The sequence below is a fragment of the Enterococcus sp. DIV1537a genome (genome assembly GCF_051712085.1).
GTDB classification, from domain to species: domain Bacteria; phylum Bacillota; class Bacilli; order Lactobacillales; family Enterococcaceae; genus Enterococcus; species Enterococcus faecalis.
Map to the genome: position 1 here is coordinate 461,373 of NZ_JBIOOE010000001.1, position 57,671 is coordinate 519,043.

The following is a 57,671-nucleotide window of genomic DNA, read 5'->3' on the forward strand; positions in this document are numbered from 1 at the left end:
ACTATAGCAGTCAAACTAACTAGAAAAACAAATTTTTTATTTTTTTTCATAATCTTTTCCATGATTTGCAACTCCCCTTTCGTACTTAAACACATTGTATATAATTTCATAATAGATATCAATATTTTCGCTGTTTTTCCTAAATTATATTGAATAAAGAGGAAAATATTTGACCTTATGAGGAAAAACATGTATTATTTGAAATATATTTAAGGAGCTGATTATTTAGGAGAGGAGGAATTTTCTATGAAATTTAATAAACCAGAATTGAAAAAAATTGGCAAAACAATTCAATTAGGCTGTATGTGTGGAATCCTTGTAGGTACTGGAACTTAAAAAACAATTTTGAATAAAGAAATGTAACTTAATCAAATTTTTCATTTAATATTACGAAACGATAAATCTTAGCTCCTTAAATTTTCTAACTTTAATTAATAATGTACGCTTAAGTTTAAATGCTCTCAGGTATACAAAGAAGGGAAGGATAATTTTTGTTAAAATTTTATTTTTATAGAAACAAGGTTATAGTACATAATCCAATTATTAGTAGTTGGATTGGTATAGAAGAAAATGAACTTCCTATTCTCGAAAAATATCTAAAAACTAGAGATAGACATGATATCTCAAAAGACTTATTAAGAAAAATAGAATTGTATAGAATCTTTGATTTCACTGACTTGGAAGTAGATGAGAATTTTCATAAATTAATAGAAAATTTCTCTATTCCACGCACGGTATATATTGTTGTAACCGAAGAATGTAATTTAAAATGTACCTATTGTTATGCTGAAGCAGGTCCAGGTAAAAAGCTACGTAGAGAATTAGATTACGAAGAGTATGATAAGATTTTTAAACAGTTAAAGGTAGCTGGAGTAAAAAAAATTGTTTTTACAGGTGGAGAAGTTGGTTTAAAAAAGAACTTCTATAAGATATTAGATAATGCATATAAAAAAGGATTTATCTGCAACTTAATATCCAATGGTAGAGTAGCCTATAACATCAAACAAGCTAAGTTTTTATCTGAACGTTGTTACAAAATTACAATCAGTTTAGACTCTTTAAATGAAAATAACAATGATGACAATAGAGGAAGAGGATGCTTTAAAGTTGCTACAAAGGCTTTAGAGAATCTAATAAAACTTAACTTTAAAAATTTAGCCATTAATCAAACAATTACTAAAAATAATATTGCTGACATTGATACAATGGTTACCTTTGCAAAATCTCATAAAATAAACTTAAATATTGGAACTTTTTGTAAATTGGGTAGAGGATTTGACGATATTTCTCTTACAAAAGATGAAAGAAAAGAGATTGATCGGATTGCGATGAAATACAAGAAAGCTTTAAATCCATTTACAATTAAAGTTCATTGTGGTCAAGGTATCGGAGAATTTTCAATTGATCCCATGGGAAATGTCTATACTTGTAAGTTATTGGATCAGAAAGATTTTTACTTAGGGAATGTTAGAGCCGAACCGCTAGACTATATTTTTAAGAATAAAAAAATTGATCACTTCTCTTATTCGTCCCTTGGCATGGAGCCATGTAAAAATTGTTCATTCAAACTGCTTTGTGGAGGCTCGTGTAGAGCAAATCATTATTATTCAAAGTCAAAGGATGATTCTTCGAATGTAATCAATAATGAGGAATGCAAAATAATCAAAGGAATGATTTTGGAACAAATGTATCAATTTGTATATGGAGGTAAAGAGCATGCTTAGTATTAATGAAAAAATTAATTATGAAGACAAAGGAGAGTTTTTAGTTATATCATTAAATGAGGATGGCTTTATGCTTGAAGATAAAACTTCAATATTTATTTTTCATAGAATCGAAGCTAAAAAATTTAAGAATATTGATGAAGCTGTGTCTAGGTTATCTAAAGAATTTGATACAGATAATCAAAATATGTATATAGTAAGAGAACAAATTAAGGCATTTATAGAAGAGCTATTGAAATATGATGTGGTGGTGATGAGGCAATGAGGTTTGTTGCAGAAGGAGTATCTATGTTGCCAACATATAAAGAGGGAGATATTTTAATAGCACAATGTAGTAACTTTGAAATAAGTACAGGTAAAATTGTTGTAATAAAAAGTCTATACAACAACTTTTTTGCACATAGAGTAGTCAGTATAGGAGAAGGTCTAGCCATATGTAAAGGAGATAATTTTAAATATTTTGATCCCCCTGTAAGAACTAATTCAATTGTAGGCGTGATAGAGGATCAGGCGGATAACAGCTACGTGAAAGAGAAGATAAAAATAAGAGCAATATATAGTAATGAAAAAATTAGTGACAATTTTAATATCTTGGTTCTTTCTAAAAATCTATTGAGAGAGATACATTTAGAAAATTTGGTGAACTTTGAGGTACCTGTTGATTCAGAAGAATCCTGTATTTATTATAGATATTTAAGTAATAATTTACCTAAAAATCAAAATGATTTTTTTAATAAATTTGATTCAATATTCAGTATTTGAACTTATAGAAAGGACTACTTTAGTACCTGTTTTTAGAGTAATCCTAAATTTGAAATCATTTATAAAAATTTTCACTTATTATTCTTACCAATTATAGCTATTTTACTTTTATGAATATAAGAAGAAACGGACAATCTAAATACTTGCTTTTTCGACAGAATCAGTTAACCTGATTCTTTTTTTATTGAAAAAACGAACAAATTTTCGTATGTTTTTACTGACCAAGCTGGCAGAAAATGATATGATAAAGGGAGGAGAAAAGGAGGGGAAACGATGAAACTATTGCATACAGCTGATTTACACATGGATCGGTCTTTTGAAGGGTTAACTGGGATCCCGACAGCCTTAGCGAAGCGCTTAAGAGAAGCTAATCAACAATTGTTAATGAATATCGTAACAGTTGCCATTCGAGAAGCGGTGGACTTGGTTATTTTTGCAGGAGATACGTTTCATCAAAGTCAGACCTCTATTTCAATGCAAGCCCAATTGATGGCTGCATTAGAACAGTTGAAACAAGCAGAAATCCCTGTGATTCTAACATTTGGGAATCATGATTACTATAAAAAAGACCGCTATTGGTTTTCTTTTCCAGACAATGTTTTTTTATTTGAAAAAGAAATGGTTGAGACACTGTATTTTGAAACGAGAGCGGGCGAACAAGTGGCTGTTTCGGGGTTTAGTTATGAGCATCCCTGGATTGATGAAAATAAAGCACTAGAATTTCCTATCAAACAAGCAGAATCTGATATTCATATTGGGATTTATCATGGAGACACCAGTCGGAAAGCGCAACAAAATTATGCTCCGTTTACATGGAAGGATTTAAAAGCCACTGGCTATAATTATTGGGCATTGGGCCACATTCATCAGCCGCAAATTGTTAGTGAACAACCGCTAATTGTTTATCCTGGAACACCTCAAGGGCACACGAAAAAAGAACAGTCTTTACAAGGGGTTGCAGTGGTCACACTTTCCCAAAATCAAGCGACTGTTCAATTTGAAAAAGTCGCAGAAATAGATTGGACGAATGAAGAAGTATCTCTTGCGCAATGCCGTGACACCCAAAGCGTTTTGTCTTATCTTGAAACCAGTTTGCTGACGAAATGGCATGCGCATCAGCAACAGCAATTGATGGCGTTGACACTGAAAGAAACGCAACATTTGGATGTGACCGTGGTGCAAGCCATTGTCAATGGTGAACTATTAAGCTACTTACAGCAGCAGCTTTTACAAAAAACGCAAGGTGATTTTTTTGTTTATCGCCTAATATTGCAAGCAGAGGAACCAACGAAAGAACCGATCTATTTAGTCGCTAGTCCCAATTTATTAACGGCATTAGAAAAAACATACTTAGATCCAGTTATTTTTGAAGATACCACCAAGGAATTGTTACGTTATCCAGAATTTGCTGGAATTTTTTCAATGGATGAGCAGTGGCGATTAGAGAGCTTGCGCCTAGCACATGAGCAAATTAATGAAGACTTTACTATTCAGGAGGACCCACTATGAAATTACTTGCAGTAGAGATTGTGGGCTTTGGAAAATGGCAACAACAGAAAATTACATTTGAATCTGGTAATCAATTGCTGTACGGCGCAAATGAAGTTGGCAAGTCCACATTGTATCAATTCATTCAAGCAATGCTGTTTGGGTTTCCCACAAAGGGCAAAAGAAAACGCGATTACGCACCTAAAAATGGTGGCTCGTATGGTGGTCGTTTGTGGTTGGCACATCCTGTGTTTGGGGAAGTTCAAGTCGAGCGTTTTAAAGAAAAAAATAAAGGGCAAGCAATCATTTATTATCAACAACAAATGGGGGATGAAAAAACCTTACAGCAAATGTTACATCCGCTAACGAAAAAGTTATTTCAAGAGGTTTTTACTTTCCAACAAGAACAATTAATTACGAGTGACAAGTTGACAGAAGAGGAACTGCAAACATCCTTGTTAGCCATTGGTGTTTCTGGTAGTCAACAACTTTTGACTTACCGAAATGCGTACTTTAAAGAAGCACAAAAAATCTTTAAAGGCAAAGGGCAGCAGCCATTACTCAATCAGAAGTTGGCGGCTTATCAAGAACTAAAAGAGCAAATTCAAGAGAAAGAAGCGCAGCAACAAACTTTTCAACAATTAGAAGAAACGATTCGCGAAACAGAACAACAGCGAGTGACACTGCAACAGCAATTAAAAGAAACGCAACAGGACTTGTTACAGGTTGCGGAACAGCAACGTCACTTTCCCTTGTACGAAGAATGGCAGTCGCTACCTGAAGAAACAGAGAACGTTGTTTTAGTAAAAGAAGACCAAGTTCAATTAGAAGAAACCTTTCAAGAATATATGTACCTAGATAAAGAACGACAACGTTTGACCAAAGAGTTATCTCTTCAGTCAGAAGCGCTCGATGTTCCAGAAGGCTATGCTTTTTACCTAGAACAAGAAGCATTGATTCAACAATTGTTGAATCAACGCTATGATATGCAACAATTGATGACGGAATCGGAATGGATGACCCAAACCTTTGATCAAAATCGTCAAGAAATGGTCCTTTTAGAGAACGAATGGTCATGGTCGCCTGAACGACCACCACAGCTTTTTTATGACAACGAAACCGTTCAAAAGTGGCGCCAACAACAAGTTGCGTATACGCAAGCTCTTCAAAAAGGACAAGAACAGAAAGCATTCTTGGCTTCTCAAATTGAAAATCTGGAAGACCAGTTAACGGATTTTGAAAAAGAGCATGCCGCATTTTTTGGTGAAGCGACGCGTGCCCAAAAAGCGCAGAAAACAAGTCAACCACTTTGGTTATTGCTAGGAAGTATCCTTGCATTACTCGGTTTCTTTTTGCCGAGCCCTTTAAAATGGGGCCTAGTTCTCGTGGGAGTTAGTCTTATCGCAAAAGAAGTGCTTAGCTACGCCACTAGAAAAGAAGCTTCCTCTGATGAAGTGAAAGAAGAGTGGCAGACGAAACTTTCGCAACTAGATTATTTAAATGAACAGTTCCAACAAGCGCTGAATCAAGAACGTGAGGCACAACTGCAAGTGGAACAACTTGAACAAGCAGTAGCGGAGCAAGCCCAAGTCCATCAATTAGGAAAAATGAATCAAATTGATACTTTAATGAATCAGCGGGAATTGATTACGCGCTATTTATTGCTTGTTCAAACAAATGAAGAACTCATGAGTCAATTGAAGGAAAATCAACAAAAACGCCAAGGATTTGAAGAACAAGTCTTCCCATTGATGACGCATTTACCCTTGCAAGGAAAGAGCCTTTCCGAAAAGTTACACTTTTTAGAAGGATTTGCTGAAGAAATGGAGAAGGTTCGCTTTGCTCAAGAGTATCAAGCAGATGGCTATCTCAAACAGCAGTTACGAGAGTTGAAAACTAAACAGCAAGAAGCATTAACACGAATTCAGCCTTTACTAATTCGTTATCGGATTCTATCAATCGCTGATGTTCCAAGTAGGATTCAACAGCTGACCACTCAGCAAGCTCAAGTTGGTCGTGGGCAAGAATTAGCGACACAATTAGGCAATCTGTTTCCAGAAGCGGTAACAGAAGCAACGTTAAAAGACCGTTCTTTACAACTGGCGCAGCAACAAGCACTGGAAGAAAGTCAGTTAAATAAAATACAAGAACAGTATCAAGCGTTGATTTATGAAAAACAACAATTAATGACGGATGGTACCTTAGATGAGTTGTATCAACGACAAGCAATTTTAAAAGCGGAAATCAAAGAACTAGCTCAACGTTGGTCTGGGTATCAACTAGCGGGACAACTGTTAATGGACCTATTAACAGAGCTTTCGGAACAACAATTGCCCAGCTTATTACAGTATGCATCAAGCTACTTTGCACTTTTAACAAATCAGCGTTATCAATCAATCCAAGTAGCCGAAGGTCAACTAGTTGCGTTGACGAAAGAACAAGAAATGTTTTATTTACATGAATTATCAACTGGCACTAAAGATCAATTGATGATGGCTGTTCGTTTTGCCTTTTTAGCAGTCCAAGGCGAGCAACTGATTTGTCCAATTATCATTGATGATGGCTGGTTACACTATGATCATCAAAGAAAAGCCCAATTAGCTGAATTATTTACTAAATTTGGTCAAAAACAGCAAGTCATTTGTTTTTCTTCTGACCAAGAAATGGTAAGCTATTATCAGGACTTACAACAAAGAGTAATTGCGTTAGAAGGAGGAAGCGTCAAGTGAAAAAATTACGTGAATTAACAGTAGAAGAACTTTTTGAATCATTTGTTCTAATTAAAAATGCCGATGTGCGTGTAGCTAAAAATGGGAAAAAGTTTATTGCCTTTACCTTTCAAGATACATCTGGTACGATTGACGGAAAATATTGGGACGCCTCTGAGGATGAAATTACACGATTTACTGCGGGAAACGTTGTTTTACTGAATGGGAAACGAGAAGTTTATCAAAATAAACCCCAAGTAAAAATTTTACACATGCGTTTAGCGACAGCAGAGGAACCAAGCCAGCCAAGTTTATATATGGAACGAGCGCCTTTGAAAAAAGAAGAGATGGTCGAGGAAATCAATCAAGTGATTTTTGAAATTACCAATGCTCATTGGAATCGTATTGTGCGCTATCTCATGACGAAATACCAACAAGAATTTTATGAATTTCCTGCAGCCAAACGGAACCATCATGCTTTTGCGAATGGCTTAGCTTACCACACTGTCTCAATGTTGCGCCTAGGCAAAGCAATTGCTAAGGAATATCCTGAAATTAACACGTCACTATTATACGCGGGGATTATTTTACATGACTTAGGAAAAGTTTTAGAATTATCTGGTGCTATTACGACAGAATATACGGTGGCAGGGAACTTAATTGGTCATTTAGTTTTGGTGGATGAGGAAATTACCAAGGCGTGTTTGGCTTTGAAAATTGATGATCGAGAAGAAGACGTTGTCGTTCTTCGGCACATGGTCTTAGCCCACCATGGATTGTTGGAATATGGCTCACCTGTGCGACCAAGAATTATGGAAGCGGAAATCTTACATCAAATTGATACCATGGATGCGTCCATTCAAATGATGCTAGGGGCAATTCGTCAAACACAGCCTGGGGAGTATACGGAACGAATCTTTGGTTTAGATAACCGCAGTTTCTATGTTCCAAAAGATAAATAAAAAAAGGGAGTGGTCAATCGACCACTCTCTTTTTTATGCTTATTTAGAAGAAGATTCTGTTGTTTTGCTTGAAGAATCTGTTGCTTTTTCAGAGTCGCTTGTTTTGGTATCGCTTGTTTTAGAATCACTTGATTTTGATTCTTTTTTCTCTGAAGAAGCGCTTGAAGATTCAGTTTGCATGTAGCCTGCTAAAGCGTTCTTGAAGGCATCATCTTTAATTTTCACATTGGCCGCTTTTAATTCGTCACTAATGACTTTCGAAACAAATGTTTGATCGGCTAATTTTGTTTCTTCAGCAATTTTCTTGATCTCTTTTTCATAAGGTTTCATGTCATTGCCTTTTGCTTTGTTTTTCGTCATTTTCACTACATAGTAAGTTGTTTGGTACGTTTGTGCGTTTGTTGCAGCAATTGGTTCTGATACTTCGCCATCTTTTAGTTTGAAGGCAGCTTCTTTAACTTCGGCAGGAACAGTTGTTGATTGTGAATCAAATTTAATTTTACCGCCGTCTTTTTTCGTTGCAGCATCGGTTGATTTGTCTTTGGCAATTTTTGCGAAATCGCCGCCGTCAGTGATTTCTTTCTTGACAGCTTTGGCATCATCTTCTGAAGCAACTTGGATAATTTGTGCTTCTACTTCTGGATGGAAGCTTGCCCAAGCTGTTTTTAAGTCTTCATCTGTAATTTTTAAATGATCTTTCAAACCTACTTGCATTGCTTCGGCTTGTTTTAATTGCTTCTTGAATGATTTTTCAGTTAACCCAGCTTGTGTTAGTGCATCAGAGAATTTTCCACCTTGCGCTTCCACTTGTTTTTTAGCATCATCAAATTTCTTTTGAATGGCTTTATCAGTTACTTTGTCGCCATATTTTTCATCAAAGACTTTATAAATAACCATTTGGCTAAACGCTTGTTGGCTCGTACTTTGTTCTTTAATTTGGTTATAAAAATCATCAACAGTAATTGTTGAACCTTTCATTGTTGCGATATCTTTTGAACCGCTTGAACACGCTGCTAAACTAAAAACGGCCATTGCGCCCGCTGCAGCTAAGATTAGTTTTTTCTTCATTCTCTTATGCACTCCTGTTTTTTTTAGTTTTATTTCTGTTATAACTATACCATACCTTATTTTGAAAAAGAAAGAGTCTCAGGCATAGTTTCAAACAAAATTCGTATTTACGTCACACTTTTTATTTTTTTAATAACAAAAGAAATAATTAACATAAAAGACTTTACTTTTGCTTGTTGGTTTGTGTGTCAGGTAATTCAGCCGTGATTTTGGCAATTTGTTCTTTAATTTGAGCAATCCGAGGTTCCGCTTGGAATTTGAAATCAGTGATTTCTTGTTGCAGGTCTTTTGAAAATTCAGTTGCCAGTGGAACGTTTTCTTCGACAACTGCCAAATTTCGTTGCACTTGATCCCAGTCATTCGTGACTTGATTTTTTAGTGAACGATAGTCCTCTAGCTCATTGATTAAATGTTGGCGTGTTTCTTTCCCGCTTCTTGGAGCAGCCAACAAGCCGCCAATGGTACCAGCAGCTGCGCCAAAAAAGAGACCTTTAATAAATTTTTTCATTTAGTTCACCTGCTTTGCAATGGTCTCAGCAATTTCTTGCATCGCTTCGGCGGAATAGTCCTCTTGATGGTTGCCAAAATGAATAGAGAAATCATCTTCTTTTGAATAACGGGGAATCAAATGAACGTGGGAATGGAAAACGGATTGATAAGCCACTTCCTTATTGTTATTTAAAATGTTTAATCCTTCCATTTCTGGAAAAGCTTTTTCTAATGCTCGTGCTACTTTAGGAATACGAGCAAAGACGTCGCTTGCTAAAACGTCATTATATTCAAAAATATCAGCAACGTGTTGTTTTGGAATCATTAAGGTATGCCCTTTGGTCACTTGTGTAATGTCTAAAAACGCGTAGACTTTCTCGTCTTCATAGACTTTATAACTTGGGATTTCGCCGTTGATAATTTTACAAAAAATACAATCATTCATGAAAAATTCCTCTTTTCTCTAGGTTCTTTCCTTTACTTTACCACAAGTTGATTTCTCTGTGGATGAAAAAGTACGTGAGTTCGCTAAAAAGTTCGTTTCATTTCGTGTATAATAAGAGAAAGAAAAAAATCCATTTAATTAAGGGAGTAATTTTTGAATTCTTGGTTCGCTTAGGGTTTAATAATGGTAGAGAGAAAAGGTTGGAGGCAAAAGAAATGAGCTTAACAATTGAACATTTAACAGGAGGTTACGGCCATATTCCTGTCTTAAAAGATATTAATTTTGACGTCAAGTCTGGTGAAATGGTTGGTTTAATCGGCTTGAATGGTGCGGGGAAAAGTACCACCATCAAAAATATTATTGGGTTACTTACGCCGCAAAAAGGCAAAATTATGATTGACGGGGAAACATTGCAACAAGCCCCTGAAGAATATCGTAAAAAAATCGGGTATATTCCGGAAACACCTTCTTTATATGAAGAATTAACATTGAAAGAGCATATCGAAGTAACGGCCTTGGCTTATGATATTCCATTAGAAGAAGCGTTCAAACGAGCAGAACCATTACTAAAAACGTTCCGTTTAGACAATAAATTGGAATGGTTTCCTGCTAATTTTTCAAAAGGCATGAAACAAAAAGTTATGGTACTTTGTGCATTCTTAATTGAACCGAGTTTATATATTATTGATGAACCTTTTCTAGGCTTAGATCCTTTAGCAATTCATGCTTTATTAGAATTAATGGATACGATGCGTAAGCAAGGGGCAGCGATTTTAATGTCCACGCATATTTTAGCAACAGCTGAAAAATATTGTGATCGTTTTGTGGTGCTACACGAAGGGAAATTACGGGCAAACGGTACAATGGCTGAATTACGTGCAGAATTTAATTTACCAGAGTCTTCTTTAGATGATATTTATCTTGCCTTGACGAAGGAAGAAAAGGTGGGGTAACATGGGCGAATTTTTTAGTCAACGTTTGTCACGGCATTTCAAAAAAATGTCCAAGTACTTGCGCTATATTTTAAATGATCATTTTGTTTTAGTCTGTATGTTTTTATTAGGCGGATTAGGTCTGTACTATTCCCAGTTGTTAAAAGAATTACCTCGTGATTTTGTTTGGGGCAGACCGTTAATTCTGTTGGGCTGGCTGCTACTTATTCAAGTTGGTAAGTTGGCCACTTTGACAGAAGAGCCAGACAAGGTGTTTTTATTACCAAAAGAAAAACAATTCGCTGCTTATCTGAAACGAGCGCTGCGCTACTCTTTACTTTTACCGATTGTGGTCAGCTTTCTAGGAAGTGGCCTATTGATGCCGTTGATTGTAGTCACAACAGGTTGGTCGTTTCAAACCTTCTTTTTATTTTTGGTCATGCTAGTTTGTATGATTTATACACATCTTAGTTTACAAAACTATGGGCTCTATCATCTTTCGTCAACCACTTACCGTAGTTGGTGGTTTGTTTGGTTGATCAGTAGTCTCTTGATTATGACGGGAGCTATTTACTGGACGCCTTGGGTTGGTGTGATTGGTGGCATCATTCTGGCCGTTTGTTTATCGAGTATTTGGCAAAATAAGATGAAACAGAGTTTCTTGGATTGGGAAAAAATGATCCAAAAAGAACAAAACAGAATGCATAGAATTTATAAATTCATTCAGCTGTTTACAGATATTCCTGAAGTGAGTAGTACAGTGAAACGCCGTAAATACTTAGATCCTCTCCTCGGAGTAGTCAAAAAAACATCTGAGAACACGTATGCTTACTTATTCATTCGGAGCTTTTTACGAGGTAGCGAATATAGCGGCTTATTGTTTCGTTTGATTTTGGTTGGTGGCGTGCTACTCTTCTTTTTACAAGAATTCTGGATTGCGTTGGTAGTTGCTTTATTGTTTGTCTATTTAATCGGGTTCCAGTTGATTCCCATGTACACGCAATTTGATTATATGGTGATGACACAGCTATATCCAATTTCAATAGAAAAAAAACAAGCAGCGATTCGCCGGTTAATTAGCGGCGCATTATCTGTTGCGGCCATTATTTTTGGTGGGATTGTCTGCCTTCGTTTAGGCAGTTTGCAAAATAGCTTGATCATTCTGGGTGCCTTAATTGTAGAAGTTGTGATTTTCACTAAAATGTATGTTCCAATGCGCTTGAATAAGTTATAAAGATGAGAAAACCTAGCAAAATTTACAAAAGAACCACATAGAAGCTTGACGAAGCAAGGTTTGGCGACTAAAATGGTAATTGCTGTAAAAATTGCAATAAAATTGTGTTGAGATAGGAGATAATTTCCATGGAATTTCAGTTGGATAAAGACTGGCGTCTGCAGCCGATAAAGGGCGCAACTGGTCAAACATACATGGGAATAAAAGAAACAGAGAAAGTGTTCATTAAACGAAACACTTCTCCACTTCTTGCAGCATTGTCTAAAGAAGGGTTAGCCCCGAAGATGATTTGGACAAAGCGGACAGCGAATGGCGACGTACTAACAGCCCAAGAATGGCTGGAAGGACGTTTGTTACATGCGGACGAAATTGGCAAACGCAATGACGTGATTGACGTGTTATACCAATTGCATCATTCCAATTTGCTGAAAGACATGTTGAAAAAAATTGGTGGCGAAGTTTGTACCCCGCTAACAATGTTGAAAGAGTATAAGCGTCAACTACCTAAAGAATTAAAACGAAACAGTTATTTAAAAGAAGTAATCACTTATTTATATAATCATTTACCAGAATATCCAGAAACTAGTTATGTAGCTGTCCACGGCGATGTGAATCATCGGAATTGGTTAGTCTCGAATAATTATCTCTATTTAGTAGATTGGGATTCTGTGATGGTCGCGGACCCAGCGGTAGATTTAGGAATGATTTTGAGTCATTATGTCCCTCGTTCCGGTTGGAATCAATGGTTACTATCTTATGGTTTAATCCCGAATGAAAGTACGGTTCAACGAATTTATTGGTATGGTTTATTTAGCTTTTTACAAGAGATTGTTCGTCATCACCAAGAGGGCGAAAGAAGAGCAATGACTGCAGAAATTTTACAATTAAAACGAATGTTTAGTAGTTAAACTAATTCATTTAACATCCACACAGGCTGGCGAATTTCACCAGTCTGTTTTTAAAAGAAAGGAATTTTAAAGATGCGTGTAAGAAATAGACCCGGAGCAGCAGAATATATGGCAAAATATCCACAATATGTGGTAGAAGGTCCTGAAAAATGGCAAGGGAAATGGCAAGAACGTTTTGGCAATAATCATCCCATCCACATTGAAATTGGTTCAGGTAAAGGTCGTTTTATTTATGAAATGGCTAAAGCACATCCTGAAATTAATTATATTGGTATCGATATGCAATTAAGTATTTTATCGATTGCATTAGATAAGCTAGTGGCCGAGCCGTTACCTAATCTACAGTTATTGCGAGTAGACGGCGAAGCATTAACAGAATATTTTGCTGAAAATGAAGTAGATTTAATCTATTTAAATTTTTCAGATCCTTGGCCAAAGAAAAAACATGAAAAACGTCGTTTAACGTATAAAAACTTTTTAGCGACAGATGAAATTATCTTAAAACCAAATGGAGAAATTCATTTTAAAACGGATAATCAAGGGCTCTTCGAATACTCATTAAGTAGCTTTTCTAAATATGGCATGATTATTGAACGTGTATGGCTAGATTTGCATAATAGCGAGTTTGAAGGCAACATTATGACAGAATACGAAGAAAAATTTTCTAGTCGTGGTCAACGAATTTATCGAGTAGAAGCACGTTTTGTTGCAAAATAAAAACAAGCATTCCTTTATTTTAAGTGAAGGAATGCTTGTTTTTTATTATTTAAGAAAGCCTAAGTTGTCGTTCTTAAAGCATAGGCGTCCAATAAAATTCTTGCCAGAATGGATAATGGTAACCGTGAACGCACTTCATAATCGGGGAAAAAGGAGCCTTCTGATTTGAAGCCTACGAACGGAATTTCAATGTATTTCATTAAACTAGAGTGTTTGCTTGCAGTTAAAAGGATAGTCCCAATTTCTGAGTCGTAACAGTTTTTACCAGCGACAACTAATTCTTGGGTTTCTCCGTTTAAAGAAACAAAAAGAGCCACATCTTTTTTTGATAACTTTTTACTAATATTTTTAATAATTTCTGGGTCCGTATGCAGTTCACAGTATTTGCCAGCCAATTGAAACTTAACCATCATTTCCTGAGCAATTAATTCTGAAAAACCTCTAGCAAAGATAATAATCCGTCGAGAAGCTTTGATTTTTTGGATCGCATCTTCGATATTACCAATTTCAATCATGTTAATCGTGCGAGTTACTTCTTCTTCATTCTTTAAAATGGCCGTCCGAATTCCTCGGTCTACTTTTTCTAATGCTGAAAAATTTATATTTTGGTTTTCTTTATCTTTCAAGTGATGCTTGAAGGATGTGAAACCTTCATAGCCTTTCTTTTTCATGGTTCTTACAATCGTCGCAGTTGATACGTTGGCTCGTTCGCTTAATTTTACAATGGAATAATCAGGGATTTCTAAAATATGTGTTTCGATAAAATGCCAGAGATATTGCTCTGACTCACTCAATTTTTGTTCCATAATGACCAGCCCTTCTTTCTTTCACTAAAAAAACATTTATAAGCCTATTTTTAATGAAAAAAAATAAAAAAGCTAGAGAAATTATGAAATTGTAAATGTTTTCTATATTTTTGCGAAAGAATGAAAACCTTTACATGGTATTTTGAGACATAATAAAGAGGAGAAAGGAGGAACTACAGTGACTATTTATACATGTACATTAAATTTAGCCATTGATTTATTTATCGAAACAGAAGAGCTAGTTCCTTTTGTCGTGAATCGCACGAAGGAAGATGATATTCAAGCAAACGGGAAAGGAGTCAATGTTTCCCTAATTTTAAAGATGTTAGGGATTGATAATACCGCTTTGGGAGTCAAAGCTGGTTTCACTGGGAACTATGTCGAGGATTATTTAAAAGAAAAAGAGATAACCACTGATTTTATCGAAGTCGCTGGCACAACGAGAATTAATGTGTTTACAAAAGTTATCCAAGATCAAAAGGAATACAAATTAGTCAATAAGGGACCCAAATTATCTGAAGAACATGTACAACGTTTTTTGAAAAAAATTTCAGAGTTACGTAAAGGGGATTATTTGTGCGTATCAGGAAGTTTACCACAAGGGGTTTCACCAAGTATTTTGATTGAAATTAGCCGAATTTGTTTTGAAAAGCAGGTGTTCTTAATTTTAGACAGTAGTTATGAAGAAATTTTAGATTGTTTGTCTTATCAACCATTTTTATTGAAACCAAATGAAGAAGAACTTCAAGAATGGTTTCATACAGAAGTGCAGACTAAGGACGATTACATTTTTTACGGACAAGAATTACTGAAGCGGGGAGCCAAAAATATTTTACTTTCTTTAGGTAGTGAAGGGGCTTTATTTATGAACAATGAAAAGGTTCTTTCAGGTAATTCACCAACTGGAATGGTTGTGAATACAGCTTGTTCAGGGGATGCAATGTTAGGTACCTTTTTAGCTGGCTGGCATCAAGGACTTTCATTGGAAAAAAATTTAAAAAGAAGTATTGCAGCAGGTAGTTCAACAGCATTTCGCAAAGGATTGACAGATTTTTCAGATGTTCAGGAGTTAGAGCAACAAATAAAGATTCAAGAGGAGGAATAAACAGATGGCTACGTATCAATTAATAGCTGCTACAGGTTGTCCGACGGGAATAGCGCACACGTATATGGCACAGGAGGCATTGGAACAAGCTGCGAAACGTAAAGGTATTACGATTAAGGTTGAAACACATGGTCAGATTGGCATAGAAAACGAGTTAACACCTGCAGAAATCCAAGGAGCGGAGGCAGTCATTATTGCCGCCGACAAAGACGTTCAAGCAGAACGTTTTGCTGGGAAACGAATTATTGATGTCCCTGTCAGTGTGGGGATTAAAGAAGCAGATCGCTTAATTGAAGAAGCGCTCGCAGGAAAAGGATCGATTGCGGCCGAAAACCAAGCAGTGGACGAACTTGAACAGGAGACACAAATTTCTTCAGGAAATGTTGGACATAGTATTTATAAAAACTTAATGAATGGCGTTTCTCACATGTTGCCGTTTGTAGTAGCAGGCGGCGTTTTAATTGCTCTTTCTTTTGCTATTTGGGGCATTTATTCATTTGATCCAGAAAGTAGTCAGTATAATGCTACCGCTGCTATGTTAAAAAGTATTGGTGATGCCTCAATGGGCATGATGGTGCCAATCTTATCTGCGTATATCGCAGAGGGGATTGCCAAACGACCTGGTTTGGTTGTGGGCTTTGTCGGTGGTTTGATTGCTAACACTGGTGGTACTGGCTTTTTAGGAGGGATATTATCTGGTTTCCTTGCTGGGTATTTCATTCTTTTATTACAGAGAGTATTTAAAGGTTTGCCTAAATCATTAGATGGTTTAAAAGTAATTTTCCTTTATCCAGTCATTGGCGTTGCAGTTATTGGTATCACTATGTCTTTACTAGCAGATCCGATGAAAGCTGTTAACGAAGGAATGATGAGCTTTTTAGCTAGTTTCCAAAACTCCAGTCCGTTGGTTTTAGGAATTATTGTGGGTTGTATGTGTGCCTTTGATATGGGAGGTCCAGTTAATAAAGCGGCCTATGTTACTGGGACGGCACTCTTAGCTCAAGGAAATACTTCTTTTATGGCAGGAGTTTCTGCTGCCTGCATAGCGCCACCTTTAATTACAGGCTTTGCTACATTATTCTTTGGAAAATACTTTGACACAAATGAACGCAATGCGGGGCTAGTGAACTTTATTTTAGGCTCCACACATATTACAGAAGGCGCTATTCCGTTTGCGGCAAAAGACCCCTTGAAGGTTTTACCAATTATGATGCTCGGATCTTCAATTGCGGCAGTCCTAACGTATATGTTTGGGGTACAAGTGCCAGCACCTCATGGAGGATTTCTTGTTTTACCGGTTGTTACTCACGCTGTTCAATGGGTTTTGGCAATTTTAGCTGGTTCATTGGTAGGTGGCTTATTGCTAGGTTTTGTACAAAAAAGTAGAATCGCCAAACAAGAGCAATCGTTATCAAAAAAATGAAATAACAGGAATTAGGAGTGGATGGAATGGCTTTTATTAAAGAAAATCATATTTTTTTAAATCAACAGTTACAAACGCAAGAGGATGTTTTTCACTTTTTAGCAAAAAAATCAACAGAATTGGAAGTTGCTCAGGACGCACAGGAAGTTTTCGATAAACTGAACGAGCGAGAACAAGAAGGAACAACGGGGATGATGAATGGATTTGCGATACCTCATGCAAAAGCAGCAACGATTCAACAAGCGGCCATTATCATCGTTACCTTGGACCAAGGTGTTGAGTGGCAGAGCCTTGACAACCAATTAACGGAGTTTGTGATTGCGCTGTTTATTCCAGATGCCGAAGCTGGCACGACACATTTGAAATTACTCTCTTCCGTTGCGCGCCTCCTATTAAGAGAAGAAGTTACTTCTGGACTGAAACAAGCAAGTTCGCCAGCTGAAATTGCTACGTTACTAAATAATCAATTAGGAGAGGGAACAGAATGAAAAAAATTAGTGAACAAAAACGTAAACATTTAGAAAATCTGGTAGATGATCAAGGGATTATTGGAGCACTAGCCATTGATCAACGTGGGGCCTTAAAACGCATGATGGGAAAATACAAAGAGGTGACTGCTCAAGAAATCAGTGACTTTAAAGTATTAGTATCTCGTTGCTTAACACCAGAGACTTCAGCAATTTTGCTGGATCCAGAATATGGCCTAGCTGCTGCTGAAAATCGAGCACAGACTTCAGGTTTGTTACTTGCGTATGAAAAAACGGGCTACGATGCTTCGACACCAGGACGGTTACCCGATAGTCTTGATGTTTGGTCGGTTAAGCGTTTAAAAGAAGCGGGCGCAGACGCGTGTAAATTTTTACTTTACTACGATGTTGACGAAAGTGAAGCAATCAATGAACGAAAGAAAGCTTATATAGAACGGATTGGTTCAGAATGTTTAGCCGAAGAAATTCCATTCTTTTTAGAAATTGTCTCTTATGATGCAAACAATTCGGATAGTGCTTCAAAAGAATACGCTAAAGTAAAACCGCACAAAGTAATTGAAGCGATGAAAGAATTTTCAAAGGATCGCTATAATGTTGATGTTTTAAAAGTAGAAGTCCCTGTGAACATGAATTTTGTAGAAGGTTTTGGCACTGAAAGTCTTTATAGCCAAGATGAAGCGCAGGCCTTTTTCAAAATGCAAAGTGAAGCAACACAACTTCCATTTATTTTCTTGAGTGCAGGGGTTAGTGCTACGATGTTTCAGGAAACATTGAAATTTGCAAAAAAAGCAGGTTCCTCGTTTAATGGAGTCTTATGTGGTCGCGCAACTTGGGCAGACGGCGTGCTTCCATTTGTTCAACAAGGTTCTGAAGCAGCCGTTGCGTGGCTTGAAACAACTGGTAAAACAAATGTTGAAGAATTGAATCAGGTTTTAAGAGAGAGCGCAGTATCAGTCTTTGAAAAAATACAGTAATTAAGCTGAAAATATATACTGAATTTAAACTATTTGGTCATCTGAATTAAATTTTTTCAGAAATCGTCTTCTTTAAGTGAACTCAATGTACGCAAACTCAAAAGATATGATATAATTATTTCGATATCGATGTATGAACACCCAAAAAGTAACATTGCTTTACTTTATTTGGGGAAAGTTGGGGTATTATGGGAATTCCTAAAGAAGGCGAGTTTGTAACCATTCAGAGTTATAAACATGACGGACATTTACATCGAACGTGGCGTGATACGATGGTACTAAAAACGAGCGAGTATTCTTTAATTGGTGTGAACGATCACACGTTAGTAACGGAATCCGACGGACGTCGGTGGGTGACTCGTGAACCAGCCATTGTTTATTTTCACAAGAAATATTGGTTCAATATAATAGCAATGATTAGAGAAAAGGGGGTTTCGTATTACTGCAATCTGGCTTCGCCATATGTTTTAGATGACGAAGCGTTGAAGTATATTGATTATGATTTAGATATCAAGGTTTTTCCAGATGGTGAAAAACGTTTACTAGACGTTGATGAATATGAATTTCATAGCAAACTAATGGATTATCCAGAAGATATTGACTTCATTTTAAAAGAAAATGTCAAGACTTTAGTGGATTGGATTAATAACGAAAAAGGCCCCTTCTCGCCCGAATATGTAGATATCTGGTATCAACGTTATCAACAGCTATCAAAAAAATAGCCGATGTAAACAGCCCACAAAAGGAGCTTGGAGCATTAGCCAAAATGGCTAATGCTCCAAGCTCTAAATTTTCCGATTTAATTGATGTTATAGTTCTTTATTCATTTCGTAGTGTTCAATGCCAGCATCCATAAAAGGTGCTCCTGTTTTTTGATAACCTAAACGTTCATAGAAGCCTACAGCGGTGACTTGTGCTCCTAGAGTAATCTTGTGGTAGCCTTGTTCTTTGGCAAAATTTTCCGCCGCTTCCATAATCACTCGTCCATAGTCGGCGCCACGGTAAGCTTTTTCAACGGCCATTCGTTGTAATTTCATAACGCCATTTTCTAGCGGAAGCAAGCGACAAGTTGCGACAGCTACATGGTTCGTGTACAAAACAAAGTGAATACAATGTGCTTCATATTCATCGATTTCCATCTCTTCTGGTACCCCTTGTTCCGCTACGAATACGCGTTGACGAAGCCGGACAGCATCTAAATAAAGATCACTCATGGTATCTTTTGTTTGAGCTACATGCATAGAAAAACCCCCAAGTTCAGAATCTGTTTCTATTTTATTATACCACGAAAAAGTTCTAGCAATGAAGTATTCTCAATGACTGAGGGGGGAAGGTGTGATAAAATAAAACAGCAACAATTGAATAAAAATAAAGGAGGAGCCGCTGTGATTAATCGATTTAAAGAATCGAAATTATTTTTCTGGTCAGTTGAATTACTTGTCGTGGCCATGCTATTATTTATTGCTTCGAAAATTAATTTCTTATTTGCACCGATTGGGACATTCTTTTCAACGTTGTTTGCCCCAGTCTTAGTAGCAGGCTTTTTGTATTATTTACTAAATCCTGTGGTCAATCTACTAATGAAGACGAAAATGAAACGAATTTATGCCGTCTTACTGGTATTTTTATTACTAATCATCGCATTAGTTCTGATCTTATTAACAATTATCCCTAAGTTAGCAGATCAGCTAGCTAGTTTAGCATCAAGTATGCCGGATTTCTTTAAACAAGTGGAGACCTGGATTTATGAGATTGCGGAGTTACCTATTTTTAAACAAATTGATTTAACAAGCTATATTGAAAAAATGGATATTTCTTATGCAAATATTATCCAACAATTTTTAAGTAGTTTATCAAGTAGCTTAGGTTCAATCGTATCAACGGTGGCGTCAACCACCATTGTTTTGGTCACTGCGCCATTTATTTTATTTTATATGTTAAAAGATGGAGACAAGCTAGTACCAGCGATTCAACGTTTTTTACCTGAAAAAAGAAAAGATGATATCGTGGATCTTTTAGGACAATTGAACCAAACCTTATCCAGTTATATTAGTGGACAAGCGATTGAATGTTTATTTGTCGGTACATTTACGATTATTGGGTATTCATTGCTTGGTGTTCGTTATGCCTTTTTATTTGGTGTCATTGCCGGCTTTACGAATTTGATTCCCTATCTAGGACCTTATCTAGGATTAGCGCCTGCTGTCTTAGTGACCATCTTTAATGAACCCGTCAAAGCAGCCTTATGTTGTTTAGTGGTGCTAGTGGTTCAACAATTGGACGGAAATATTATTTATCCAAACGTTATCGGAAAATCTCTAAAAATCCATCCATTAACGATTATTTTAATTTTATTGGTAGCAGGAAATTTAGCAGGTTTGCTAGGTATTTTCCTCGGTGTCCCATTTTACGCAATCTGCCGGACCATTATCTACTATGTTATTGATATGGTCAAAGCGGGTCGTAGTGAAAAAGTTACCAATGCCGTTCTTTTAGGGAATGAAACAAATACGAAAGAAAATAACGGTTAATGATTGAATCCGCTAATCTTTCGTGCTATGATTTTATGGATTAGGATAGAAAATAACCTGTCATAATACTGATTGTGTCTGTTTCTAAGCCTAACCATAAAAAGAGGAAGAACGTTAAAAGAGTACGAAAGTACAGCCTCGGAATTATCAACAATTAAGGAGAGAGAGAACATTATGAATAATGCTGACCCTGAGAGTCAGTCGCTAATTGCGCAACTTCTATTATTAGTCGTGTTGACGTTTATCAATGCCTTTTTGGCAGCGGCGGAAATTGCAGTCGTATCTGTTAACAAGAATCGTGTGGAACAAAAAGCGGAAGACGGCGACGCAAAAGCTCAAAAATTGCTTAAGGTATTGCAAGACCCCAATAACTTTTTATCCACAATCCAAGTAGGGATTACTTTGGTTAATATCCTATCTGGTGCTTCATTAGCAGAGACTTTATCTAGTCGTTTGGCCCCTGTATTAGGTGGCGGCGCCGCAGCTAAGAGTCTTGCCAGTATCATTATCTTAGCATTGTTAACGTACGTTTCTATTGTATTTGGTGAATTATACCCTAAACGAATTGCTATGAATAAATCAGAAGAAGTCGCTCAATTGACTTCTGGTGCAGTCCGCTTTTTAGGAGTTATCGCGCGTCCCTTCGTTTGGTTGCTATCGGCTTCGACCGATTTATTATCCAAAATCACACCAATGACTTTCGATGATGCCGATTCGAAGATGACACGAGATGAAATGCGCTACATGCTTGAAACAGAAGGTGTTTTGGAAAACGAAGAACTAGAAATGCTACAAGGTGTCTTTTCATTAGATACAAAAGTGGCACGAGAAGTAATGGTTCCTCGGACAGACGCATTCATGGTTGACATCCAAGATGATGTCCAAGAAAACATCAATTTAATTTTAGGAGAAAATTATTCTCGGATTCCTGTTTATAGTGAAGACAAAGATAAAATTGTTGGTATTTTACATACCAAAACGTTACTAAAAGCTGCACGTAATTTAGGCTTTGAAAACATTGAATTAGGCGCGATTATCCAAGAACCATTATTTGTCCCAGAAACCATTTTTATTGATGATTTACTTTATGAGTTAAAACGAACACAAAACCAAATGGCGATTTTACTAGATGAATATGGCGGTGTTGTCGGTTTAGCAACACTGGAAGATTTACTAGAAGAAATCGTTGGTGAAATTGACGATGAAACAGATGAAGTAGAAAATTTATATACACAAGTGGCCGACAATGAATATTTGGTTCAAGGACGCATGTTAATTGACGAATTTAATGAAGTATTTGAAACAGATTTACACATGAGCGATGTTGATACAATGGCAGGTTACTTAATTACAGCATTAGGAACCATTCCTGATGAAGGGGAAAAACCTTCTTTTGAAGTGGGCAATATTAAGTTAACTGCTGAAGAAATGGAAGGCACACGTTTGCTAGTCTTACGCGTTCATTTCTACGATGAAGAAACTGTCGATGAAGAACCAGAAGAAAATCGTCGTTTTTTCCGTAAAGAAATGGAAGATGACGAACCAAGACGTTAAAAATAACCTGTGACATCAGTCGTTTTGACTAATGTCGCAGGTTTTCCTTTTAAAAAACAGCCAACAGCAGCTCTTTATTCTCAAGGCTTGACATGATATACTAGCAAAGGTTAATCAAAAATTATGCTGAAGAAAATAAATAAATAAACATCACAAGTGATAAGGAGATTTTTATGACGATCAATCAAAAAGAAGCAGTCGATAGTCGCCGTACGTTTGCGATTATTTCCCATCCGGATGCTGGGAAAACAACGATTACTGAACAATTATTATTATTTGGGGGCGCCATCCGCCAAGCTGGAACAGTCAAAGGGAAAAAAACAGGGAACTTTGCCAAATCTGACTGGATGGAAATTGAAAAACAACGGGGAATTTCGGTAACGAGTTCTGTGATGCAATTTGACTATCAAGACAAACGGATTAATATCTTGGACACCCCAGGGCATGAGGATTTCTCAGAGGATACGTATCGGACCTTAATGGCCGTGGATAGTGCTGTGATGGTTATTGATAGTGCCAAAGGGATTGAAGCACAAACGAAAAAACTTTTCCAAGTTGTTAAAAAACGTGGTATTCCAATTTTTACTTTTATTAACAAATTGGACCGTGACGGACGGGAACCATTGGAACTTTTAGAAGAATTGGAAGAACTATTGGATATTGAATCTTATCCAATGAACTGGCCAATTGGTATGGGAAAAGGCCTAGAAGGTCTATACGATATTTATAATGAACGTGTGGAATTATATCGTCCAGAAAATAATGGCGGGGAGCGTTTTATTCCTTTAAAAGATGGCGATATCCCAAGCGATTTACCATTGCACAATAACAGCGTTTATCAACAAGTGTTGGAAGATGTTGAGTTATTGGTAGAAGCAGGCGATGAATTTAGCGAGGAAAAAATCGCTCGTGGTGATCAAACGCCAGTCTTCTTCGGTTCTGCTTTGACAAACTTTGGGGTTCAAACATTTTTAGAAACCTTCTTACAATTTGCGCCTGCGCCACATGCGCATAAAACAGAAGAGGGTGGCGAAGTAAGTCCTTATGAAAAAGAATTTTCAGGCTTTGTCTTTAAAATTCAAGCGAATATGAACCCAGCCCATCGTGATCGAATTGCCTTTGTTCGAATTTGTTCAGGTGTTTTTGAGAGAGGCATGGACGTGACTTTAGGTAGAACAGGCAAAAAAGTCAAATTAAGTAACGTGACGCAATTTATGGCGGATGCCCGCGAAAACGTCACAGAAGCTGTTGCAGGCGATATTATCGGCGTGTATGACACAGGAAATTACCAAATTGGCGATACTTTGTATGAAGGGAAAATGAATGTTCAATACGAAGAGTTGCCGTCATTTACCCCTGAATTATTCATGAAAGTGACTGCCAAAAACGTAATGAAACAAAAATCTTTCCATAAAGGAATTTACCAACTGGTTCAAGAAGGAGCCATTCAATTATACAAAACATATTTAACGGAAGAATATATCATTGGCGCCGTAGGTCAATTGCAGTTTGAAGTTTTCCAATACCGAATGTCTAATGAATACAATGCTGAAGTGGTAATGACGCCAATGGGTTCTAAAATTGCCCGCTGGATTAATCCAGAAGATTTAGATGAACGCATGAGCTCTAGCCGAAACATTTTGGCACGGGACCGTTTCGATCAACCATTGTTCTTATTTGAAAACCAATTTGCGGAACGCTGGTTTGCGGATAAATATCCAGATGTTGAACTGAAAAGTTTGATGTAAAATTAATTTGTAATCAATCAGTAGCTGAATCTTTAGAAGATTGAAGCTCGGCGCAGTCATTCTCAAGATGATTGCGCTGAGCTTTTCTTGTTATAAGGTATTAAAGCAGGCGTGATTGTTTTTTTTGAGATAGAATACTTACTATAACGAACCTATCAAGGAGTGGACAAGAACATGAATTTTTATGGCATCGAGTATTTAAAAAGCCAATCTAATTTAAATGATTACTTAAAGTATTTTTTTATTTTTGCTTTGTTAATCGGGCTAGTCATTGTGTTTAGTTTTTATGTGCGACATCAAATTCAAACGAAATATCGTGAATTAAGTATTATTATTTTTTTATCATTATTATTTGTTTTAGGGGTTCAATATTCCAATTATCAACTGAACCAAAATCAGCATTCACAATCTTCACAAATGGTACATTTTGTCGAACAAGTGGCACAGGAAAAAAAGGTTTCTCCAGAAAAAGTTTATGTCAATGGTACACAATTGGCTGACGGAACCATAGTTAAAATTGACGAAGTCTTTTATAAAATGAGTTTAAGTACGGATCAGCAGTCTTATACATTACAAGAAACGTATTTATTAACACCAACGATTGAAATCATAAAGTAAAGTGAGGGAAAATTAATGCAGTTTTATAGTCCAATTATTATTAAATTTGCTTTAGGTATTATTTGTTTAATTGTCCAAATTAATTTGATGGGAAAAGGCAATTTGGCGCCCACATCGGCTATGGACCAAGTGCAAAACTATGTATTGGGGGGCATTATTGGTGGTGTTATTTATAATGATTCAATTACGGTGCTCCAATTTGTATTAGTGTTAATTTTGTGGACATTATTAGTCTTAATTTTAAAATTTGCAAAAGAACACAATCGCTATGTGAAGCAAATTGTGGATGGTAAACCCATTACTTTAATCAAGGATGGACAGGTTGTGGTGAAGGAATGTTTGAAAAATGGTATTTCTGCAAATGATCTAATGTTTAAATTACGAGCAAATGGTATTTATGAAGTCCAGCTTGTTAAACGGGCGGTTTTAGAACAAAATGGTCAATTAACAATCGTCGAATATGGCGATGAAAGTATTCGTTATCCGATTATTGTGGACGGTCAAGCCAACATGGATGTCCTAGAGTTAATCAAAAAAGATGAGCACTGGCTATTAACGCAAATCCAAGAACAAGGATTCCAAAGATTACAGGAAATCTATTTAGGTGAGTATTTATCTGGACAGTTAAGTTTATCGCCGTATGAAGAAAAAACGATTTCTTAGCTATACTTTTCATTCTACTTATATTAAAATTAAATGGTAATTCAATGAGTTTTAAAAGGAGGAAAAATGAAAACTAAAAAGATAGTTGTCGGGTTATTTTGTTCAATGATTATTTTAATGGGGTGCCAACCAGATCAACGAACTGAAAAAATGAAAGAAAGTACTGAATCAGAAGCAGTCCAAGTAACGAGTGGTGCCTCGGCAGCTACTAATGCCACTTCTGTAAAGCAGGAGGAGCAGACAAACACGAATGATCAACCGAAGGAGAGTGCTGCCAAAGTGAGTTATGAGCGTAATGGACATACCTTTGAAGTTGATGCTGTTTCTGGCGCTACAGTAGAAGCTAATAATGGACAATCAGGAATTAGTCCAGAAGAAAAAGCCCAGAAGATGTATTGGTCAGGTCGTCCAGAAATCGGAGAAGTTCAAGGGGATTATTATCATCATGAAGTCGTGTTTGATGGCGGCTATACGGCTTTAATTGATGTCGTTGTTAAGGATCAACAAATTCAGTTAGTGGAATTTGATGAACGTGGACCTAAAAACTATTATTCTGAAGAATGGGCAGGAGTGACAAAACGTTTATCCGGCTATGCAAATTTTCAAGCGAACAACGCCCGAACTGATCAATCGTTAGTGACCGTTGTTAATACGATGACTTTTCTAGAAAATCAAATGGTTACTGAAAATCGCCTAGATGGCGCATTCCAGACAGCCAAAGGTCAATCCAATAGCGCTAATAATGGCTATCTTCCTGCTGCTAGGGCTTTAGCCAAGGAAATCAAAGAACCTTCAAAAGAACATTATACAAGTCTAACAGAAGATTTTGGGAAGGGGATTTCTGGACGTTTAACTGTTATTACGTTAAAAGATTCAGGGAAAATAACCGATCTTCGTTATGATGAATATTTTGCAGATACAGAAGAAGAGATTAAAGACGCAAAACTGAAGGCTTATTCTCGCCAATCAAAATATTTTTCTAAAGATTATGCTCAAAAATCGGGGGAAAATTTCAAAAAAGAAGTAGATGACTTAAGAAAAAAAGCAATCGAGGAAAATAAATTAGTCAGTCCGACAAATGAGGAAGCCTGGTCGGAAAATTATCAAAGGCTTGTAAAAAAAATAACGTCACAATAAATTAAAAAAACTGCCAAAGTGGGGAAACTTCGGCAGTTTTTTTTAGTTTTCCATGAGGGAAACTTTTAATGGAACAGACACTTCGGTCACATGGTTTAACTCAATGATAGAAATTTCATCTGGGTCATAAGCCTCTTTAGGTAATCGTTTTAACAGTTTTGCTAAAATTTCTTTTACTTCTGTCGGACGAATGCGACGATTTTTATTCATAATCAGAACTTCCACATGGTGAGCTGCTTCTGAATAGACAGCGGTCGTGTTTCCTGCTGAGTAGACTTTTACAAAGTAAGCATCCGTGTTTTCCAATTGTTTATTTACTAATTGTTTGTAGCTATTGGTCACATTCACTAATTTCATTTTATCACCTCATTATAGTTGTGTGCTGCAAAAGAGCGTTTCCAATTATGTACAGGAGTTCCAGATTGAATTTTTTCTATGAGGAACAAGTATACGAATATCTTTCTTCTATTATAGTTTTTTTTGATGAAAATAAAAAGTGAAAAGCATAAAAAAATCCGCACGCATTGTTATTAATGCGTGCGGATTTTTGATTATTCTGCTTGGTCAGATGTTGAAGTTTCTGTTTTAGTCACTTCTTGTGCGCCAGTTACGATAATTTTACCTTCGTTATCTAACGCTGCGACTAATTGATGATTTTCAGGATGATCTAGATAGTATTCAGCAATGCCGTCTTCAATTTGTTCTTGAATTGTTCGACGTAAAGGACGAGCGCCCATTGCAGGATCATAACCTAAATCAACGAGTTTCTCTTTGACTTCTGTTGGAACCTCAATGTGTAATTTTTGTTTAGCTAATAAGCCATTTACTTCTTCTAACATCAAGCTGACAATGTTCATCAGGTTTTCTTTGCTTAATGCTTTGAATTCGATAATACCATCGAAACGGTTAAGGAATTCGGGAGTGAAGAAGTTGTTCAATTGACCTAAAACAGATTTAGTCACACCTTCACGGGCAGCGCCAAACCCAACGTTGGCTTCCACAGCTCCTGTTCCAGCATTACTTGTCATGATAATGATGGTGTCTTTAAAGCTGACTGTACGACCTTGTGCATCTGTTAAACGACCATCGTCGAGAATTTGTAAAAACATGTGTAAAACATCAGGATGCGCTTTTTCAATTTCATCCAATAAAATTAAACTATAAGGATTACGACGGACTTTTTCTGTGAGTTGTCCAGCTTCGTCATACCCAACATAGCCTGGAGGAGAACCAATCAGTTTAGAAACACTGTGTTTTTCCATATACTCACTCATATCAAAACGAACCATCGAATCTTCTGAACCGAATAGCTCAAAGGCTAATTGTTTTGCTAATTCTGTTTTACCAACGCCTGTTGGCCCTACAAATAAGAAGGAACCAATTGGGCGGTTTTGTTTGCCTAGGCCTACACGATTGCGACGAATCGCTTTAGCTACTTTATCGACGGCATCATCTTGTCCGACAACATGAGCTTTTAAGTCAACAGCTAAATTTTTCAATTGGGTTTGTTCTTTTTCTTTTAAGTCACCGACAGGAATGCCAGTTTTTTGTTCCACAATGGCTTCAATATCTTTTTCAGTGATGACGGGTGTTTCTTCATCGCTGATTTGTTTTTCTTTCATTGCTTGTAATTTATTGATTTGATCACGATAGTAAGCCGCTTTTTCAAAGTCTTCTTCTGTAGAAGCTTGTTGTTTTTGTTGTTCCGCTTCTGCTAATTTTTTATCAATTGTTTTTGGATCGACGAGTTGGATAGTTAGATTCATTTTTGAACCAGATTCATCTAACAAGTCAATCGCTTTATCTGGTAAAAAGCGATCTTGAATGTAACGATTGGATAAGTTTGCTGCTGCGTTAATCGCTTCATCTGTATATTTAACATGATGATAATCTTCATAACGTTTTTGCAAACCATGTAAAATCGTTATGGTTTCGGCAACGGTTGGCTCATCTACTTGGACTGGTTGCATCCGACGTTCTAAGGCAGCATCTTTTTCAATAATACGGTACTCATTTAAAGTTGTGGCACCGACTAATTGTAATTCACCACGTGCTAAGGCTGGTTTTAAAATATTGCCAGCATCCATGTTGCCATCACCAGCAGCACCAGCACCCACAATTTCATGGACTTCATCAATAAATAAAATGACATTTTCAGCTTCAGTGATTTCTTCAATCAATTTTTGCATCCGTTCTTCAAATTGTCCGCGAATACCAGTTCCTTGAACAAGTGAAACCACATCTAAACGAATGACTTCTTTGTCCAATAATTTTTGGGGCACATCGCCATCGACAATTTTTTGGGCTAAACCTTCGACAACGGCTGTTTTACCAACACCTGGTTCACCGATTAAAACGGGGTTGTTTTTTGTACGGCGATTTAAGATTTCAATGACACGCTTAATTTCTTGGTCACGTCCTACCACAGGATCGATATCTCCTTGGCGTGCCGCTTCGGTGATGTTAATCCCATACTCGCCTAGTAAACCTTGACCAGCGCCAGCGCCTCCGCGAGGGGGTTGACCTCCATTACCACCATCACCAAATTGAGTGGGTGGTGTTTGTTGTTCATAAGGATTACCTTGTTGCATTTGGCGAGAAAGAGAACGATATAAATCGTCTAAACTCCCAAAGCCAAAAGGGTCTTGTCCCATATTTTGAGGGGAATTATTTGCTTGATTTTTTAATTTTTGATAGCAGCTTTGGCAATAGTCCAGTTGTTTTCTTTGACCATTCACATTTGCATATAAATGAATTGTTGCTTCATTTTGTTGACAATTTTGACAAATCATTGAATGAAACACATCCTTTCAAAATAACTGAGGCCAGAAAAATAGCTGTTTGCTCTATTATTTCTAGTAAACAGACCATTTTTCCTCAAACCAGCCAAGTGCTAGATAGCAGGAATAAATTCTGTCTATAAAACCACTTGACCATTTTTGACCTTTGAAGTTATTATAGCATTTTTTGTAAGAGAATCAAGTAAAAGACCTTGTTTAAAAAAAGGCAAAGATTCGATTTTTTTACAGACAATTGCGCCATTTTCAAGTAAACTATAAGAGTTGATATTTAAGAGAAAGAGTGGTGAAATCAATGGCTGAAAATCCTTTTGTAGAAAAAATTGCTTCATTAAAAGCTGGAGAAATCTCTGAATTAATCGTGGAGCAAAATGAATTTTTCCAATTTCGTGATGCTTGGATTTCTTTGCCTGACCGCGCGGAAATTGTTGGAGAAGCGGGGTTAAATGGACGAATCATTTATCGTTACCAAAAAGAGGAAGAATAGTCAGTGCAAAACATCACGAAATTTAAGCAAAAAGTGTTGTGTAAGATAGAAAAAAATGGTAATCTTAGAAACTGAAAGGGTCTTTTTTCGAGTAGACGTTTGATTTTAGCGTATCAAGAAAGGAAAACCCTAACATAAAAATTTTTTATTTACGAAGGAGACCGATTTATATGGAAAAGAAAGAATTTCACATTGTAGCAGAAACAGGAATTCACGCACGTCCAGCTACTTTATTAGTACAAACTGCAAGCAAATTTAACTCAGATATTAACTTAGAATACAAAGGTAAATCTGTTAACTTAAAATCAATCATGGGCGTTATGTCTTTAGGCGTTGGTCAAGGTTCTGACGTAACAATCACTGTTGATGGTGCTGACGAAGCTGAAGGAATGGCAGCAATCGTTGAAACATTACAAAAAGAAGGATTGGCTGAATAATGTCTGAGATGCTAAAAGGGATTGCCGCAAGTGATGGCGTTGCTGTTGCTAAAGCTTACCTGCTAGTTCAACCTGACTTGTCTTTCAACAAAACTTCCGTAGAAGATACTGATGCAGAAGCAACTCGCTTAGACGATGCTTTAGCAAAATCTACTGAAGAGTTGCAAGCAATTCGCGACAAAGCAGCTCAAAGCCTTGGTGAAGCAGAAGCGCAAGTTTTCGATGCTCATTTAATGGTTTTATCTGACCCAGAAATGGTTGGTCAAATCAAACAAAATATCCAAGACAACAAAGTCAATGCAGAAGCTGCCTTGAAAGAAGTTACGGATATGTATATTGGTATGTTTGAAGCAATGGACGACAATGCTTACATGCAAGAGCGTGCAGCAGATATTCGTGACGTTGCCAAACGTATCTTAGCACATTTATTAGGTGTGACTCTTCCAAATCCTTCAATGATTAACGAAGAAGTAATCGTGGTTGCCCATGACTTAACACCTAGTGATACTGCACAATTAGACCGTACGTATGTTAAAGCCTTTGTTACAGACATCGGCGGACGTACTTCTCACTCAGCAATCATGGCTCGTTCGTTAGAAATCCCTGCAATCGTTGGTACAAAAGAAATTACTGACAAAGTAAAAGCAGGCGATATTTTAGCAGTGAACGGAATCATTGGGGATGTTATTATTGACCCAACAGATGCTGAAAAATCTGAATTTGAAGCAGAAGCAAAAGCTTATGCAGATCAAAAAGCAGAATGGGATAAACTAAAAAATGCAGAAACAGTGACAGCTGACGGCAAACATGTTGAGTTAGCTGCAAACATTGGTACACCAAAAGATTTAGAAGGCGTACACAAAAACGGCGGCGAAGCTGTTGGTTTATATCGTACAGAATTCTTATACATGGATTCATCTGACTTTCCAACTGAAGAGGACCAATACCAAGCGTATAAAGCAGTTCTTGAAGGAATGGAAGGAAAACCAGTTGTGGTTCGTACAATGGATATTGGTGGGGACAAAGAGCTTCCTTACCTAACATTACCACACGAAATGAACCCATTCTTAGGTTACCGTGCATTACGTATTAGCTTATCAGAACTAGGTGACGGCATGTTCCGTACACAAATGCGTGCATTATTACGTGCGTCTGTTCATGGTAACTTACGTATCATGTTCCCAATGGTTGCTACTTTGAAAGAATTTAGAGCAGCGAAAGCAATCTTTGAAGACGAAAAACAAAAATTAGTCAACGAAGGTGTTGAAGTTTCAAACGATATCCAAGTAGGTATTATGATTGAAATTCCAGCAGCTGCCGTATTAGCTGATAAATTTGCCAAAGAAGTAGACTTCTTTAGTGTTGGAACCAACGACTTAATCCAATACACAATGGCGGCAGACCGTATGAATGAACGCGTTTCTTACTTATACCAACCATACAACCCATCAATCTTACGTTTAATTAAAAATGTAATTGATGCAGCACACGCTGAAGGTAAATGGGCTGGTATGTGTGGTGAAATGGCGGGCGATCAAACAGCTGTTCCATTACTATTGGGTATGGGCTTAGATGAGTTCTCAATGAGTGCTACATCTATCCTTAAAACACGTAGCTTGATGAAACGTCTAGACACAACTAAAATGGCTGAACTTGCTGACCGCGCATTAAAAGAATGCGACACGATGGAAGAAGTCGTTGCATTAGTTGAAGAATATACAAAATAATTAAGCGATTATGAAAGCACATCGACAATTGTCGATGTGCTTTTTTATTGTTGCGATTCACGTATTTTTTTCTTGAAATAATAAATCGTGCTTCCCAAAATGAATAGAAAAACTAGCGTGATGCTAAACACCAGTTTCCAAGGGAAATTGGTGTGCTTTTCAGGTGGGAGGTTGACGGCGGTAGCATTGTATTTTTTAGCTTCTTTTTCTTGGATGACTAAGTGTTTTTCCCACGAATAGTCTTGATAGCCATCGTTTGCTTTGATTTTTACAGTATAATTTCCAGGAACAAAAGGTTGTTCCTTTAAGTCAATCCGATAATTAAAATTTGTATTAGGGGCCATTGTTAACGACTCTTGGTGATTTTCGTAGCGAGGTTTAGCTTCTTTTTCATAATATAAAGAGGCATCGACTTGTAATTTTTTAATCATAGCCGCTTGTTTGTTTTGGAGATTCATTAATACGCGGTTACGACCGTTAGCTTGATCGGTTTTTACTTCATTTAAAGATAATTTTGGCTGAACAGGTTCATCTGTTTCACTAAGTAAGACACCGACTACATAAGAAAAACGATTATTGATGGCCACGCCGTTTTCTGAGTGAGCAGGTTGTTCATCTGACTTTTGTTCAAAGTAGAGTCCTCCTAAAACATAACCATTAAATGGTTTTTCCGGTAAAGTAAGCTGACATTCAACAGTCTTGGTTGAGTGTTTAGGTAGGTAGATTTCTTTTGGTAATTGCGCAATCTCATTAAAGGTAAAAGGTGCAGATGGATCTTTTTTTGTTTCAGCATGAGAATAATCTGCCAAGCCATTATCATTAGTAATCGCTGTATTGGCTGAAGCTAGCACGGTAATGTCGTTGGCTGTTTGATTCGTTAGTTCGATTTGTAGCTTTTGTGTTTGGTTTGGAGCGACACGTAGATCAAAATAACTTGTCTCTTTGGTTCGTTGATTGTCGGGTAAAATGGCTTTTACAGAAAAAGTCATTTCGCTTGCTTCTACAGAATAAGAGCCAATAAAAAATAAAAAAATGATGACGCTAATAGCATGGAGCCATTTAAAAAGCTGCTGATTCATAGTGTGCACTCCTTTTTGACAATTTTTTATAAGAAGGTATTGCATGAAGTTGTTTCATGCAATACCTTGTTTGTTTTCTTTTAAAGTGGTGTATCATCCAAAATCCAAGTAAGCGTTGTTTTATATTGTTTAGCTGCAACTTTTTTCGTTGTCGCAGGAACAGTTAATTGAATGCCTTGAGCAGCGGTCGCTCCGTTACCAAAAGCTAATGTCCAAGTGCCCATTCCTGTTGAAAGAGCGGCAGTCGCCACAGGAGAAGTAGCGGCACCAGTTGGATCCAAGGTTACTGGGACCGTTAATGGCGCCAAAGAAAGTAACTGTGTTGAATTGGGTGTTGCTGCTAAAAAGGTCAAGGATGCATTATCCAAAACAGCGGGTGTTGAATCACTTGTAGCAAATTGCGCACTCTGTTTAACTGATAATTTCCAGCCAAGATTTAGACCACGTTTGTCAGTTACTTGAACATAGTTTGGCACGCTAATTAAATCGCCAGTACTATTTTGTACTTGGTCCAGTTGTGCCGAATAGATTGCTGTTCCGGCTTGAATTTGTTTTGATCCAAAATGGATATTTGAAACATAGTCAATACTAAGGGGTCCGGCTGTACCAGGTTGATGAGGATCAGCAGGATTAGGTGTCACAGGCTGAGAAGGGTTCGTCGGGTTGACAGGTGGCGTGACAGTATTATCAAGAGCAAACGTAATATCAGCGTTGGATTGAATAGAAGCGACTTGAGCTGCTTCAACTTTTGGACTATTTAAAAGCATAAGAGGCGTTGCAACGAACAAAATGCTTGAAATGCGCACGATCTTTTTCATTTTTTATTCCTTCTTTCTTGTTTATTTTTAACTTTTAAAAAAGCTAAATCCTAATTAGAGGGGTGTATCAGAAAGAATCCATTGTAATTCGGCAGTGTAAGATTCTTTGACCGTTAAATTAAGGTCAGGAGCAACGCTTAAAAAAAGTCCATTTTGTTGGTTCCAAGGAATTTCTACATTGTTATCGTCCGTTGCGGTGTATTGATAAACTTCGGTTGCTAAAGAGGAGAGAGGAAAATCACTACCATTTTTTCGATAAATGAAAGCTTGCTGGATCGTTTTATTTGTAGAAGTTGAATGCATGGGCTGACTCTCTCTTACCAACAAATGCCATGGTGTTTTTGCAACTCGACCATCGGCAATGAGGAAAGGAGCGCTGATAGTCGATGGTGAGTATATGGTTCGTTTGCTGGGGAAAGGTAAATTTTTAAAGGAAACTGTAGTTGGCATCTGCACAAAACGGAGGGTACCGTTTTTGATAGGTAAAGACTGTTCCTTAGTGATTGGCGTAATTGGCGTTCCGCCACCATCATTGCCAGTAACCGTGCTAGAAAATAAAAGAAATTGGTTTATCCATTCTTCTGTAACCGTTGCTGTATATTGTAAGGTGAATTGTGTATTGGCTTCCGTAAAATTATCTGCTGGCAGCGAATTATGATAACTCCAATACGGCAAACCAGTGGAACTATCAGTTAAAAGTTGAAGCCCAGCTATTGGCGTACTTAAACCTGCTGCTGATTGTTTTGTTAATGTAGCAGCTGAAAGTTGAGCCAGTCCTTTAGGCACCGTTGCTCGTAATTGCTGATTCATCCACGTTGCTGGTTGATTGGTTAAACGTGTGATTAACGTGAAACGAATGATTTGCCCACTTACGAGAGAGTTTGCAGCTTCCCAGAGCCCTTGTGCATTTTTCCGCTCAATGATTTGCGTGACCGTTAGTTGAGGCACAGGATAAGCAACTGTTTGAGAAACAGTAGAACTGGTTAACAAAGGGAGGCCAGTGCGATTGCTGAGACCTTGGACCCACAAGCTAACCGTTTCTCCCCCTTGGAAAGTGGGTAAATTAGCAAATTGAAAATGGCCATTGGAATCTAAGGACGTTGTGAAAATAGAACCACCATTTATTTGTACTTTAACTTGATAGGTTCCGTTAGATGCTTGAGAAGCTTTACCTGAAAGTTGAGTTGAGCCGGCATTAGCGACTACGTTTGTGACTGGTTGGATTGACCAATTGACACTTTGGTCAGCTGAGGGGCTGCTTTGAATATAGTCGGTTGACGTTTTTGAACGAGCAAAGACAATTGTAGAGAGCGTGTCGCCATATTCTAATGGTGAAGCTAACGATGTCGAGAAATTTCCGGCTGCATCGACAGAAATCCCTTTCACCACAATGGGGGTAGTGGTGCCATCATGGCGGTTCAAGGTTAATTGAACAGAGTAGTTATAGTTTGGGTCTTGTACTTGTTGAATGGTCCCTGTTACAGTAGTGTCCAGATGATTTGGTTGAGTTAGTTTGGCTGGTGTGACTTGAGGAACGGGATAATTACCTAAACTAAGTTGAGCTTTGCTAATTACGCCTGTTTTTGTATTGTTTCCAATAATAATATTAATTGCACCTAATCCAGTGCCGACATCTGTAAAGGTTCCTCGAATCGGATAGTCTTTGCCGTTAAGAGCAGGAGGGATTGAAATTCCTCGTTTATAAAGTGCGCCCACATCAAACGAAATGGCGGCAGACCATTTGGTTCCGGGAAGTAACACCAAGGTGCTACTTGGAAAAGTCAGATAAACAGAATGATAAGTGCTACTATAAGAGAGGCTGACGCCGTTAGTTGAACTGTGAATATCTTGAGTGGCTGTTCCTGGATAACTGACAGTCCCTGTTAAAAGAGTCAGAAAATCTTGTTGCTTTAGAGTGTCGTTATCTAACTGGCTTGAAATTTCTGTAGGAAGTTGAATAGCAATAATCGGTCGATCATTAATTGCTAAGCCGATAAGTGTCACACTGTATTCATACGAAAGTGTGATAATATCTTGGTTATACGTTCCCGTGCTTAAGGTACTTTTTAAGGTGCTATTACCAACAGAAACACTAGCTGGCGTAGGTGCCATAGGTTCATCGTTTTCAGAGGAAGCATGGGTTTGCTCGGTTTCTTGTTCCACGATATCGGTTGCTTGAGTTGTTTGTTGTTCTGTTGAAACTGAAGTAAATGTTTCACTAAAAGTAGAGGCGTGAGTTGTAGGGTTCAGTGTTTCAGAATGAGCTATCAAAGGTTGAGTCAGCGATAAAAAAAGCCATGATATGATGCAAGAAAAGATTCCACATACGAACTTATTCAAAACCATCCTCTCCTTTTTTGATATTATATGTATAATGACGAAAATATATAATGCGTAAATATTGAGTACATACATTCTATAATGGGCCATTCATAAAGTAAAGCGATTACATCCGATGGTGAACAAGATATTTTGTTCACAATCTTTTAGGAGTTTAAGAAGGAAATTTCTCGAAATTCTATGCTTTTTTAATCCGAAAAAATTAAAAAACTGATAGTTTGCTAAAAATCGAGTCTTTCTTTCACTTCTTAGCACTTAAAATATTTACATTTTCCTAGGGATAGTGTACTATTTAAAGGTATGCATAAATAAAGTTTGATGTATAAAATTAAATGTTATTCGGAGGGAAACAAATGTCTGCGAAATGGGAAAAAAAAGGCACTAATGATGGTGTATTAACTTTTTCAATCGAACAAGCAGTAATCGAAAAAGGATTAACGCAAGCGTTCAATAAAGTGAAAAAAAACTTAAACGTACCTGGTTTCCGTAAAGGAAAAGTATCACGTACTGTTTTTAACCGTATGTATGGAGAAGAAGCGTTATACGAAGATGCGTTAAACGCTGTTTTACCAGAAGCATATGAAGCGGCTGTATTAGAAGCAGGAATTGAACCAGTAGCACAACCAAAAATTGATGTTGAAAGCATGAATAAAGGGGAAGACTGGGTTATCACTGCTGAAGTAACTGTAAAACCTGAAGTAAAATTAGGCGAATACAAAAACTTAACAGTGTCTAAACAAGACCGTGAAGTAACAGATGAAGACGTGGAAGCACGTTTGAAACGCGAACAAGAATCTCAAGCTGAATTAGTAATCAAAGAAGATGCCGCTGCTGAAAATGGCGACACTGTAGTTATCGACTTTGAAGGCTTCTTAGGCGACGAAGCATTTGAAGGCGGCAAAGGCGAAAATTACTCATTAGAATTAGGTTCTAATTCATTTATTCCAGGCTTTGAAGACCAATTAGTTGGCAAAAAAGCTGGCGAAGAAGTAGAAGTAAACGTTACTTTCCCTGAAGATTACCAAGCAGAAGATTTAGCTGGTAAAGAAGCAGTCTTCAAAGTAACTGTTCATGAAGTAAAAGCAAAAGAATTACCAGAATTGGATGATGAATTTGCAAAAGACGTTGACGATTCAGTAGAATCATTAGACGAATTAAAAGAAAAATTCCGTAAAGAATTGACAGAAGCAAAAGAAGCAGCAGCTGAAGAAGCAAAAGACGAAGAAGCAATTCGTTTAGCTGTTGAAAATGCTGAAATCGTTGAATTACCACACGTAATGGTTCACGACGAAGTTCACCGTTCAATGGATGAATTCTTAAACAACATGCAACGCCAAGGAATTTCTCCTGAAATGTACTACCAATTAACTGGTTCTACAGAAGAAGATTTACACAAACAATTTGAAGGCGAAGCAGAAACACGCACAAAAACAAACTTAGTGATTGAAGCAGTTGCCAAAGCTGAAAACATCGAAGTAACACAAGAAGACATCGATGCTGAAGTGAAAGATTTAGCAGAACAATACAACATGCCTGAAGCGCAAGTACGTAAAGTATTAAACAACGACATGTTAGAACACGATATTCGTATGAAACGTGCTGTTGAAACAATTACTGAAACAGCTGTTGAAAAATAAACATTTTTAATAAGCTCTTCATTCGATAGAGTTTTCTAAAACTGTAGATGGAAGGTGTCTTTCATCTACAGTTTTTTTCATATAAAATAACTTTTGAAAGGGTGTGTCAAAATGGATAAAAATTATTCGAAAATTAAATATGGATTAGTGGTGTTTGGCATCTTATGCTTGACGTACAATCTCTGGGAATTTTTTACGGCTAAGTATTCAACAAAACAAGGTGTGACGTTCGTTATCGAATGTTTACTTGGAATTGGTCTAATCTTTTTACCGGATCTTGTCAATAAATTTTTAAAAATTATTATGCCACCGACTATCGTTTATTTTTACTGGTTTTTCTTATTTATTTCAGTATTCCTAGGAACCTCGTTGCATATGATTTCAATCATTTCGTTCTGGGATAAAATTTTACACTTTGTTAGTCCGATGCTGTTAACTGCTGTGGGTTATGGTATTGCTGGTTTCCTATTGAAGAAAACGAAGTACGCCGATGTTTCCCCGTGGTTGTTTTTATTATTTGGGTTTGCATTTGCAGGGCTTTGTGGCGTCTTCTGGGAATTCTGGGAATTTATCTGCGATTCACTAGGGAACATGAACTTACAACGCTATAATATGTCCAACGGCCAACCATTTATTGGGCGTGCTGCTTTAATGGATACGATGGGGGATTTATTTACCAATACCCTTGGGGCCTTTGTGATGGGCGTGTACACGTATATCAGAAGCAAAGGAAATCCTGAGTATTTAGAAAATTATGCGATAAAGAGAAAATAATAATAAAAAAGCGATTCAACCATGGTTGAATCGCTTTTTTGCTGTTTTTTTAAGCAGGTACTTCGACAGGTTTTTTCAAAAGTCCGTAGACAATTCCTGAAATAATCGCCCCAATTAAGATGAACAATAGATATAGTAATGGATTACTTAATAGGAAGACGACGAAGATTCCTCCATGTGGTGCCAATAATTTGATACCAAACGCACCAACCAACGCACCAGTAAAGGCAGAACCTACCACGAAACTTGGAATCACACGTAATGGGTCAGCTGCTGCAAAAGGAATTGCCCCTTCAGTGACAAAAGAAAGGCCCATTACAATATTGGTTAAGCCGGCATCTTGTTGATCTTTTGTAAATTTATTTTTAAATAAACGAGTTGCTACGAAAATTGCTAATGGAGGAACCATTCCGCCAGCCATTACAGAAGCCATGACCACGCTGCCACCTTCTGCAACAGTACTTGCTAGCGTAGCTGTACCGAAAACATAAGCAGCTTTGTTAACTGGTCCACCTAAGTCGATGGCCATCATACCAGCTAATAAGGCACCAAGTAAAGCTGCATTTGTGCCATCTAAGCCAAGTAGGAAATGATTTAACGCATCATTAATTGCTTTCATTGGGATGTTAATGACTAACATTAATAAGCCTGTAATAATCAAACCAAAAACTGGATAGAATAAAATGGTTTTAATTCCATCTAATGATTTTGGCAAGCCTTTGAAAACTTTACGTAAAAGAACCACTACATAACCAGCTAAGAAACCACCGATTAGGGCCCCAAGGAACCCAGCTCCTCCGGCGTTTGCTAATGCACCAGCCGCGAAACCAGCAACTAAGCCTGGACGATCCCCAATACTAGAAGCAATAAAACCAGCTAAGACAGGTAACATAAAGCCAAATGCTGCGCCACCAATTTGGTTAAACCAGCTAGCTACGTCATTGTAATTCCCTAAATTGGCTAATTGATCTTGAGGAACCCCGATAAATTGATCAATCATAAAGGAAAGAGCAATGGCAATTCCGCCACCAATAACGAAAGGTAACATATGAGAAACACCATTCATTAAATCTTTATAGATACGAGAACCGATTGAACCTTCCGCTGAATCCTCTTGATCGCTTGCAGCCGAGTCACTGCCATGGAAAGTAGGAGCTTCACCACTAATGGCTAAGTTAATTAGTTCTTCGGTTTTACGAATTCCATCACTGACGGGACGATTGACTAATTTTTTACCATCAAATCGATTCATTTCTACTTTTTTATCGGCTGCGACAATCACGCCATCAGCACGAGCAATATCTTCAGCAGTTAAACGATTTTTAATTCCTTCTGAACCGTTTGTTTCTACTTTAATGTCTACGCCCATTTCTTTTGCTTTTTTCTTCAGCGCATCTTCAGCCATGTAAGTATGAGCAATTCCTGTAGGACAAGCAGTCACAGCAATAATATATTTACGATTGCTTTCTGGTGCTGGCGTTGTTTGTTCTTGTTCTGCTTTTTCTTCCGCTTCTTTTTGATCTTCTGCTGCTTGGAAAAGAGCTTGTACTGCTTCTGGAGTTTCCGCTTCTTTCAATTTGCCAACAAAGTCTGGATCGATAAGTAATCGAGAAAGGGCCGCAAGCGCTTGGAGATGTGTATCATTAGCGCCTTCTGGGGCAGCAATCATGAAGAATAGATAAGTAGGTTGTCCATCTAGTGCTTCATAATCAACACCTTTTTTACTTTTAGCGAAAAGAACTGTCGGTTCTTTTACGGCACTATTTTTTGCGTGAGGCATAGCGATACCGTCGCCTAAACCAGTTGATGTTTGTGCTTCGCGTTTTAAAATTCCTTCTTTGTAAGTGTCAATGTCAGAGATGCGGCCACCATCGTATAATTTTTGGATCATTTCATCAATCGCGCCTTTTTTATCAGTAGCTTGTAAATCCATAATCATGACATCTTTTATTAATAAATCATTAATGTTCACTCTATTTTCCTCCCTTAGTGGATTTATTCTGAAATTTTTTCAATTGTTACTTCGTGGATAAGTTCTTGGATAAAATCTTCTGAGGCTAAATCATCAGAAAAAGCAGTCGCGCTACCGCAAGCGACACCCCATTTGAAAGCCTCTAAAGGATCTTGTGTTTTTGAAAAGTTGCCAATAAAACCAGCAATCATTGAGTCGCCAGCGCCGACAGAATTTTTCAGTGGGCGTTTTAAAACGTTGGAACGATAAACACCTTCTGCTGTGAAAAGTAATGCACCATCACCAGCCATTGAGATAATTACGTGTTGTGCTCCTTCTTCTAGTAACCGATGTCCATAAGGTAAAATGTCTTCAACACTTGTAAAGGTTGTATGATATAATTCTGCCAACTCATGATTATTTGGCTTGACCAATAAAGGCTTTTGTGACAAAGCGTTCATTAAATCTTCACCTGTCGTATCAATAACAAATTCTGCGCCTTTTTCCTTCACAATTTGGATTAATTCTTCGTAAAATCCTTTGCGTAGAGAAGCAGGTGTACTTCCTGAAAGAACAACAATATCACCAGCCTGAACACGACTAACTGCTTGTTTTAGTTCTTGAATTTCTTCGTTTGTTAGAGCAGGTCCTAAGCCGTTAATTTCTGTTTCAGTATCTGATTTCAATTTAATGTTGATTCGTGTATCAGCAGACACGGGAGTGAAATTCGTTTGGATTTCTTCTTTTTTCAACCAATCGGCAATGAATGAGCCTGTAAAACCACCTAAAAAACCTAAGGCAGTGGATTCTGTCTCCATACGTTTTAAAATACGTGAAACGTTGATTCCTTTGCCGCCGGGTAATTTAAAATCATTCGTCATCCGATTTAAATCACCAATTTGTAGATGATCGACATGAACGATAAAGTCGATAGAAGGGTTTAAAGTCACTGTGTAAATCATTTGTTTGCCTCCATTAAAATAGTTTTTTGCTGGAATCCTTGAAGCGATTCAGCAGGGCAGTAGTCAGTTAGTAAAGTAACTGACTCTAATTCTTCCACTTTGGTAAACGTTACTTCATTAAATTTTGTATGATCCAGTAAAACATAGGCTGTTTCTGCTTGATGAATAGCCAAGGCTTTTAGCGCTGCTTCTTCGGGATCAGGCGTCGTTAAACCAAACTCTAAATGTGCGCCGTTAGTTCCTAAAAAAGCTTTGTTAAAACGAAAATGTTGTAGCTGTTCCATACTAGTGGCACCAATGATTGCTTTAGTGGAGAGCTTCAAAGTACCACCAAGCATAATAGTGGGAATTTCCATATCGCTAAGTTTTGCAGCGTGATGCACGGAATTCGTCACTACATGGATTTGTTTCCCAACTAAAAAAGGGATCATTTCTAACGTGGTTGAACCAGCATCTAAATAGATCATATCGCCATCTTGTACACAACTAGCGGCTAAAGAAGCAATCTTTTGCTTTTCGTGCGTGTTTTTGATTGATTTTTCCGTCATGTTTTGTTCAAAGCCTAAATTAAGAATACGCTTAGCGCCGCCGTGAATGCGTTCTAACAAATTGGCGTCTTCTAATTCTTGTAAATCGCGGCGGATTGTGGATTCTGAAGCATTAAACAAGCTAGCAAGTTCTTGCGATTTGACGACTGATTTTTGATCTAACAATTGTAAAATTTTTTGATGTCGTTCTTCCGTAAGCATTTTCATCCCTCATTTCATGGATATAATAGCACAAATGAAAACGCTAATCAATCTAAAACGGTCAAAAACATTCAAAAAAATTAAAAAACAGTCATAAGAAAAAAAGAAAGCTGCTGAACCTGAGTTCAGCAGCTTTCTTTAATTCACTAAATCATTCGGTAAAGTTTTTTGATAAATCTCTTTTTTGACTTGGTAAGCGAGTTTTTCATCGGTCAAAATAATGAGCACATCGCCAACATGCATAACAGTATCACCATGTGTTAAAATTTCCGATTCGCCACGGCGAATGGAAGTGAGCAACATTTGTTTAGGCCAGACAAAATCACGTACCATCGTATCATCTAAGGAACTTTCTGCAGTGATAGGTAATTCAATAATCGTTTTGTGGCCACGAATATTACTTACTTTAGAAGGAACCAAACGTTCTAATAAGCTTTCATAAATTGGCTTGCCGCCAAGACTATCGATGGTAATATAACTAACTAAAGCGACAACCCCTAAAGACATTAAATGAGAAAAATTGCCGACCATTTCTGTTACTAAAATAATCGCTGTTAACGGTGCTTTGCCGATCGCAGTAAAATAACCAGCCATGGCAAAAATTAAAAAGTTTTTCACAAAAATTGGATCCATCCCTACGTATTGGACAAGTAGACTGCCATACAATGTTCCGATAATGGCACCTAAAGTTAGAATAGGCAAGAAAATACCACCAGGGAGATTCGAACCGTAAGAAACCATTGAAAAAACAAAACGTAAAACCAATAAGCCGACTAAAGCCCAAATCGTGGCCGGTTGATTGCCTAAAGCTAAAACAATTTGATTCCCACCGCCAAGTAAATGTGGAAAGAAATAACCAATCGGTAAAATCAAAATAAAAGGAACAAAACCATAATAATTAGAAGAAAGGCCTTTGATTTTTCCATATACTTTTGGTAAGGACAACAATGTTTTTTGATATATCCAACCTAATAATCCTAGCAAAACGCCCAGCAGGACTAATGTCCAATAGTACTCTAAAGGCAAAGATTTAACCGGACCAATATAAAGAACTGGCTGCAATCCGAAGAAATGCAAAGAAACAAAGTTAGCGGAAATGGCCGCAGAAAAAGAGGTTAACCAAACTAAAGGTGAAAAGGAATGGTGAACCTCTTCTAGAACAAATAAAAGTCCTGCGATTGGTGCGTTAAAAGCGGCGGCTAAACCAGCACTGGCACCACTACTGATTAAAATTTTTTCTTCAGACTTGGTGCTTTGCCGCCATTGACTATAGCCTTGTCCAACCACTGCACCTAGTTGAATTGAAGGACCTTCACGTCCCAAAAATAGCCCAGGACTAATCGCTAAGATCCCACCGATAAATTTTTTCCAAAGCACTGGAAACCAATGAATTTCTAATTGACCTTGAAGTTGTCCTTCCACTTGGGGAATGCCACTGCCTTTAATTGCTGGTTCGCTCTTAATCAGTCGTCCTAATAAATAAGCAAGCACGAGAGAAAATAAGAACCAAGGAATCATCCAAAAGGGTTTTTCGTGAAACGTTTGATACAGATGAACGACTTGTTCGCCAATTTTTTCAATGCCTAAGCGAAATAAGCTGACAACAAAGCCTACCAGGATTCCGACGACGATGCCTTTAAGGATAAAGCCGATTCGGGTACCATCTAATTGTTTAATTTCATGTACATTATTATTCATTTCATTTTTAGCCTCCATCACTACTTACTAATGTACTGCGGTTTGACTTGATTTACAAGAAAATTTCATATAAAAAGAAAAAGATTTTTTGTTCTTTTCTAAAGAACTTCAAAGGGATTTTTGGTATACTGTATAAGATTGAAAAAAGAGAGAGGACGTTTAATATGACACAAAAACATGCCTTGGTTCAGGGAATGAATCCTCGACAAGAAGAAGCCGTTTTGCATACAGAAGGACCACTGTTAGTCATGGCTGGTGCTGGTAGTGGAAAAACGCGGGTTTTAACACACCGAATTGCCTATCTAATTGAGGAAAAAGAAGTAAATCCATGGAATATTTTGGCGATTACGTTTACCAATAAAGCTGCTAAAGAAATGAAAGAGCGTGTAAATAAATTACTGGAAACGGGTGGCGAAGATGTATGGGTCTCCACTTTTCACTCCATGTGTGTAAGAATTTTACGTCGTGATGTGGATCAGATTGGTTACAACCGTAATTTTACAATTATTGACCCATCAGAACAAAAAACATTAATGAAACGCATCTTAAACGACTTAAATATTGATTCAAAAAAATATGATCCTCGCTCAATTTTAGGTACGATTAGCAATGCCAAAAATGAATTACAAACGCCTGAAAAAGTTGCTGAAATGCAAGGTTCCTTATATGAAGAAATTGTCGCAAAATGCTATGAAGCCTATCAAAAAGAATTACGCAAAAACCAATGTATGGATTTTGATGATTTGATTATGAATACGATTCGTTTATTTAATGAACAACCAGATACGTTGGCTTTCTACCAAAATAAATTTCACTATATTCATGTGGATGAATACCAAGATACCAATCATGCACAATATACCTTAGTCAATTTATTGGCTGCACGTTTCAAAAATCTGTGTGTCGTAGGTGATGCCGACCAAAGTATCTATGGTTGGCGCGGGGCGGATATGCAAAATATCTTGGATTTTGAAAAAGATTATCCAGATGCCAGTGTAATTTTGCTAGAACAAAATTATCGATCCACCAAAAACATTTTGGCGGCTGCGAATGATGTCATCAAAAATAACCGTAACCGCCGCGAGAAAGAACTGTGGACAGAAAATATAGACGGTGAAAAAATTGTCTATTATCGCGGGGACACAGAACGGGATGAAACACAATTTATTGTGAGCCAAATCCAAAAAGAAATGCGGGAAAATGACCGAATTTATGGTGATTTTGCGGTATTATATCGGACCAATGCCCAATCCCGTGTAGTGGAAGAAATGCTCTTGAAATCTAATATTCCGTATACCATGGTGGGCGGACATAAATTCTACGACCGTAAAGAAATTAAAGATATTTTGGCTTATTTAAGTTTGATTGCCAATCCAGATGATTCGATTAGTTTTGAACGAATTGTCAATGAACCAAAACGAGGAATCGGTAAAAGTTCAATTGAAAAATTACGACTATTTGCGGATACGCATGGTTGGGCTTTGCTGGAAGCTGCCCAAAATGTTGATTTGGCAAATATTTCAGGAAAAGCGGGTAAAGAGCTTGGCAATTTTGGCATGATGATTCAAGACTTAACGAAAACAGTTCCATATTTAACGATTACAGAATTGGTGAAAGAAACTTTACAACGTAGTGGTTATCGGGAAGCTTTGATGGCGCAAAATAATTTAGAGTCTCAAGCTCGCTTAGAAAACTTGGACGAATTTTTATCTGTGACACAAGAATTTGATAAACGTTTTGAAGCGCAAAACAACGACGATCCAAATGGCGAAGAAACAAAATTGGCGGATTTTTTAACAGATTTAGCCTTGGTTTCTGATCTAGATAATTTAGAAGAGAGCTCTTCACAAGTAACCTTAATGACGTTGCATGCGGCCAAAGGGCTGGAATTTCCAGTGGTCTTTTTAATGGGCTTAGAAGAAGGGGTTTTCCCATTATCACGTGCCATGCTAGAAGAAAGTGAACTGGAAGAAGAACGGCGTTTGGCTTATGTTGGTATCACTCGAGCGGAAGAAGCCTTGTTCTTAACGAATGCTTATTCGAGAACATTATATGGTCGCACGCAATATAATCGACCAAGTCGCTTTTTAGAAGAAATTGAGGCGGAGCGTTTAATGAAACAAGGGGCGGCAGCCAATTTACAGAAAGTTCCAGCGCGCACCTTTGATCCTAAAGTATTTAAGCCCAGCGCAAGTAAACCAGCTTATACACAGCCAGCTACAAAATCAGTTAGCAACAAAGTGGCAAGTGGTGGCGAAAAAGTTTCTTGGCAAGCAGGTGATAAGGTCCAACATAAAGCATGGGGCGTTGGTACAGTCGTTCGTGTAGGCGGTTCGGCCAAAGACTTAGAGTTGGACATTGCTTTCCCTGAAAAAGGCATAAAACGGTTGTTAGCGGCATTTGCACCAATTGAAAAAATTTAACATGCAAAATAGGTCAGCGATTTAATGAGAAATCATCATTAGTTAAATTCTTTTTATTTTCTATCTTAGTGTAAATGTGTTAAAAAGACGATAGGAGCATTACACTTATGAGGAGGAGTTCTACGATGGAACAACAACCATTAACATTAACGGCGGCGACAACTCGTGCGCAAGAATTAAGAAAACAACTCAATCAATATTCCCATGAATATTATGTCAAAGATCAACCATCCGTAGAAGATTATGTTTACGATCGTTTGTATAAAGAGTTAGTCGATATTGAAACGGAGTTTCCTGATTTAATCACGCCAGATTCGCCGACACAACGTGTAGGTGGCAAAGTTTTATCTGGTTTTGAAAAAGCTCCGCATGACATTCCGATGTATAGTTTAAATGATGGGTTTAGTAAGGAAGACATTTTTGCTTTTGATGAACGTGTTCGTAAGGCGATTGGTAAACCCGTTGCTTACTGTTGCGAGTTGAAAATTGATGGGTTAGCAATTTCATTACGTTATGAAAACGGGGTGTTTGTACGCGGAGCAACACGAGGCGATGGAACGGTTGGTGAAAACATTACAGAGAACTTACGAACGGTTCGCTCTGTACCGATGCGCTTAACGGAGCCCATTTCAGTGGAAGTTCGTGGCGAGTGCTACATGCCTAAACAATCCTTTGTCGCGTTGAATGAAGAACGTGAAGAAAATGGTCAAGATATTTTTGCCAATCCTCGGAATGCAGCGGCGGGAAGCTTGCGCCAATTAGATACAAAAATTGTGGCGAAACGGAACTTAAATACGTTTTTATACACAGTTGCTGACTTTGGACCAATGAAAGCGAAGACGCAGTTTGCGGCATTAGAAGAGCTTTCTGCAATTGGTTTTAGAACCAATCCCGAACGGCAATTATGTCAGTCAATTGATGAAGTTTGGGCCTACATTGAAGAATACCATGAAAAGCGGAGCACTTTGCCATACGAAATCGATGGAATTGTGATTAAAGTGAACGAATTTGCGTTGCAAGATGAATTAGGTTTCACTGTCAAAGCACCTCGCTGGGCGATTGCCTACAAATTTCCACCAGAAGAAGCAGAGACAGTAGTGGAAGATATTGAATGGACAATTGGGCGCACGGGGGTAGTCACTCCTACTGCGGTCATGGCTCCTGTACGAGTCGCGGGAACCACGGTTAGTCGGGCAAGTTTGCATAATGCAGATTTTATTCAAATGAAAGATATCCGTTTAAATGATCATGTTATTATTTACAAAGCCGGCGATATTATCCCAGAAGTAGCGCAAGTCCTAGTTGAAAAACGTGCAGCCGATAGTCAGCCTTATGAAATGCCGACACATTGTCCAATTTGTCATAGTGAGTTGGTGCATTTAGATGAGGAAGTGGCGTTACGTTGTATTAATCCAAAATGCCCTGCGCAAATTAAAGAAGGGCTGAATCACTTTGTCTCACGAAACGCAATGAACATTGATGGCTTGGGGCCACGAGTGTTAGCACAAATGTATGACAAAGGATTAGTGAAAGACGTAGCGGATCTGTATTTCTTAACAGAAGAACAATTAATGACTTTGGATAAAATCAAAGAAAAATCAGCAAACAACATTTATACTGCCATTCAAGGGAGTAAAGAAAACTCTGTCGAACGTTTGATTTTTGGCTTAGGGATTCGCCATGTGGGGGCGAAAGCGGCGAAAATTTTAGCGGAGCATTTTGGTGATTTACCAACCTTAAGTCGTGCAACTGCGGAAGAAATTGTGGCTTTGGATTCAATTGGCGAAACAATCGCAGACAGCGTTGTGACGTATTTTGAAAATGAGGAAGTTCATGAATTAATGGCTGAACTGGAAAAAGCCCAAGTGAACTTGACATATAAAGGTCTCCGGACAGAACAATTAGCAGAAGTGGAGTCACCTTTCAAAGACAAAACAGTTGTTTTAACAGGAAAATTAACGCAGTACACTCGCGAAGAAGCCAAAGAAAAAATTGAAAATCTTGGTGGAAAAGTTACAGGGAGTGTTTCGAAAAAAACTGACATTGTGGTTGCTGGCGAAGATGCTGGCAGTAAATTAACCAAAGCTGAAAGCTTAGGCGTGACCGTTTGGAATGAACAAGAAATGGTCGATGCGTTAGATGCAAGTCATTTTTAAGAAGAAAAATTAACGTTGTCAGATTTTATGTAGTAATTTGATGGTATACTTATTTTAGTCATAAAAGTTATATGAACGAGGACTTTCTGAGTTGAGAAAGGAGGTTGATGCTTATGCGCAATTCTTCTTACTTTAACGAAAGGAGCAATGTTTTTGTCCGTTGAAGCAGCGCTAGGACTGATGATTGGTTTTGCAACACTTGTTGTGACCATTATCTTCGGTATCTTAGCGCTTGTCTTAGACAACAAAAATAACCGTTCATAAGCTTTGAGGAGCTGAACGGTTAAGCGTTTGAAATAAAACCAATAACTCAGTAAGCCACCAGTTCTTATAACTGGTAGTGGCTACTAGAGAGGTATGTTAGAGGTATGTTCCTGCATATCTCTCTTTTCATTTTCATAATAACATATTTCCGTCATTTTTGCGAGCGACAAATTATCAATGAAATTCAAGGTTTCATCTAAAATATCCGACCATTTTATGGTAGAATAGGAACAGAGTGAACAGCTGTGCTAAGCTGTTTAAAGAAATACAATCCAATTGATTAATCTGAAAATGAAAATTTCAGTAAATGATAGAAAGAAGGGTATCTATGGCAATTACAGAAGAACAAGTCAAACATGTCGCTAAATTATCAAAATTATCTTTCTCCGAAGAAGAATTAGCGGACTTTACCAATCAACTAGATAAAATTATTGATATGGTGGAATTACTAGAAGAAGTAGATACAACAGGGGTTCCTTTTACTTCAAATGTGAATGAATCAATCAATGTCATGCGTGAAGACATAGCGACACCAGGAATGGACCGTAAAGAATTAATGCGGAATGTTCCGGAATCAGAGAATGGTTACATTAAAGTGCCTGCAATTATGGATAACGGGGAGGCAGGAGCCTAATGGAAAAATTATACGACAAATCGTTAACAGAGTTACATGATTTATTGGTTTCAAAAGAAATCACAGCAGTTGATTTAACCGAAGAAACATTAAATCGTATTCAAGATACAGAAGAACAACTAGGTTCTTTTATTACAGTTAGTGAAGAAAAAGCAATGGCATTAGCCAAAGCGATTGACTTAAAAGGCATCACTGAAAGTAATCCATTAGCTGGGATTCCAATTGGGATTAAAGACAACATTGTCACAAAAGATATTTTAACAACAGCTGGCTCAAAAATGTTACACAATTTTGACCCAATTTATGATGCGACCGTGATGGATAAAGTCTATCAAGCAGATATGATTCCAGTCGGAAAATTGAACATGGATGAATTTGCCATGGGCGGAAGTACGGAAACGTCTTACTTTAAGAAAACAAAAAATGCTTGGGATCAAACCAAAGTTCCTGGCGGTTCTTCTGGTGGTTCAGCTTCTGCTGTCGCAGCCGGACAAGTCCCAGTTTCTTTAGGGAGCGATACAGGTGGCAGTATCCGCCAACCAGCCGCATTCAACGGTATTGTGGGCTTGAAACCAACATATGGACGTGTGTCTCGTTTTGGTTTGATTGCTTTTGCTTCAAGTTTAGACCAAATTGGTCCATTGACACGAAATGTTAAAGACAATGCCTTAGCTTTAAATGCAATTAGTGGTTATGACGAAAAAGACGGCACTTCTGCAGGCGTTTCTGTTCCTGATTTTACGGCAGATTTAACTGGCGACATCAAAGGCATGAAAATTGCTTTACCAAAAGAATACTTAGGTGAAGGGGTACAACCTGATGTTCGTGAAGCGGTATTAAAAGCAGCAGAAACATTTAAATCTTTAGGCGCAACGGTGGAAGAAGTTAGTTTGCCACATTCTAAATACGGCGTAGCGGTTTATTATATTATTGCCTCTTCAGAAGCAAGTTCAAACTTACAACGCTTTGATGGTATTCGTTATGGTTACCGTTCCGAAAATGTCCAAAATCTAGAAGATGTCTATGTTAATTCACGTTCTGAAGGTTTCGGAACAGAAGTTAAACGTCGGATTATGTTAGGAACCTTCTCTTTAAGTGCTGGTTATTATGATGCGCACTTTAAAAAGGCTGGTCAAGTCCGTACACTAATCAAACAAGATTTTGAGAATGTCTTTGCGGATTATGACTTAATCATTGGCCCATCAACACCAACAGTTGCCTTTGGTCTAGGGGAAAACATCAATGATCCAATCACAATGTATATGAATGATATTTTAACCATTCCTGTCAACTTAGCAGGACTACCAGGCATGTCCATTCCAGCAGGCTTCTCAGAAGGACTACCCGTAGGACTACAAATTATTGGGAAACATTTTGACGAGCATACAATGTACAAAGCAGCCTATGCTTTTGAACAAGCGACAGATTTCCATACGAAAAAACCAGTCATTTTAGGGGGGAACGATTAATGAACTTTGAAACTGTCATTGGATTAGAAGTCCACGTAGAATTGAAAACCAACTCTAAAATTTTCTCCTCTGCGCCAGCGCATTTCGGAGCAGAACCAAACAGCAACACAAATGTGGTTGACTGGAGTTACCCAGGTGTTTTACCTGTCATGAATAAAGGTGCCTTAGAATTTGGCATGAAAGCAGCACTTGCCTTGAACTGTGAAATTTCAAAAGAAACACATTTTGACCGTAAAAACTATTTTTACCCAGATAACCCTAAAGCATACCAAATTTCTCAATTTGATCAACCAATCGGACATGATGGTTGGATTGAAATTGAAGTCGAAGGCAAAAAGAAAAAAATTCGCATTGAACGTGTGCATTTAGAAGAAGATGCTGGGAAAAATATTCACGGCACAGATGGCTATTCTTATGTAGACTTGAATCGTCAAGGCACGCCTTTAATTGAAATCGTTTCTGAAGCAGACATGCGTTCACCAGAAGAAGCGTATGCTTATTTAGAAGCGTTGCGTTCAATTATCCAATTTACAGAAGTTTCTGATGTGAAAATGGAAGAAGGTTCTATGCGTTGTGATGCCAATATTTCTTTACGTCCGTATGGTCAAGAAGAATTTGGTACTAAAGCGGAATTAAAGAACTTGAACTCTATGAACTTTGTAAAAAAAGGTTTAGCTTATGAAGAAAAACGCCAAGCCAAAGTCCTATTATCTGGTGGCGAAATTCAACAAGAAACACGCCGCTTTGATGAAGCAACTAGTACAACGTTGCTAATGCGTGTTAAAGAAGGCTCAAGTGACTACCGTTACTTCCCAGAGCCAGATGTTCCTCGTTTTTCAATTGATGATGAATGGATTGAAAAAGTTCGCGCTAGTTTGCCAGAAATGCCAGCCTCACGTCGTGCCCGTTATATCAGTGAATTAGGTTTACCTGAATACGACGCAATGGTCTTGACTTTAACGAAAGAAATGTCAGATTTCTTTGAAGCAACTTTAGCAAACGGTGCAGATGCGAAACAAGCATCAAACTGGTTAATGGGCGAAGTTTCTGCTTACTTAAACAGTGAAAAAGTTGAATTAGCCGATACTAAACTAACACCAGAAAATCTAGCGGGTATGATTACTTTGATTAACGATGGCACAATCAGCTCGAAAATTGCGAAGAAAGTGTTCAAAGAGTTAATTGAAAACGGTGGAGATGCTAAAGAAGTTGTCGAAGCAAAAGGCCTTGTTCAATTATCTGATCCAGTGCAATTATTACCAATGATTAACGAAGTATTAGACAACAACCAACAATCAATTGATGACTTTAAAAACGGAAAAGACCGTGCAGTTGGTTTCCTTGTTGGACAAATTATGAAAGCAACTCGTGGACAAGCAAACCCAGGTGTGGTTAACAAGTTATTGCAAGAAGAGCTTTCAAAACGATAAGAAAGTAGCAGGCAAACCATGAAAAAAGCTAGAGTGATTTATAATCCAACGTCAGGCAAAGAGTTAATCAAAAAGAACTTAGCCGATATTTTATCTATTTTAGAAGAATGTGGTTATGAAGCCAGTGCATTTGCGACCACACCAGAAGAAAATTCAGCACGCAATGAAGCGCATCGTGCTGCGCGTGCAGGATTTGATTTACTAGTAGCAGCAGGTGGAGATGGAACTATTAATGAAGTCGTGAATGGGATTGCTCCGTTGAAGCGGCGCCCTAAAATGGCCATTATTCCTGCTGGAACGACGAATGACTATGCACGGGCCTTGAAGATTCCTCGTGATAATATCGTTAAGGCAGCAGAAGTGATTAAAAAAAATCAGACTGTCAAAATGGATATTGGCCAAGCCGGCAAAAATTACTTTATCAATATTGCGGCGGGTGGTCATTTAACGGAACTGACTTATGAAGTTCCATCAGAGTTGAAAAGTATTTTTGGTTACTTAGCATACTTAGCTAAAGGAGCCGAAATGTTGCCGCGAGTGAAGCCGATTAAAATGCGCATGACGTATGATGAAGGTGTGTATGAAGGCAACGCATCAATGTTTTTCCTAGGGCTGACTAACTCGGTGGGGGGGTTCGAGCAAATCGTACCAGACGCTAAATTAGATGATGGTAAGTTTTCATTAATCATTGTAAAAACAGCCAATATTTTTGAGATTCTTCATTTAGTTGCGTTAATGTTAAATGGTGGAAAGCATGTTGAAGATCATCGACTAATCTATACAAAGACTAGCTATTTACATGCAGAAACGTTAGAAAAGAACAATAAAATGATGATTAATTTAGATGGTGAATATGGAGGCGATGCTCCAATGACCTTTAAAAATATGCATCAACATATTGAAATTTTTGCAAATGGTGATGCACTGCCGTCCAATGCAATTATGGGTTCTGTCTTAACTGGTAGCGATGAGATTGTCGTAGAATCAGAAGATGAAGAGGAAGAAGCATATAACGAAGCCAGCAAAGAATTTGTCAAAGAAGTTGAACGACTAACCGACGAAGATATTGATGGCGATGGAAAGATTGCCGAAAAAGAAAAGTACTAAGTAGTCCGTGAATAGCTAATGAAAGATTTAGTTGATAAGATCTTTCATTGGCTATTTTTTGACTAAGGGAAAGGATCTCATTCTTTTATTTACCTAAAAAGCCCAAACGAAATTGCTAAATCGCCATGAAAATTCGTTGTTGCTTTTCTTAGGTATTTTCATTAGAATGAGTGAAGTGTATAAAAAGAAGGAGCGACTTATGAAAAATTATCCAGTAAAGAAAAATGACGTCATTGAAGTAGAAATCGTTGACTTGACGCATGAAGGTTTAGGCGTGGCAAAAGTGGACCATTATCCATTGTTTATTGAAAATGCCTTACCAGGTGAAAAACTTAAAATCAAAGTCTTAAAAACAGGCAAAAGTTTTGGTTATGGGAAAGTATTAACTGTCATAAAAAGCAGTGAACAGCGGGTGCCCGTGAAAGATGAAAACTTTACAAAAGTCGGGATCAGTCCGTTGCAACATTTAGCGTACGGCGCCCAACTATCATTTAAAACGCAACAAGTCGAAAATGTTATGCAACGTGTTGCTAAATTACCAGAAGTCCCTGTTTTACCAACAATTGGGATGAACGATCCGTGGCATTACCGGAACAAAGCACAAATTCCCGTGCGTAAAATTGACAACCAATTACAAACAGGTTTTTTCCGGAAAAATAGCCATGATTTAATTCCGATGGAACATTTCTACATTCAAGACCCAGAAATTGATGCAGCAATTGTTAAAATCCGTGACATTATGCGTAAATATAGCGTAAAACCATATAACGAATCTGATAATACAGGGAACTTACGCCATATTGTCGTTCGTCGTGGCTACCATACTGGGGAGATGATGGTTGTTCTAATTACGAGAACACCGAAATTATTCCCAATTAGTAAAATTGTGCCAGATATTTTGGAAGCTATTCCGGAAGTAGTCAGCATTGTACAAAATGTAAATCCAAAACGAACCAATGTCATTTTTGGCGATGAAACCATCTTATTACATGGGTCTGAAAAAATTACAGATACTATTTTTGATTTGAAATTTGAAATTTCCGCGCGTTCATTTTATCAAGTAAATCCACAACAAACAGAAGTGATGTATCAAAAAGTCAAAGAGTATGCGGCTTTAACAGGCAATGAAATTGTGGTGGATGCCTATTGTGGGATTGGGACGATTGGCTTAACTTTAGCCCAAGATGCAAAGCAAGTTTACGGTATTGAAGTAATTGAAGAAGCGGTCAAAGATGCAGAAAATAATGCTAAATTAAACAACATTGAGAATGCCACTTTCACGGCTGGTTTAGCGGAAGAATTATTGCCAAAATTAGTTGAAAATGGCTTGCAACCAGATGTTGTGGTGGTGGATCCACCACGGAAAGGGTTAGACGGTCAATTAGTAAACACATTAATTGAAACGCAACCTGAACGAATTGTTTATGTCAGCTGTAATCCAGCCACACTCGCTCGCGACATTGCATTATTAACAGAAGGTGGCTATGAAGCAAAAGAAATTCAACCAGTGGATAATTTCCCACAAACGACCCACATTGAATCTGTCACGTTATTAACAAAGGCGGTGGATTAAATGAATGAAAAAGAAAAAATGTTAGAATTAATTAAAAAGAAACAAGGTGGTGGCCGTTCTAAAAAAATGGAAACTCCCAAAAATGATCGTAAAAACATGCGCAAAGGGCCTAAAATTTTTAATAAATAAGCGGTTATCAGTAAAAAGTTGTCTCCCATTAATGAAATGGGGGGCAACTTTTTTGTTAAAGCATTCCTAGCCAAACAAATAAGTTGTTATTTTGCTAGTAAATCTGTTATTTTAGACAAAAGACAAGGAGGGCTATTCAGTGGAATATGTAACAACATTAGAAGAATTAGAAGAAAAAATTACAGACAATCGTCTACAAGCCGTCTTTTTGACAGCAAAAAATTGTAGTGTTTGTACAGTTGATAAACCGATTGTCGAAAAAATTGCAACAAAATATGAATTTCCTACATACATTGCAGAAGCTGATAAAAGTCCAGAAATAATTGGACAATTAAATGCTTTTTCTGCACCGACCATTATCTTATACTATGAAGGAAAAGAAATTCATCGCCAAGCTAAAATTATTAACTTTCAAGAAATTGAAAAGCGAGTTCGACAAGTACAAGAAAATAGATAATCAAAAAGGAAGCCACCGATCACGGAGGCTTCCTTTTTGATTATCTCGCTAAATGTTCAGTTTGTTGTTGAGAAAAAAGTTGATAACTGACAAAAACTTCTGCTCTTTTATTTACTTCTAATTTAACGAAAATATTGTGGATATGTGTTTTTACTGTCCCGATTGATAGGAATAGTTCGTTGGCTATATCTTGATTTGTTTTGCACTCTAAAAGTAACGAAAGCACTTCTCGTTCTCGCTGCGTTAATTGATAGGCATCACAAAAAGGCGCCAAAAGTACGGGTTCATCTGATTGATTTTCTTCCAATTTAGTAGCTTCTTTTTCAAGAGTCGACAGAGGAAAATCACGATTACAGAAGTAGATAATGGCGATGGAGAGAATGATTGTATAAATATCTTCAGAAACGTTTCGGTTGTTAATTTTAAAGACAATATCAGAATATTGGTCAATGTTAAAAATAACGAAGGTATCTTCCAGAAGAATCGCCACACCGAAACCAATGCTTAGCCAACCAATAAAACGAAGATATTTTTTCGCAAGGGCTGATAAAGGATCTGTTCGTAATTGATAGAGCGCATAGAAACCAAGGTAAATTAAAAATAACTGATTGGGTAAATAGTACAACCAAACTTTTAAGGCGGAATTTTGTGAAAATGGAATAGCTAGCATCCATAAACCAATTAAAAATAACCAGACAAATTGATAATTTTTAAAAGGACGACCACTAATAGTATTGATAATAGCCAGATAGGCAAAATTACAACAAATAAAAATGATGGTCTTTAAAAAAGGTGCGGTCATAAAGATCTGATTATATTCGGTTGCAAACGAATTAATGAACTCAGTCATATAAACAATCACATTGTCACAAATAAAAATAACCATTAAAAAGAGAAGCAATAAAAAAATCGGTTGTTTATTTTTCAAGTAAAGATTTAAGGTGAAGGTTGAAGTAAACGAATATAAAATAATCAACAAGATGTTATAAATAAAAACAAATGTCACGATTGGAAACCCCTTTCATCTTTTATTTTAAGTGAATGATTTTTCAAAATAATTATACCATTTTCAAATCTATGATTGGTCAGAAATTAGAGAGAAATCCGCCTAAACTTTTATAAACCCCTGGTGTACCAACGGTTTATAACCATAAATAAACTTTTTTTAATGAAAAATCACGCCAAAAAAGAAAGCGTTTTCTAACTTTTGGCGGATAGTAAACTCTTCGCTAAACTTGGTAAAGTCAATGTGTAAACAAAAACAACTTTTAGGAGGAACACATCATGAAAAGAGATTACGTTACAACAGAAACATATACGAAAGAGGAAATGCACTACTTAGTCGATTTATCATTAAAAATTAAAGAAGCGATTAAAAATGGGTATTATCCGCAACTGTTAAAAAACAAATCTTTAGGAATGATTTTCCAACAATCTTCAACTCGAACACGAGTATCTTTTGAAACTGCAATGGAACAATTAGGTGGACATGGCGAATATTTAGCACCTGGTCAAATTCAATTAGGGGGACATGAAACGATTGAAGATACCAGCCGCGTATTGTCACGTTTAGTAGATATTTTGATGGCTCGTGTGGAACGTCACCATAGTATTGTTGATTTAGCTAATTGTGCTACTATCCCAGTCATTAACGGTATGTCTGATTACAATCATCCAACCCAAGAATTAGGTGATTTGTGTACCATGGTTGAGCATTTACCAGAAGGCAAAAAATTAGAAGATTGTAAAGTTGTCTTTGTCGGAGATGCGACACAAGTTTGTTTTTCTTTAGGATTAATCACAACAAAAATGGGCATGAATTTTGTTCACTTCGGTCCAGAAGGCTTCCAATTAAATGAAGAGCATCAAGCGAAATTAGCAAAAAATTGTGAAGTTTCAGGCGGTAGCTTTTTGGTCACAGATGATGCAAGTTCTGTTGAAGGCGCTGATTTCTTGTACACGGATGTTTGGTATGGCTTGTACGAAGCGGAATTATCTGAAGAAGAACGTATGAAGGTTTTCTATCCAAAATATCAAGTGAATCAAGAAATGATGGATCGGGCAGGTGCCAATTGTAAATTCATGCAC

At 37.4% G+C, this 57,671-nt stretch carries 54 protein-coding genes (2 of these 54 cut by a window edge); 37 read left to right on the forward strand and 17 right to left on the reverse strand.

Annotated features, from left to right (window positions below):
- Positions 1-62 carry the start of an ATP-binding cassette domain-containing protein gene (locus IGJ41_RS02410; protein WP_033624304.1) on the reverse strand. 1,501 nt of this gene lie to the left of the window's left edge, so 62 of the gene's 1,563 nt are visible here — the first part of the coding sequence; the start codon lies at positions 60-62; its stop codon lies beyond the left edge, outside the window.
- A gap of 429 nt (positions 63-491) precedes the next feature.
- On the opposite strand from IGJ41_RS02410, the gene IGJ41_RS02415 reads away from it, so the two are divergent.
- The 6 genes from IGJ41_RS02415 to IGJ41_RS02440 all read left to right on the forward strand — a co-directional run bounded on the left by IGJ41_RS02415 (position 492) and on the right by IGJ41_RS02440 (position 7,644).
- Complete coding sequence (locus tag IGJ41_RS02415) at positions 492-1,724, forward strand: radical SAM/SPASM domain-containing protein (RefSeq protein WP_010774499.1); 1,233 nt, start codon at positions 492-494, stop codon at positions 1,722-1,724.
- Positions 1,717-1,989, forward strand: coding sequence for a hypothetical protein (locus tag IGJ41_RS02420; protein WP_002368006.1), 273 nt, complete (start codon positions 1,717-1,719; stop codon positions 1,987-1,989). Before IGJ41_RS02415 ends, IGJ41_RS02420 begins: the two co-directional genes overlap by 8 nt.
- Complete coding sequence (locus tag IGJ41_RS02425) at positions 1,986-2,486, forward strand: S24/S26 family peptidase (protein WP_086281282.1); 501 nt, start codon at positions 1,986-1,988, stop codon at positions 2,484-2,486. The genes IGJ41_RS02420 and IGJ41_RS02425 overlap by 4 nt, the downstream gene beginning before the upstream one ends.
- A gap of 273 nt (positions 2,487-2,759) precedes the next feature.
- Complete coding sequence (locus IGJ41_RS02430; RefSeq protein WP_153854115.1) at positions 2,760-3,995, forward strand: DNA repair exonuclease; 1,236 nt, start codon at positions 2,760-2,762, stop codon at positions 3,993-3,995.
- Entirely contained in the window at positions 3,992-6,703 is a 2,712-nt protein-coding gene (locus IGJ41_RS02435; RefSeq protein WP_173963805.1) for an ATP-binding protein, read from the forward strand. The genes IGJ41_RS02430 and IGJ41_RS02435 overlap by 4 nt, the downstream gene beginning before the upstream one ends.
- Entirely contained in the window at positions 6,700-7,644 is a 945-nt protein-coding gene (locus IGJ41_RS02440; RefSeq protein WP_002355522.1) for a 3'-5' exoribonuclease YhaM family protein, read from the forward strand. The genes IGJ41_RS02435 and IGJ41_RS02440 overlap by 4 nt, the downstream gene beginning before the upstream one ends.
- Positions 7,645-7,683: 39 nt before the next feature.
- Here the strand turns inward: IGJ41_RS02440 and IGJ41_RS02445 are convergent, their stop codons facing one another.
- The 3 genes from IGJ41_RS02445 to IGJ41_RS02455 all read right to left on the reverse strand — a co-directional run bounded on the left by IGJ41_RS02445 (position 7,684) and on the right by IGJ41_RS02455 (position 9,646).
- Positions 7,684-8,712 carry a peptidylprolyl isomerase gene (locus IGJ41_RS02445; RefSeq protein ID WP_104855782.1) on the reverse strand — a complete coding sequence of 343 codons (1,029 nt, stop codon included), beginning with the start codon at positions 8,710-8,712 and terminating at the stop codon, positions 7,684-7,686.
- Positions 8,713-8,875: 163 nt separating this feature from the next.
- Positions 8,876-9,220 (reverse strand): YtxH domain-containing protein, encoded by a 345-nt coding sequence (locus IGJ41_RS02450; protein ID WP_002355526.1) that lies wholly within the window; start codon positions 9,218-9,220, stop codon positions 8,876-8,878.
- A complete protein-coding gene (locus tag IGJ41_RS02455) occupies positions 9,221-9,646 on the reverse strand; it encodes an HIT family protein (RefSeq protein ID WP_002355527.1) in 426 nt (141 codons plus the stop codon).
- Positions 9,647-9,861: 215 nt separating this feature from the next.
- Here IGJ41_RS02455 and IGJ41_RS02460 point away from each other — a divergent pair, with 215 nt between their 5' ends.
- The 4 genes from IGJ41_RS02460 to trmB all read left to right on the forward strand — a co-directional run bounded on the left by IGJ41_RS02460 (position 9,862) and on the right by trmB (position 13,437).
- Positions 9,862-10,599 (forward strand): ABC transporter ATP-binding protein, encoded by a 738-nt coding sequence (locus IGJ41_RS02460; RefSeq protein ID WP_002363160.1) that lies wholly within the window; start codon positions 9,862-9,864, stop codon positions 10,597-10,599.
- A 1-nt stretch (position 10,600) separates the two neighbouring features.
- Complete coding sequence (locus tag IGJ41_RS02465) at positions 10,601-11,812, forward strand: ABC transporter permease (RefSeq protein WP_002364818.1); 1,212 nt, start codon at positions 10,601-10,603, stop codon at positions 11,810-11,812.
- A gap of 128 nt (positions 11,813-11,940) precedes the next feature.
- A complete protein-coding gene (locus IGJ41_RS02470) occupies positions 11,941-12,720 on the forward strand; it encodes a phosphotransferase family protein (RefSeq protein ID WP_002355531.1) in 780 nt (259 codons plus the stop codon).
- Positions 12,721-12,792: 72 nt separating this feature from the next.
- The gene (trmB, locus tag IGJ41_RS02475; RefSeq protein WP_002355532.1) at positions 12,793-13,437 is read left to right on the forward strand and encodes a tRNA (guanosine(46)-N7)-methyltransferase TrmB; all 645 of its coding nucleotides are present in this window, start codon (positions 12,793-12,795) and stop codon (positions 13,435-13,437) included.
- Between the two features lie 59 nt (positions 13,438-13,496).
- Here the strand turns inward: trmB and IGJ41_RS02480 are convergent, their stop codons facing one another.
- Positions 13,497-14,243 carry a MurR/RpiR family transcriptional regulator gene (locus IGJ41_RS02480; RefSeq protein WP_002363162.1) on the reverse strand — a complete coding sequence of 249 codons (747 nt, stop codon included), beginning with the start codon at positions 14,241-14,243 and terminating at the stop codon, positions 13,497-13,499.
- A 178-nt stretch (positions 14,244-14,421) separates the two neighbouring features.
- Between IGJ41_RS02480 and pfkB (IGJ41_RS02485) the strand changes: the two genes are divergently transcribed.
- The 5 genes from pfkB (IGJ41_RS02485) to bph all read left to right on the forward strand — a co-directional run bounded on the left by pfkB (IGJ41_RS02485) (position 14,422) and on the right by bph (position 18,955).
- Positions 14,422-15,348 (forward strand): 1-phosphofructokinase, encoded by a 927-nt coding sequence (gene pfkB / locus IGJ41_RS02485; protein WP_002361246.1) that lies wholly within the window; start codon positions 14,422-14,424, stop codon positions 15,346-15,348.
- A 4-nt stretch (positions 15,349-15,352) separates the two neighbouring features.
- Complete coding sequence (locus IGJ41_RS02490; RefSeq protein ID WP_438713813.1) at positions 15,353-16,771, forward strand: PTS fructose transporter subunit IIC; 1,419 nt, start codon at positions 15,353-15,355, stop codon at positions 16,769-16,771.
- A gap of 26 nt (positions 16,772-16,797) precedes the next feature.
- Positions 16,798-17,259, forward strand: a complete 462-nt coding sequence (locus tag IGJ41_RS02495) for a fructose PTS transporter subunit IIA (protein ID WP_002358680.1) — start codon at positions 16,798-16,800, stop codon at positions 17,257-17,259.
- Entirely contained in the window at positions 17,256-18,233 is a 978-nt protein-coding gene (lacD, locus tag IGJ41_RS02500) for a tagatose-bisphosphate aldolase (RefSeq protein WP_010774505.1), read from the forward strand. Before IGJ41_RS02495 ends, lacD begins: the two co-directional genes overlap by 4 nt.
- A 188-nt stretch (positions 18,234-18,421) precedes the next feature.
- Entirely contained in the window at positions 18,422-18,955 is a 534-nt protein-coding gene (gene bph / locus IGJ41_RS02505) for a biofilm phosphatase Bph (protein WP_002355538.1), read from the forward strand.
- Positions 18,956-19,042: 87 nt separating this feature from the next.
- Here the strand turns inward: bph and IGJ41_RS02510 are convergent, their stop codons facing one another.
- Positions 19,043-19,474, reverse strand: coding sequence for a GNAT family N-acetyltransferase (locus IGJ41_RS02510; protein ID WP_002355539.1), 432 nt, complete (start codon positions 19,472-19,474; stop codon positions 19,043-19,045).
- Positions 19,475-19,549: 75 nt separating this feature from the next.
- Between IGJ41_RS02510 and IGJ41_RS02515 the strand changes: the two genes are divergently transcribed.
- From IGJ41_RS02515 to IGJ41_RS02540, 6 genes are all read left to right on the forward strand, one after another.
- Positions 19,550-20,764 carry an AI-2E family transporter gene (locus IGJ41_RS02515; protein ID WP_002384914.1) on the forward strand — a complete coding sequence of 405 codons (1,215 nt, stop codon included), beginning with the start codon at positions 19,550-19,552 and terminating at the stop codon, positions 20,762-20,764.
- A 174-nt stretch (positions 20,765-20,938) separates the two neighbouring features.
- Positions 20,939-22,318, forward strand: coding sequence for a hemolysin family protein (locus IGJ41_RS02520; RefSeq protein ID WP_002363168.1), 1,380 nt, complete (start codon positions 20,939-20,941; stop codon positions 22,316-22,318).
- Positions 22,319-22,491: 173 nt separating this feature from the next.
- Positions 22,492-24,066, forward strand: a complete 1,575-nt coding sequence (locus IGJ41_RS02525; protein ID WP_002355543.1) for a peptide chain release factor 3 — start codon at positions 22,492-22,494, stop codon at positions 24,064-24,066.
- 174 nt (positions 24,067-24,240) lie between these two features.
- Positions 24,241-24,684: a DUF3290 domain-containing protein gene (locus IGJ41_RS02530; RefSeq protein WP_002355544.1), complete on the forward strand. Its 444-nt coding sequence runs from the start codon at positions 24,241-24,243 to the stop codon at positions 24,682-24,684.
- Between the two features lie 15 nt (positions 24,685-24,699).
- Positions 24,700-25,347 (forward strand): DUF421 domain-containing protein, encoded by a 648-nt coding sequence (locus IGJ41_RS02535; protein WP_002355545.1) that lies wholly within the window; start codon positions 24,700-24,702, stop codon positions 25,345-25,347.
- 66 nt (positions 25,348-25,413) lie between these two features.
- Positions 25,414-26,484: a hypothetical protein gene (locus IGJ41_RS02540; RefSeq protein ID WP_010774506.1), complete on the forward strand. Its 1,071-nt coding sequence runs from the start codon at positions 25,414-25,416 to the stop codon at positions 26,482-26,484.
- A 42-nt stretch (positions 26,485-26,526) separates the two neighbouring features.
- Here the strand turns inward: IGJ41_RS02540 and IGJ41_RS02545 are convergent, their stop codons facing one another.
- Together IGJ41_RS02545 and IGJ41_RS02550 are read right to left on the reverse strand one after the other, a co-directional pair.
- Positions 26,527-26,841 (reverse strand): DUF1827 family protein, encoded by a 315-nt coding sequence (locus IGJ41_RS02545; RefSeq protein WP_002355547.1) that lies wholly within the window; start codon positions 26,839-26,841, stop codon positions 26,527-26,529.
- A gap of 194 nt (positions 26,842-27,035) precedes the next feature.
- Entirely contained in the window at positions 27,036-29,276 is a 2,241-nt protein-coding gene (locus tag IGJ41_RS02550; RefSeq protein ID WP_438713817.1) for an AAA family ATPase, read from the reverse strand.
- Positions 29,277-29,577: 301 nt separating this feature from the next.
- On the opposite strand from IGJ41_RS02550, the gene IGJ41_RS02555 reads away from it, so the two are divergent.
- From IGJ41_RS02555 to ptsP, 3 genes are all read left to right on the forward strand, one after another.
- Positions 29,578-29,769, forward strand: coding sequence for a hypothetical protein (locus IGJ41_RS02555; RefSeq protein WP_002366170.1), 192 nt, complete (start codon positions 29,578-29,580; stop codon positions 29,767-29,769).
- Between the two features lie 170 nt (positions 29,770-29,939).
- Positions 29,940-30,206 carry a phosphocarrier protein HPr gene (locus tag IGJ41_RS02560; RefSeq protein ID WP_002355551.1) on the forward strand — a complete coding sequence of 89 codons (267 nt, stop codon included), beginning with the start codon at positions 29,940-29,942 and terminating at the stop codon, positions 30,204-30,206.
- Positions 30,206-31,933 (forward strand): phosphoenolpyruvate--protein phosphotransferase, encoded by a 1,728-nt coding sequence (gene ptsP / locus IGJ41_RS02565; protein ID WP_002361251.1) that lies wholly within the window; start codon positions 30,206-30,208, stop codon positions 31,931-31,933. The genes IGJ41_RS02560 and ptsP overlap by 1 nt, the downstream gene beginning before the upstream one ends.
- 44 nt (positions 31,934-31,977) lie before the next feature.
- Here ptsP and IGJ41_RS02570 read toward each other — a convergent pair whose 3' ends face one another.
- From IGJ41_RS02570 to IGJ41_RS02580, 3 genes are read right to left on the reverse strand one after another with little or no spacing between them, the layout of a single operon-like run.
- Positions 31,978-33,057, reverse strand: a complete 1,080-nt coding sequence (locus IGJ41_RS02570; RefSeq protein ID WP_162783042.1) for a DUF916 and DUF3324 domain-containing protein — start codon at positions 33,055-33,057, stop codon at positions 31,978-31,980.
- Between the two features lie 35 nt (positions 33,058-33,092).
- On the reverse strand, positions 33,093-33,830 hold the full coding sequence (locus IGJ41_RS02575; RefSeq protein ID WP_002382990.1) for a WxL domain-containing protein: 738 nt from the start codon (positions 33,828-33,830) through the stop codon (positions 33,093-33,095).
- A gap of 54 nt (positions 33,831-33,884) precedes the next feature.
- Positions 33,885-36,260 carry a hypothetical protein gene (locus tag IGJ41_RS02580; RefSeq protein WP_289855534.1) on the reverse strand — a complete coding sequence of 792 codons (2,376 nt, stop codon included), beginning with the start codon at positions 36,258-36,260 and terminating at the stop codon, positions 33,885-33,887.
- Positions 36,261-36,523: 263 nt separating this feature from the next.
- Between IGJ41_RS02580 and tig the strand changes: the two genes are divergently transcribed.
- On the forward strand, positions 36,524-37,807 hold the full coding sequence (tig, locus tag IGJ41_RS02585) for a trigger factor (RefSeq protein WP_002355556.1): 1,284 nt from the start codon (positions 36,524-36,526) through the stop codon (positions 37,805-37,807).
- A gap of 111 nt (positions 37,808-37,918) precedes the next feature.
- Positions 37,919-38,581, forward strand: coding sequence for a hypothetical protein (locus IGJ41_RS02590; protein WP_002366175.1), 663 nt, complete (start codon positions 37,919-37,921; stop codon positions 38,579-38,581).
- A 49-nt stretch (positions 38,582-38,630) separates the two neighbouring features.
- Here the strand turns inward: IGJ41_RS02590 and IGJ41_RS02595 are convergent, their stop codons facing one another.
- The 4 genes from IGJ41_RS02595 to IGJ41_RS02610 all read right to left on the reverse strand — a co-directional run bounded on the left by IGJ41_RS02595 (position 38,631) and on the right by IGJ41_RS02610 (position 43,941).
- Positions 38,631-40,553, reverse strand: a complete 1,923-nt coding sequence (locus IGJ41_RS02595; protein ID WP_104855776.1) for a PTS fructose transporter subunit IIABC — start codon at positions 40,551-40,553, stop codon at positions 38,631-38,633.
- Positions 40,554-40,576: 23 nt separating this feature from the next.
- On the reverse strand, positions 40,577-41,494 hold the full coding sequence (pfkB, locus tag IGJ41_RS02600) for a 1-phosphofructokinase (RefSeq protein ID WP_002408025.1): 918 nt from the start codon (positions 41,492-41,494) through the stop codon (positions 40,577-40,579).
- On the reverse strand, positions 41,491-42,243 hold the full coding sequence (locus IGJ41_RS02605) for a DeoR/GlpR family DNA-binding transcription regulator (protein ID WP_002381250.1): 753 nt from the start codon (positions 42,241-42,243) through the stop codon (positions 41,491-41,493). The genes pfkB (IGJ41_RS02600) and IGJ41_RS02605 overlap by 4 nt, the downstream gene beginning before the upstream one ends.
- A gap of 138 nt (positions 42,244-42,381) precedes the next feature.
- Positions 42,382-43,941 (reverse strand): ClC family H(+)/Cl(-) exchange transporter, encoded by a 1,560-nt coding sequence (locus IGJ41_RS02610; RefSeq protein ID WP_289855533.1) that lies wholly within the window; start codon positions 43,939-43,941, stop codon positions 42,382-42,384.
- 164 nt (positions 43,942-44,105) lie between these two features.
- On the opposite strand from IGJ41_RS02610, the gene pcrA reads away from it, so the two are divergent.
- Complete coding sequence (gene pcrA, locus IGJ41_RS02615) at positions 44,106-46,364, forward strand: DNA helicase PcrA (protein WP_033657650.1); 2,259 nt, start codon at positions 44,106-44,108, stop codon at positions 46,362-46,364.
- Positions 46,365-46,489: 125 nt separating this feature from the next.
- Positions 46,490-48,520, forward strand: coding sequence for an NAD-dependent DNA ligase LigA (ligA, locus tag IGJ41_RS02620; RefSeq protein ID WP_104855774.1), 2,031 nt, complete (start codon positions 46,490-46,492; stop codon positions 48,518-48,520).
- Here the strand turns inward: ligA and IGJ41_RS02625 are convergent.
- The gene (locus tag IGJ41_RS02625; protein WP_002382998.1) at positions 48,517-48,732 is read right to left on the reverse strand and encodes a hypothetical protein; all 216 of its coding nucleotides are present in this window, start codon (positions 48,730-48,732) and stop codon (positions 48,517-48,519) included. The genes ligA and IGJ41_RS02625 overlap by 4 nt on opposite strands.
- Between IGJ41_RS02625 and IGJ41_RS02630 the strand changes: the two genes are divergently transcribed.
- From IGJ41_RS02630 to IGJ41_RS02665, 8 genes are all read left to right on the forward strand, one after another.
- The gene (locus tag IGJ41_RS02630; RefSeq protein WP_306173767.1) at positions 48,698-48,784 is read left to right on the forward strand and encodes a hypothetical protein; all 87 of its coding nucleotides are present in this window, start codon (positions 48,698-48,700) and stop codon (positions 48,782-48,784) included. The two genes, IGJ41_RS02625 and IGJ41_RS02630, sit on opposite strands and share 35 nt — an antisense overlap.
- 328 nt (positions 48,785-49,112) lie before the next feature.
- Positions 49,113-49,418, forward strand: a complete 306-nt coding sequence (gatC, locus tag IGJ41_RS02635) for an Asp-tRNA(Asn)/Glu-tRNA(Gln) amidotransferase subunit GatC (protein WP_010819217.1) — start codon at positions 49,113-49,115, stop codon at positions 49,416-49,418.
- A complete protein-coding gene (gatA, locus tag IGJ41_RS02640; RefSeq protein ID WP_002368026.1) occupies positions 49,418-50,887 on the forward strand; it encodes an Asp-tRNA(Asn)/Glu-tRNA(Gln) amidotransferase subunit GatA in 1,470 nt (489 codons plus the stop codon). Before gatC ends, gatA begins: the two co-directional genes overlap by 1 nt.
- Complete coding sequence (gene gatB, locus IGJ41_RS02645; RefSeq protein ID WP_438713822.1) at positions 50,887-52,317, forward strand: Asp-tRNA(Asn)/Glu-tRNA(Gln) amidotransferase subunit GatB; 1,431 nt, start codon at positions 50,887-50,889, stop codon at positions 52,315-52,317. The genes gatA and gatB overlap by 1 nt, the downstream gene beginning before the upstream one ends.
- Before the next feature lie 18 nt (positions 52,318-52,335).
- The gene (locus IGJ41_RS02650) at positions 52,336-53,424 is read left to right on the forward strand and encodes a diacylglycerol kinase (RefSeq protein ID WP_116491778.1); all 1,089 of its coding nucleotides are present in this window, start codon (positions 52,336-52,338) and stop codon (positions 53,422-53,424) included.
- A gap of 199 nt (positions 53,425-53,623) precedes the next feature.
- Positions 53,624-54,997, forward strand: a complete 1,374-nt coding sequence (gene rlmD, locus IGJ41_RS02655; protein WP_153854109.1) for a 23S rRNA (uracil(1939)-C(5))-methyltransferase RlmD — start codon at positions 53,624-53,626, stop codon at positions 54,995-54,997.
- Entirely contained in the window at positions 54,998-55,126 is a 129-nt protein-coding gene (locus tag IGJ41_RS02660; protein ID WP_002355577.1) for a hypothetical protein, read from the forward strand.
- 139 nt (positions 55,127-55,265) lie between these two features.
- Positions 55,266-55,583, forward strand: coding sequence for a thioredoxin family protein (locus IGJ41_RS02665; RefSeq protein ID WP_002358707.1), 318 nt, complete (start codon positions 55,266-55,268; stop codon positions 55,581-55,583).
- 40 nt (positions 55,584-55,623) lie between these two features.
- Here the strand turns inward: IGJ41_RS02665 and IGJ41_RS02670 are convergent, their stop codons facing one another.
- Entirely contained in the window at positions 55,624-56,469 is an 846-nt protein-coding gene (locus tag IGJ41_RS02670; protein ID WP_104855786.1) for a helix-turn-helix domain-containing protein, read from the reverse strand.
- Positions 56,470-56,867: 398 nt separating this feature from the next.
- Between IGJ41_RS02670 and ptcA the strand changes: the two genes are divergently transcribed.
- A protein-coding gene (gene ptcA / locus IGJ41_RS02675; RefSeq protein ID WP_002355587.1) for a putrescine carbamoyltransferase crosses the window boundary here: on the forward strand, positions 56,868-57,671 show its 5' portion. The gene runs 216 nt beyond the window's last position; only the first 804 of its 1,020 coding nucleotides appear in the window; its start codon is at positions 56,868-56,870; its stop codon lies beyond the right edge, outside the window.

Bases quoted from the DNA above. Each gene is read 5' to 3' on its own strand.
- IGJ41_RS02435 (WP_173963805.1), top strand. From the start codon at position 3,992: ATGAAATTACTTGCAGTAGAGATTGTGGGCTTTGGAAAATGGCAACAA.
- IGJ41_RS02555 (WP_002366170.1), top strand. From the start codon at position 29,578: ATGGCTGAAAATCCTTTTGTAGAAAAAATTGCTTCATTAAAAGCTGGA.
- IGJ41_RS02515 (WP_002384914.1), top strand. From the start codon at position 19,550: ATGACTGAGGGGGGAAGGTGTGATAAAATAAAACAGCAACAATTGAAT.
- pfkB (WP_002408025.1), bottom strand. From the start codon at position 41,494: ATGATTTACACAGTGACTTTAAACCCTTCTATCGACTTTATCGTTCAT.
- IGJ41_RS02530 (WP_002355544.1), top strand. From the start codon at position 24,241: ATGAATTTTTATGGCATCGAGTATTTAAAAAGCCAATCTAATTTAAAT.
- IGJ41_RS02445 (WP_104855782.1), bottom strand. From the start codon at position 8,712: ATGAAGAAAAAACTAATCTTAGCTGCAGCGGGCGCAATGGCCGTTTTT.
- IGJ41_RS02495 (WP_002358680.1), top strand. From the start codon at position 16,798: ATGGCTTTTATTAAAGAAAATCATATTTTTTTAAATCAACAGTTACAA.
- IGJ41_RS02465 (WP_002364818.1), top strand. From the start codon at position 10,601: ATGGGCGAATTTTTTAGTCAACGTTTGTCACGGCATTTCAAAAAAATG.
- IGJ41_RS02520 (WP_002363168.1), top strand. From the start codon at position 20,939: ATGAATAATGCTGACCCTGAGAGTCAGTCGCTAATTGCGCAACTTCTA.
- IGJ41_RS02660 (WP_002355577.1), top strand. From the start codon at position 54,998: ATGAATGAAAAAGAAAAAATGTTAGAATTAATTAAAAAGAAACAAGGT.
- IGJ41_RS02650 (WP_116491778.1), top strand. From the start codon at position 52,336: ATGAAAAAAGCTAGAGTGATTTATAATCCAACGTCAGGCAAAGAGTTA.
- IGJ41_RS02455 (WP_002355527.1), bottom strand. From the start codon at position 9,646: ATGAATGATTGTATTTTTTGTAAAATTATCAACGGCGAAATCCCAAGT.
- ligA (WP_104855774.1), top strand. From the start codon at position 46,490: ATGGAACAACAACCATTAACATTAACGGCGGCGACAACTCGTGCGCAA.
- IGJ41_RS02425 (WP_086281282.1), top strand. From the start codon at position 1,986: ATGAGGTTTGTTGCAGAAGGAGTATCTATGTTGCCAACATATAAAGAG.
- IGJ41_RS02430 (WP_153854115.1), top strand. From the start codon at position 2,760: ATGAAACTATTGCATACAGCTGATTTACACATGGATCGGTCTTTTGAA.
- IGJ41_RS02490 (WP_438713813.1), top strand. From the start codon at position 15,353: ATGGCTACGTATCAATTAATAGCTGCTACAGGTTGTCCGACGGGAATA.
- IGJ41_RS02460 (WP_002363160.1), top strand. From the start codon at position 9,862: ATGAGCTTAACAATTGAACATTTAACAGGAGGTTACGGCCATATTCCT.
- IGJ41_RS02575 (WP_002382990.1), bottom strand. From the start codon at position 33,830: ATGAAAAAGATCGTGCGCATTTCAAGCATTTTGTTCGTTGCAACGCCT.
- IGJ41_RS02550 (WP_438713817.1), bottom strand. From the start codon at position 29,276: ATGATTTGTCAAAATTGTCAACAAAATGAAGCAACAATTCATTTATAT.
- IGJ41_RS02525 (WP_002355543.1), top strand. From the start codon at position 22,492: ATGACGATCAATCAAAAAGAAGCAGTCGATAGTCGCCGTACGTTTGCG.
- IGJ41_RS02670 (WP_104855786.1), bottom strand. From the start codon at position 56,469: ATGGTTATTTTTATTTGTGACAATGTGATTGTTTATATGACTGAGTTC.
- ptsP (WP_002361251.1), top strand. From the start codon at position 30,206: ATGTCTGAGATGCTAAAAGGGATTGCCGCAAGTGATGGCGTTGCTGTT.
- trmB (WP_002355532.1), top strand. From the start codon at position 12,793: ATGCGTGTAAGAAATAGACCCGGAGCAGCAGAATATATGGCAAAATAT.
- tig (WP_002355556.1), top strand. From the start codon at position 36,524: ATGTCTGCGAAATGGGAAAAAAAAGGCACTAATGATGGTGTATTAACT.
- IGJ41_RS02420 (WP_002368006.1), top strand. From the start codon at position 1,717: ATGCTTAGTATTAATGAAAAAATTAATTATGAAGACAAAGGAGAGTTT.
- IGJ41_RS02545 (WP_002355547.1), bottom strand. From the start codon at position 26,841: ATGAAATTAGTGAATGTGACCAATAGCTACAAACAATTAGTAAATAAA.
- gatB (WP_438713822.1), top strand. From the start codon at position 50,887: ATGAACTTTGAAACTGTCATTGGATTAGAAGTCCACGTAGAATTGAAA.
- IGJ41_RS02570 (WP_162783042.1), bottom strand. From the start codon at position 33,057: ATGCAATACCTTCTTATAAAAAATTGTCAAAAAGGAGTGCACACTATG.
- IGJ41_RS02510 (WP_002355539.1), bottom strand. From the start codon at position 19,474: ATGCATGTAGCTCAAACAAAAGATACCATGAGTGATCTTTATTTAGAT.
- IGJ41_RS02625 (WP_002382998.1), bottom strand. From the start codon at position 48,732: ATGGTCACAACAAGTGTTGCAAAACCAATCATCAGTCCTAGCGCTGCT.
- gatA (WP_002368026.1), top strand. From the start codon at position 49,418: ATGGAAAAATTATACGACAAATCGTTAACAGAGTTACATGATTTATTG.
- IGJ41_RS02480 (WP_002363162.1), bottom strand. From the start codon at position 14,243: ATGGAACAAAAATTGAGTGAGTCAGAGCAATATCTCTGGCATTTTATC.
- bph (WP_002355538.1), top strand. From the start codon at position 18,422: ATGGGAATTCCTAAAGAAGGCGAGTTTGTAACCATTCAGAGTTATAAA.
- gatC (WP_010819217.1), top strand. From the start codon at position 49,113: ATGGCAATTACAGAAGAACAAGTCAAACATGTCGCTAAATTATCAAAA.
- rlmD (WP_153854109.1), top strand. From the start codon at position 53,624: ATGAAAAATTATCCAGTAAAGAAAAATGACGTCATTGAAGTAGAAATC.
- lacD (WP_010774505.1), top strand. From the start codon at position 17,256: ATGAAAAAAATTAGTGAACAAAAACGTAAACATTTAGAAAATCTGGTA.
- IGJ41_RS02610 (WP_289855533.1), bottom strand. From the start codon at position 43,941: ATGAATAATAATGTACATGAAATTAAACAATTAGATGGTACCCGAATC.
- IGJ41_RS02605 (WP_002381250.1), bottom strand. From the start codon at position 42,243: ATGCTTACGGAAGAACGACATCAAAAAATTTTACAATTGTTAGATCAA.
- pcrA (WP_033657650.1), top strand. From the start codon at position 44,106: ATGACACAAAAACATGCCTTGGTTCAGGGAATGAATCCTCGACAAGAA.
- IGJ41_RS02535 (WP_002355545.1), top strand. From the start codon at position 24,700: ATGCAGTTTTATAGTCCAATTATTATTAAATTTGCTTTAGGTATTATT.
- IGJ41_RS02590 (WP_002366175.1), top strand. From the start codon at position 37,919: ATGGATAAAAATTATTCGAAAATTAAATATGGATTAGTGGTGTTTGGC.
- IGJ41_RS02470 (WP_002355531.1), top strand. From the start codon at position 11,941: ATGGAATTTCAGTTGGATAAAGACTGGCGTCTGCAGCCGATAAAGGGC.
- IGJ41_RS02540 (WP_010774506.1), top strand. From the start codon at position 25,414: ATGAAAACTAAAAAGATAGTTGTCGGGTTATTTTGTTCAATGATTATT.
- IGJ41_RS02560 (WP_002355551.1), top strand. From the start codon at position 29,940: ATGGAAAAGAAAGAATTTCACATTGTAGCAGAAACAGGAATTCACGCA.
- IGJ41_RS02450 (WP_002355526.1), bottom strand. From the start codon at position 9,220: ATGAAAAAATTTATTAAAGGTCTCTTTTTTGGCGCAGCTGCTGGTACC.
- IGJ41_RS02580 (WP_289855534.1), bottom strand. From the start codon at position 36,260: ATGGCCCATTATAGAATGTATGTACTCAATATTTACGCATTATATATT.